52 protein-coding genes (2 of these 52 only partly in view) are annotated in these 56,284 nt (G+C 70.9%); 25 read left to right on the top strand and 27 right to left on the bottom strand.

Annotation, left to right across the window (positions count from 1 at the left end; all coding sequences use genetic code 11):
- A protein-coding gene (locus ABZ370_RS14990) for a hypothetical protein (protein ID WP_358620275.1) crosses the window boundary here: on the bottom strand, window positions 1-99 show its beginning. The gene continues 138 nt to the left of window position 1, outside the view; the window shows 99 of its 237 coding nt (coding positions 1-99); the start codon lies at window positions 97-99; the stop codon falls past the left edge of the window.
- 681 nt (window positions 100-780) lie between these two features.
- On the opposite strand from ABZ370_RS14990, the gene ABZ370_RS14985 reads away from it, so the two are divergent.
- The 3 genes from ABZ370_RS14985 to ABZ370_RS14975 all read left to right on the top strand — a co-directional run bounded on the left by ABZ370_RS14985 (window position 781) and on the right by ABZ370_RS14975 (window position 5,611).
- Window positions 781-1,365, top strand: a complete 585-nt coding sequence (locus tag ABZ370_RS14985; protein ID WP_358620274.1) for a TetR family transcriptional regulator C-terminal domain-containing protein — start codon at window positions 781-783, stop codon at window positions 1,363-1,365.
- 723 nt (window positions 1,366-2,088) lie between these two features.
- Window positions 2,089-3,123 (top strand): type II CAAX endopeptidase family protein, encoded by a 1,035-nt coding sequence (locus tag ABZ370_RS14980; protein WP_358620273.1) that lies wholly within the window; start codon window positions 2,089-2,091, stop codon window positions 3,121-3,123.
- Window positions 3,124-4,006: 883 nt separating this feature from the next.
- Window positions 4,007-5,611 (top strand): carboxylesterase family protein, encoded by a 1,605-nt coding sequence (locus ABZ370_RS14975; protein ID WP_358620272.1) that lies wholly within the window; start codon window positions 4,007-4,009, stop codon window positions 5,609-5,611.
- Between the two features lie 159 nt (window positions 5,612-5,770).
- Here ABZ370_RS14975 and ABZ370_RS14970 read toward each other — a convergent pair whose 3' ends face one another.
- The 5 genes from ABZ370_RS14970 to ABZ370_RS14950 all read right to left on the bottom strand — a co-directional run bounded on the left by ABZ370_RS14970 (window position 5,771) and on the right by ABZ370_RS14950 (window position 13,663).
- Complete coding sequence (locus tag ABZ370_RS14970; protein WP_358620270.1) at window positions 5,771-6,313, bottom strand: alcohol dehydrogenase catalytic domain-containing protein; 543 nt, start codon at window positions 6,311-6,313, stop codon at window positions 5,771-5,773.
- 125 nt (window positions 6,314-6,438) lie between these two features.
- Window positions 6,439-8,343, bottom strand: a complete 1,905-nt coding sequence (locus tag ABZ370_RS14965) for a ricin-type beta-trefoil lectin domain protein (RefSeq protein ID WP_358620269.1) — start codon at window positions 8,341-8,343, stop codon at window positions 6,439-6,441.
- Window positions 8,344-8,443: 100 nt separating this feature from the next.
- Window positions 8,444-10,615, bottom strand: coding sequence for an RICIN domain-containing protein (locus tag ABZ370_RS14960; RefSeq protein WP_358620267.1), 2,172 nt, complete (start codon window positions 10,613-10,615; stop codon window positions 8,444-8,446).
- A 522-nt stretch (window positions 10,616-11,137) separates the two neighbouring features.
- On the bottom strand, window positions 11,138-12,766 hold the full coding sequence (locus tag ABZ370_RS14955; RefSeq protein ID WP_358620266.1) for a phosphodiester glycosidase family protein: 1,629 nt from the start codon (window positions 12,764-12,766) through the stop codon (window positions 11,138-11,140).
- A gap of 306 nt (window positions 12,767-13,072) precedes the next feature.
- Entirely contained in the window at window positions 13,073-13,663 is a 591-nt protein-coding gene (locus ABZ370_RS14950; protein WP_358620264.1) for a TetR family transcriptional regulator, read from the bottom strand.
- 41 nt (window positions 13,664-13,704) lie between these two features.
- On the opposite strand from ABZ370_RS14950, the gene ABZ370_RS14945 reads away from it, so the two are divergent.
- On the top strand, window positions 13,705-14,304 hold the full coding sequence (locus tag ABZ370_RS14945; RefSeq protein WP_358620262.1) for an aldo/keto reductase: 600 nt from the start codon (window positions 13,705-13,707) through the stop codon (window positions 14,302-14,304).
- 109 nt (window positions 14,305-14,413) lie between these two features.
- Here the strand turns inward: ABZ370_RS14945 and ABZ370_RS14940 are convergent, their stop codons facing one another.
- Window positions 14,414-16,759: a pyruvate dehydrogenase gene (locus ABZ370_RS14940; RefSeq protein ID WP_358620260.1), complete on the bottom strand. Its 2,346-nt coding sequence runs from the start codon at window positions 16,757-16,759 to the stop codon at window positions 14,414-14,416.
- A gap of 154 nt (window positions 16,760-16,913) precedes the next feature.
- Between ABZ370_RS14940 and ABZ370_RS14935 the strand changes: the two genes are divergently transcribed.
- Window positions 16,914-17,414, top strand: a complete 501-nt coding sequence (locus ABZ370_RS14935) for an Lrp/AsnC family transcriptional regulator (RefSeq protein WP_358620258.1) — start codon at window positions 16,914-16,916, stop codon at window positions 17,412-17,414.
- Between the two features lie 21 nt (window positions 17,415-17,435).
- Here the strand turns inward: ABZ370_RS14935 and ABZ370_RS14930 are convergent, their stop codons facing one another.
- The gene (locus ABZ370_RS14930; protein WP_358620256.1) at window positions 17,436-18,344 is read right to left on the bottom strand and encodes a LysR family transcriptional regulator; all 909 of its coding nucleotides are present in this window, start codon (window positions 18,342-18,344) and stop codon (window positions 17,436-17,438) included.
- Window positions 18,345-18,561: 217 nt separating this feature from the next.
- On the opposite strand from ABZ370_RS14930, the gene ABZ370_RS14925 reads away from it, so the two are divergent.
- Genes ABZ370_RS14925 through ABZ370_RS14915 form a run of 3 tightly spaced genes read left to right on the top strand, consistent with a single transcriptional unit; the run spans window position 18,562 to window position 22,248 of the window.
- Window positions 18,562-19,953, top strand: coding sequence for a M20 family metallopeptidase (locus ABZ370_RS14925; RefSeq protein WP_358620254.1), 1,392 nt, complete (start codon window positions 18,562-18,564; stop codon window positions 19,951-19,953).
- Window positions 19,950-21,224, top strand: coding sequence for an MFS transporter (locus ABZ370_RS14920; RefSeq protein ID WP_358620252.1), 1,275 nt, complete (start codon window positions 19,950-19,952; stop codon window positions 21,222-21,224). Before ABZ370_RS14925 ends, ABZ370_RS14920 begins: the two co-directional genes overlap by 4 nt.
- Window positions 21,225-21,237: 13 nt before the next feature.
- Window positions 21,238-22,248: a 1-aminocyclopropane-1-carboxylate deaminase gene (locus ABZ370_RS14915; RefSeq protein ID WP_358620250.1), complete on the top strand. Its 1,011-nt coding sequence runs from the start codon at window positions 21,238-21,240 to the stop codon at window positions 22,246-22,248.
- 133 nt (window positions 22,249-22,381) lie between these two features.
- On the opposite strand, the gene ABZ370_RS14910 is transcribed toward ABZ370_RS14915, so the two are convergent.
- Complete coding sequence (locus ABZ370_RS14910; RefSeq protein ID WP_358620248.1) at window positions 22,382-23,077, bottom strand: alpha/beta hydrolase; 696 nt, start codon at window positions 23,075-23,077, stop codon at window positions 22,382-22,384.
- A 75-nt stretch (window positions 23,078-23,152) separates the two neighbouring features.
- On the opposite strand from ABZ370_RS14910, the gene ABZ370_RS14905 reads away from it, so the two are divergent.
- Window positions 23,153-23,764, top strand: a complete 612-nt coding sequence (locus ABZ370_RS14905) for a TetR/AcrR family transcriptional regulator (protein WP_358620246.1) — start codon at window positions 23,153-23,155, stop codon at window positions 23,762-23,764.
- Here ABZ370_RS14905 and ABZ370_RS14900 read toward each other — a convergent pair.
- Window positions 23,739-24,491, bottom strand: a complete 753-nt coding sequence (locus ABZ370_RS14900; protein WP_358620244.1) for an FCD domain-containing protein — start codon at window positions 24,489-24,491, stop codon at window positions 23,739-23,741. The genes ABZ370_RS14905 and ABZ370_RS14900 overlap by 26 nt on opposite strands.
- A gap of 183 nt (window positions 24,492-24,674) precedes the next feature.
- On the opposite strand from ABZ370_RS14900, the gene ABZ370_RS14895 reads away from it, so the two are divergent.
- A complete protein-coding gene (locus tag ABZ370_RS14895) occupies window positions 24,675-25,478 on the top strand; it encodes a carbon-nitrogen hydrolase family protein (protein ID WP_358620242.1) in 804 nt (267 codons plus the stop codon).
- Window positions 25,472-26,920 carry an APC family permease gene (locus ABZ370_RS14890; RefSeq protein ID WP_358620240.1) on the top strand — a complete coding sequence of 483 codons (1,449 nt, stop codon included), beginning with the start codon at window positions 25,472-25,474 and terminating at the stop codon, window positions 26,918-26,920. The genes ABZ370_RS14895 and ABZ370_RS14890 overlap by 7 nt, the downstream gene beginning before the upstream one ends.
- Here ABZ370_RS14890 and ABZ370_RS14885 read toward each other — a convergent pair.
- The 3 genes from ABZ370_RS14885 to ABZ370_RS14875 form a co-directional block, all read right to left on the bottom strand.
- Window positions 26,874-27,623 (bottom strand): TauD/TfdA family dioxygenase, encoded by a 750-nt coding sequence (locus tag ABZ370_RS14885; RefSeq protein ID WP_358620238.1) that lies wholly within the window; start codon window positions 27,621-27,623, stop codon window positions 26,874-26,876. The two genes, ABZ370_RS14890 and ABZ370_RS14885, sit on opposite strands and share 47 nt — an antisense overlap.
- 145 nt (window positions 27,624-27,768) lie before the next feature.
- A complete protein-coding gene (locus ABZ370_RS14880; RefSeq protein WP_358620236.1) occupies window positions 27,769-27,891 on the bottom strand; it encodes a putative leader peptide in 123 nt (40 codons plus the stop codon).
- A 158-nt stretch (window positions 27,892-28,049) separates the two neighbouring features.
- A complete protein-coding gene (locus ABZ370_RS14875) occupies window positions 28,050-28,931 on the bottom strand; it encodes a LysR family transcriptional regulator (RefSeq protein ID WP_358620234.1) in 882 nt (293 codons plus the stop codon).
- 96 nt (window positions 28,932-29,027) lie between these two features.
- Here ABZ370_RS14875 and ABZ370_RS14870 point away from each other — a divergent pair, with 96 nt between their 5' ends.
- From ABZ370_RS14870 to ssuE, 9 genes are all read left to right on the top strand, one after another.
- Entirely contained in the window at window positions 29,028-29,189 is a 162-nt protein-coding gene (locus ABZ370_RS14870) for a hypothetical protein (RefSeq protein ID WP_358620233.1), read from the top strand.
- 194 nt (window positions 29,190-29,383) lie between these two features.
- Window positions 29,384-30,133 carry a lysophospholipase gene (locus ABZ370_RS14865; RefSeq protein WP_358620232.1) on the top strand — a complete coding sequence of 250 codons (750 nt, stop codon included), beginning with the start codon at window positions 29,384-29,386 and terminating at the stop codon, window positions 30,131-30,133.
- Entirely contained in the window at window positions 30,130-30,981 is an 852-nt protein-coding gene (locus ABZ370_RS14860; RefSeq protein ID WP_358620230.1) for a sulfurtransferase, read from the top strand. Before ABZ370_RS14865 ends, ABZ370_RS14860 begins: the two co-directional genes overlap by 4 nt.
- Before the next feature lie 51 nt (window positions 30,982-31,032).
- Window positions 31,033-31,956 (top strand): ABC transporter permease, encoded by a 924-nt coding sequence (locus tag ABZ370_RS14855; RefSeq protein ID WP_358620228.1) that lies wholly within the window; start codon window positions 31,033-31,035, stop codon window positions 31,954-31,956.
- Window positions 31,953-32,699, top strand: a complete 747-nt coding sequence (locus tag ABZ370_RS14850) for an ABC transporter ATP-binding protein (RefSeq protein ID WP_358620227.1) — start codon at window positions 31,953-31,955, stop codon at window positions 32,697-32,699. The genes ABZ370_RS14855 and ABZ370_RS14850 overlap by 4 nt, the downstream gene beginning before the upstream one ends.
- Window positions 32,696-33,724 (top strand): ABC transporter substrate-binding protein, encoded by a 1,029-nt coding sequence (locus tag ABZ370_RS14845; protein WP_358620225.1) that lies wholly within the window; start codon window positions 32,696-32,698, stop codon window positions 33,722-33,724. The genes ABZ370_RS14850 and ABZ370_RS14845 overlap by 4 nt, the downstream gene beginning before the upstream one ends.
- Window positions 33,725-33,732: 8 nt before the next feature.
- The gene (locus ABZ370_RS14840) at window positions 33,733-34,833 is read left to right on the top strand and encodes an LLM class flavin-dependent oxidoreductase (protein ID WP_358620223.1); all 1,101 of its coding nucleotides are present in this window, start codon (window positions 33,733-33,735) and stop codon (window positions 34,831-34,833) included.
- A 140-nt stretch (window positions 34,834-34,973) separates the two neighbouring features.
- Window positions 34,974-36,413, top strand: a complete 1,440-nt coding sequence (locus ABZ370_RS14835) for an FAD-linked oxidase C-terminal domain-containing protein (protein WP_358620222.1) — start codon at window positions 34,974-34,976, stop codon at window positions 36,411-36,413.
- Between the two features lie 94 nt (window positions 36,414-36,507).
- On the top strand, window positions 36,508-37,077 hold the full coding sequence (gene ssuE, locus ABZ370_RS14830) for an NADPH-dependent FMN reductase (protein WP_358620220.1): 570 nt from the start codon (window positions 36,508-36,510) through the stop codon (window positions 37,075-37,077).
- Window positions 37,078-37,110: 33 nt separating this feature from the next.
- Here ssuE and ABZ370_RS14825 read toward each other — a convergent pair whose 3' ends face one another.
- The 7 genes from ABZ370_RS14825 to ABZ370_RS14795 all read right to left on the bottom strand — a co-directional run bounded on the left by ABZ370_RS14825 (window position 37,111) and on the right by ABZ370_RS14795 (window position 43,726).
- Window positions 37,111-38,238: an MsnO8 family LLM class oxidoreductase gene (locus ABZ370_RS14825; protein ID WP_358620218.1), complete on the bottom strand. Its 1,128-nt coding sequence runs from the start codon at window positions 38,236-38,238 to the stop codon at window positions 37,111-37,113.
- 12 nt (window positions 38,239-38,250) lie between these two features.
- Window positions 38,251-39,384: an LLM class flavin-dependent oxidoreductase gene (locus ABZ370_RS14820; RefSeq protein WP_358620216.1), complete on the bottom strand. Its 1,134-nt coding sequence runs from the start codon at window positions 39,382-39,384 to the stop codon at window positions 38,251-38,253.
- Window positions 39,381-40,757: an NtaA/DmoA family FMN-dependent monooxygenase gene (locus tag ABZ370_RS14815; RefSeq protein ID WP_358620215.1), complete on the bottom strand. Its 1,377-nt coding sequence runs from the start codon at window positions 40,755-40,757 to the stop codon at window positions 39,381-39,383. The genes ABZ370_RS14820 and ABZ370_RS14815 overlap by 4 nt, the downstream gene beginning before the upstream one ends.
- 22 nt (window positions 40,758-40,779) lie before the next feature.
- Window positions 40,780-41,994 (bottom strand): LLM class flavin-dependent oxidoreductase, encoded by a 1,215-nt coding sequence (locus tag ABZ370_RS14810; protein ID WP_358620214.1) that lies wholly within the window; start codon window positions 41,992-41,994, stop codon window positions 40,780-40,782.
- 72 nt (window positions 41,995-42,066) lie between these two features.
- A complete protein-coding gene (locus tag ABZ370_RS14805; protein WP_358620212.1) occupies window positions 42,067-42,174 on the bottom strand; it encodes a putative leader peptide in 108 nt (35 codons plus the stop codon).
- Window positions 42,175-42,345: 171 nt separating this feature from the next.
- Window positions 42,346-43,095, bottom strand: a complete 750-nt coding sequence (locus ABZ370_RS14800) for an AAA family ATPase (RefSeq protein WP_358620210.1) — start codon at window positions 43,093-43,095, stop codon at window positions 42,346-42,348.
- Window positions 43,096-43,153: 58 nt separating this feature from the next.
- Window positions 43,154-43,726, bottom strand: coding sequence for a TerD family protein (locus ABZ370_RS14795; protein WP_358620209.1), 573 nt, complete (start codon window positions 43,724-43,726; stop codon window positions 43,154-43,156).
- A 268-nt stretch (window positions 43,727-43,994) separates the two neighbouring features.
- Between ABZ370_RS14795 and ABZ370_RS14790 the strand changes: the two genes are divergently transcribed.
- Complete coding sequence (locus tag ABZ370_RS14790) at window positions 43,995-44,225, top strand: twin-arginine translocase TatA/TatE family subunit (RefSeq protein WP_358620207.1); 231 nt, start codon at window positions 43,995-43,997, stop codon at window positions 44,223-44,225.
- Window positions 44,226-44,237: 12 nt separating this feature from the next.
- Here the strand turns inward: ABZ370_RS14790 and ABZ370_RS14785 are convergent, their stop codons facing one another.
- Complete coding sequence (locus ABZ370_RS14785; RefSeq protein ID WP_358620206.1) at window positions 44,238-45,131, bottom strand: LysR family transcriptional regulator; 894 nt, start codon at window positions 45,129-45,131, stop codon at window positions 44,238-44,240.
- A gap of 100 nt (window positions 45,132-45,231) precedes the next feature.
- On the opposite strand from ABZ370_RS14785, the gene ABZ370_RS14780 reads away from it, so the two are divergent.
- The gene (locus ABZ370_RS14780; protein WP_358620205.1) at window positions 45,232-46,269 is read left to right on the top strand and encodes an NADP-dependent oxidoreductase; all 1,038 of its coding nucleotides are present in this window, start codon (window positions 45,232-45,234) and stop codon (window positions 46,267-46,269) included.
- Between the two features lie 38 nt (window positions 46,270-46,307).
- Here ABZ370_RS14780 and ABZ370_RS14775 read toward each other — a convergent pair whose 3' ends face one another.
- From ABZ370_RS14775 to ABZ370_RS14750, 6 genes are all read right to left on the bottom strand, one after another.
- The gene (locus ABZ370_RS14775; protein WP_358620203.1) at window positions 46,308-47,327 is read right to left on the bottom strand and encodes a hypothetical protein; all 1,020 of its coding nucleotides are present in this window, start codon (window positions 47,325-47,327) and stop codon (window positions 46,308-46,310) included.
- 49 nt (window positions 47,328-47,376) lie between these two features.
- Window positions 47,377-48,678 (bottom strand): transporter, encoded by a 1,302-nt coding sequence (locus ABZ370_RS14770; RefSeq protein ID WP_358620202.1) that lies wholly within the window; start codon window positions 48,676-48,678, stop codon window positions 47,377-47,379.
- Between the two features lie 3 nt (window positions 48,679-48,681).
- Window positions 48,682-49,332, bottom strand: coding sequence for a hypothetical protein (locus ABZ370_RS14765; RefSeq protein ID WP_358620200.1), 651 nt, complete (start codon window positions 49,330-49,332; stop codon window positions 48,682-48,684).
- Complete coding sequence (locus tag ABZ370_RS14760) at window positions 49,329-51,458, bottom strand: hydantoinase/oxoprolinase family protein (protein WP_358620198.1); 2,130 nt, start codon at window positions 51,456-51,458, stop codon at window positions 49,329-49,331. The genes ABZ370_RS14765 and ABZ370_RS14760 overlap by 4 nt, the downstream gene beginning before the upstream one ends.
- A gap of 35 nt (window positions 51,459-51,493) precedes the next feature.
- A complete protein-coding gene (locus tag ABZ370_RS14755) occupies window positions 51,494-53,104 on the bottom strand; it encodes an FAD-dependent oxidoreductase (RefSeq protein ID WP_358620196.1) in 1,611 nt (536 codons plus the stop codon).
- 106 nt (window positions 53,105-53,210) lie between these two features.
- Window positions 53,211-54,311 (bottom strand): LacI family DNA-binding transcriptional regulator, encoded by a 1,101-nt coding sequence (locus ABZ370_RS14750; RefSeq protein ID WP_358620195.1) that lies wholly within the window; start codon window positions 54,309-54,311, stop codon window positions 53,211-53,213.
- A gap of 242 nt (window positions 54,312-54,553) precedes the next feature.
- Between ABZ370_RS14750 and ABZ370_RS14745 the strand changes: the two genes are divergently transcribed.
- The 3 genes from ABZ370_RS14745 to ABZ370_RS14735 all read left to right on the top strand — a co-directional run.
- A complete protein-coding gene (locus tag ABZ370_RS14745) occupies window positions 54,554-55,066 on the top strand; it encodes a hypothetical protein (protein WP_358620193.1) in 513 nt (170 codons plus the stop codon).
- A 155-nt stretch (window positions 55,067-55,221) separates the two neighbouring features.
- A complete protein-coding gene (locus ABZ370_RS14740) occupies window positions 55,222-56,049 on the top strand; it encodes an MOSC N-terminal beta barrel domain-containing protein (protein WP_358620191.1) in 828 nt (275 codons plus the stop codon).
- Window positions 56,050-56,075: 26 nt separating this feature from the next.
- Window positions 56,076-56,284, top strand: partial view of a VOC family protein gene (locus ABZ370_RS14735; RefSeq protein WP_358620189.1) — the 5' portion only. The gene runs 112 nt beyond the window's last position; only the first 209 of its 321 coding nucleotides appear in the window; it begins with the start codon at window positions 56,076-56,078; its stop codon lies beyond the right edge, outside the window.

The following is a 56,284-nucleotide window of genomic DNA, read 5'->3' as shown; positions in this document are numbered from 1 at the left end:
GGCGGACTCGGAGGCGCGGCCGGCCATCCACCAGTCGACGATCATCGTGGCGGCGTCCCGCTTGCCTCGCGGGGTGGTGCGGTCGAGGGTGCCGACCATGAGGCGCAGCTCGCCGAGGTCGACGGCGTCGGCCTATAGCGGGCCCGGCTCCACCAAGCGGTCCCGGCTCCACCAGCGGGTCGTCGGCCTCCTCCTCAGCCCGGTGGCGGATGACGAGGTGGCATGCCTTGATCTCGGCGTCGGGCGTTGGGCTCGCCCGTCGCCCAGCCGTAGGTGTCGCATCACAGGTTGCAGGAGCGCCAGCGGTGGCGCGGGCGTCGCGGGTGTTCTGCGGCACCGCGTGGAGGAGTTTGCGGGCGGCGGACGCGGAGATCCGCCGGCCGCTGCGCATGGTCACGTCCGGTTCCGCGCGCCGCCGACGCCGGGCGCCCACGGTGTGGCCCAGGACGGGGCTGAGTTCGGTCGTTGTCATGACGCGGACTCCTCGGTCGTGCTGGGGTGGTACGCCCGGTGGTCCTCACCTCCTGCACCTGGTGCTCTTCCTCGACGACCTGGACGTCTCGATGGCCGGCATCGCCCTGCCCTCCATGGGCCGCGACCTCCAGATGGCCCACGCCTCGCTGCAGTGGATCATCAACGGTCACGTCCTCGGCTACAAGCTCGTCCTCGGGGAGCAGAACTCCCCTTGGAGCATGACCACCCTGGTGCACTGTGCTGCTTGCTGCGCTATAGGATCGCGACGTGGTTGGGAATGCCGACAAGCGACAACACATCTTGGACGTGGCAACGCGCCTGGCCGGGACGGACGGTCTTCGCGTCCTGAGCGTGCGATCTGTCGCCGCCGCGGCCGGTATTGGCGCGACGACTTTGCGAGCGTATTTCCCTTCACAGGCGTTGCTCTACCGGGCTGTCGCGGGGCGGTTGGTCTCCCACGTGCTCAGCGACGATTCGATCCAGGACGTCTCCCTGGCCCCCGCAGATCGCTTGTATGAGAGCCTGCGGCAGTTCCTCCCCGGCGCGGCGGACCGGCATTCCACTCTCATGGTGTGGTTCGAACTGCTCACCCTCGCTCTTGGCTCCGACGCCAACGAGGAGGTTCTCGAAATGGTGCGCTCCGGGCACGACGAGTCGGCCGTGATCGTGACACGCTGGTTCACGCTTCTGGCAGCGGACGGATTCGCACTGCAAGACACGCCAGAGGTGCTGGCCGTCCGGTTTGTGGCCCTCGTGGACGGGTTGCACCTGAGCCTCTTGTTCGACAGGGGCGAAGGAGCGCTCGACCGGGCGGAAGACACACTTCGCTGGTTCGCGGAACAGGCCCTGACCGCTCCCGGAGAGAGCGCCCCCGACGCGAAGCCGGCGTGAAGGATTGCGGGAGCCAGAGACCCCCGGACGAATTGAGTGCTCGTCGCGTAGTGCCTCCGGAGTCGTGGTTCACCACCCCGTGCAAGGTGGAATGTCACCGGCCTGGTCGGGGTAGAGCAGGCATGGCCCTCGCCACTGGCGCGGGCGATCCGCCAAAAATCGGTGCGCGCTCTCGACGATGACGCGCCCATCGGGAATGGCGTCAGACCGGCCGACATCCGATGCAGCTCGAACCAGCCCTCGACCGCTGCCATCCGACCGCCTCAAGGCAAGAGCTGAGCCAGGCGCTCGAACAAGCGTTGCGACGGATCGCGCTTGTCGTCGGCGATCGGGAGGTCGACGGAACAGCGGACGAACTCATCGGCGACGACAAGGTGCAGCTCCGCTTGGCCCGGAAGATGACACCGGAGCGTCGCCGCCCCCACCTGCCTCAACGGCGACATGGCGGACGCTCAGCGAACCGATCCCTCGCGTCGCGGCCCAACGGAGCGCGGCCTCGACGATCTCCTCCCGAGTGGCCGTACCAAGGAGCGCACCGCACACCGTGCAGCACAGTGTGCCGTACGCCGTGCGGTACAGTGTGCCGCAGATGGTGCGGCCCTAACCGGAAGAGGCAGGAACCCGTGGTCCCAAAACCTGCGACACTTCGTGGGCTCATGACCGGGCGCCCTGCAGTGGATTGGGATCGCGCTGATACCGGTCCCTCCCTTCATCGAGAGCCGCATGGGCAGCACCGTCATCATGGTCGCCATCGCCTTCGTCGCCGACCTTCGAGGCTCCTCGTACGAATCGCACGAAGACGATCGCCTGAAAACTGATCTCGATCGCCCTCCGGGGCGCGGTCGCCGCAGCGCCGGCCACACGCAAGGTCAATTCTCTGGTCCGAGTGGACCGGCGGCACGAGATAACCGGCGCCGCCACAGCCCGGGTTCCACGCGGGCCTGCTTCCTGACCGTTCGACGAAACACCTTTCCGGTCAGCCACATCCCATACGCGAACCACACCAATACAAGCAACCCGTCGAAATATCCGACCCGCATGAGAGGAATTTCCGTGATTCTCCACGCCACTCCGACAGATTTGATCGGTGCGAAAAGTCAGCGACCCGGGTGGCCTGAGATACTCGCCGCCGCCGGCGCCTACTTCCTGAGCTACATCATCGGCCCGCCGATCGTCAGCGCCCTCACCGACGACGAGTCGGTCGCGAGCGGGCTGGCTCTCGCAGCGCTCTCCGGGATCATGGGCCTGCTCGCCTTCTTCGCCGCGTTCGCCATCCGTATCCGCACTTGGTCCGCGTTCAGTGTCCGCGCCATCCCGACTCGCTGGATTTTCTTCTCGCTCGGATTCGGACTGCTCGCGTTCCTCCTGACCCGTGTCGTCGCCACCATCTTCGTGGCAATCATCGGAAGCACGGACGGCGATCCGCAAGGCGACTACCACGCCGCGGCCAACGCCGGTCCGCTCGCCCTGACGCTGCAACTGCTGTTCATCGCCGTCCTCACCCCGCTCGGCGAAGAGTTCGCGTTCCGAGGCGTGCTCTCCACCGCGTTCACCAGGTACGGCGCATGGGTGAGCATCATCGGCAGCACCGTCATCTTCGCCTTGGCCCACGGCATCAACCTGGCTCTGATTCCGGCAATCGTCGTCGGCGCGATCAACGGCATTCTGCTGGTGCGCACCAAGTCGGTGTGGCCAGGTGTCATCGTTCACGCGGTCAACAACGGCGTGGGAACCATCGTCGGCGTGCTGTTCAGCTGACAGGCCATCTCATTCGGGTACCAGTGACAGATTCCAACGACGTACGGGCCCGTCTGCTCGGTACCGGCACTGATCGCCCTGGTCTCCATCGCCGCCGTCCCGGGTCTGCCCGACCGAGAAGCGGCGCCGGGGCCACCCCTGGGAATCTTCGCCGGGGCCCGTTCCGGCGCGCTCGGCCGCCCCACGGCCGTGTTCGCGGTGACGGCAGCGGGCGCGGGGGTCGTCGTCACCTTTCTGCCAGTGGTCGTGGCGCCGGGCTATTCCGGCGTGGTCGCCGCGGCTCTGTTCGTGTAACCGGCCGCCGCGACCGCAGCCCGCTGGCTCGCCGGTCGGCGCGCCGACCGGCGCGGAGCCGCCGGGCTGGTCGCTCCGGGGCTGGTCGCCTCGGCCGCCGGCATCCTCGTCGTCGCCCTCACGGGCGTCCCCGCCGCGGTCGTCGTGGGTGCGGCCGTGTTCGGAACCGGCTTCGGCATCATCCGGAGCGCAACCATCACGCTGATGTACTCCCGGGTCCCGGCCTCTGGGTACGGGGTGGTGAGCGATTGCCTGTGCTCGGCATCGTCGCGGGTGCCGCGCGAAGCTGGGAGCAGAGATCGTGCCTCGGGTTCGTCCCGAGGACCTTGCCGGCGAAAGGGTGCTGCTGCGGACGCTCGTCGTGGCGACAGCCGACATGGACGGTCCATCAACCCTTGGCGCATCAAGGTATGCCCAATCCGGAGGGCCGGGACACCGTCCCGGGACTCACCCGAGAGCACGATTTCGCTCAGCGGACCGGTGGCGTTGTCCAGGTGCTGTTCGCAACGGAGCATGTGCCCTTCCCACTCGTTCCTGCCCTTCGGGAGGTCCGGTGCGCTTCGTTGTCCGAAGAGGACTTGCGGCCGTCGTGAGTCTGCTCGCCCTGCTGACCGTCGTATCAGCCACACCGGCGTCCGCGGTTCCCCGTTCCTTGACGGCCTCCACCGACAAAGGTTCCGTCGAGGGAGCTTCGGCGGACGGCATCGACCGGTTCCTCGGCATCCCGTACGCCGCACCACCCGTCGGCGCCAAGCGCTGGCAGCCTCCCGCGCCCGCTTCCGCCTGGTCAGGCGTGCGGTCGGCGAGCGCCTACGGCTCGCGCTGCCTGCAATCGGCCACCGGCACCGGCACCGGGCCGGGTATGAGTGAGGACTGCCTGAACCTCAACGTCTACACTCCCGAACGGCGAACGAACCGTCCGCTGCCGGTGATGTTCTGGATACACGGCGGGGGCTTTTCCAGCGGTTCGGGTGACCTCTACGACGGCTCGCAGATCGCGAAAGCCAACAACGTAGTGGTCGTCACGATCAACTACCGCCTCGGCGTGTTCGGCTTCCTCGACGTGCCCGGGCTGAGCGAGCGGGGTGCGGGCAACTACGGCCTGCTCGACCAGCAGGCGGCGCTCCGCTGGACGCAGCGCAACATAGGTGCCTTCGGCGGGGACGCCGGCCGCGTGACCATCGCGGGCGAGTCGGCCGGCGGCCACTCCGTCTGCGCTCTTCTGGCCTCGCCGCCGGCGCGCGGCCTGTTTGCCGGCGCGATCATCCAGAGCGGCGGGTGCCCGAGCCTCACGGTCGCCCAGGCCACCGCCAGGGGCAGGGACTACGCGGCGGCCGCCGACTGTGCCGATACGGCGACCAGCGTGTCCTGCCTGCGCGCCAAACCCGCAAAAAAACTGTTGACCGCCGGCAGCGGCTTCGTCGGGGGCATCCTGACCGGCCCCCTGCCCGTGTCCGGGGTCCCCGAACTGCCCCTCGCTCCGAGCGCCGCCGTACGGTCCGGCAAGTTCAGCAACGTCCCGCTCCTCATCGGCACCACACGCGACGAGGTGCGCCAGTGGGCACTGCCGTTCGCGAACGCGACAAAGGAGCAGTACGAGCGGGCGATCAGGCTCGAGTTCGGCGCACAGGCCGGCGCCGTACTCGCGCACTACCCCTACAGCGCTTATGACAGCCCGTACAGCGCGACGTATGCCATCGGCGCGGTATGGGACGACAGCAGCGTCTTCTACGGCCTGGGCGGCTGCGAGTATCAAAGCCTCGCGGGAGAGTTCGCGGCTCGGCAGCCCAGGACGTACTTCTACGAGTTCGACGACCCTCACCCGCCCACCCTCGGCACGACTCCGGACGGGTTCGACTCCGGCGCCCCGCACGCCAGCGAGCTCGGTTACCTGTGGCCCATGGCGACCTCGACGTCGCTGACTTTGGAGCAACAGCAGCTGTCCAGGGCGATGGTGCGCTACTGGGGTGCGTTCGTGAAGAACGCGAACCCCACGACCGGAGGGCAGGCGGCCTGGCCGTCGTACCGCAGGGCCACGTACATGTCGTTGCTGCCCGGTGACGGCAGCCAGGCCCTCACGACCGAGGTGTACGCGGCCCGGCACCAGTGCTCCTTCTGGAACGGCATCGGCTACGGCTGGCTCACCACCAACCCCGACCGCCTCGCCGAACTGGCAGGCGTTCCCACGTCCTGAGGCCCCTCCATCGCAGGCCGCCGGCCTCCAGCATGCGATGGGCCCTGGCCGCCTCCTCGGCGGGCAGCACCTCCGCGACGCGCAGCGTCAGCGTGCCGTCCTCGGCCTGGCGGCGCAGCGTGTCCAGCCCCTCGGTGTCGGTGATGCCGTCCGGCACCATCACCGGGCACACCCGGATGCCACGCTCGTCCGGGCCGGACCAGCCTCGCAGCTCGGCCAGGGTCCCGCCATCGGCGATGGCGGGCACTGTCCGGGGGGTCTGCACCGAGCCGTCCACGAGGCCGGAAACACCATCGGGGGCCAGCGCGCGAATGCGAGCGGCGCTGCGGCGGGGAAGTCCGCCCCCTCGGGCGCCGGGACCACCGACGCGGCGGGCACCACGACCTGCTCGGCGTAGGCCCCGCCGTGCGAGCTGATGAACAGCACCATGGCGACCACCCGCCGGCCCACGGCGAACCGTCCGTCGGTCCCGGGTCCGAGCTGCTCGATCACCCCGGCGGCGTCCGTGCCGGGCACGAACGGGGGCCAGTGGTCGGGCATGCGGACGGCGTGGCTGCCGGTACGCAGCATGACGTCGGTGGGGCTGACGGCGGCCGCGTGCACGCGGATGCGGACCTCGCCGGGGCCCGCCTGTGGTTCGGGAAGATCCAGGACCCGCAGTGCTTCCGGGCCGCCGAAGTCGTGGACACCAATAGCCTGCATGACGGCTGCTACCTGCCTCGGTGGCACGGGATTCCGCACGTGAGCGGTGACAAGACGTGGCGGGTGTGCCCGCCGCGGACGGAGTGTCCACGGCGGGCCCGGAGTGGCTCCCGAAGGAGGCTTGATCAGCTGTTCAGGGTCCATTTCTGGTTCGTGGCGCCCGTGCAGCTCCAGATCTGGGCGCGGGCGCCGTTCGCCGTGGAACCGTCGGTGACATCGAGGCACTTGTCCGCCGCCGTGTTGACGACGTCATGGCTCGTCGCGTCGTACGTCCACTGCTGGGCGCCCGTGCCGTTGCAGTCGTAGAGCTGTACCTTCGCCCCGTCGGCGGTCGAACCCCCGGTGACATCGAGGCACTTGCCGTTCGTGCGGGCGGTGCCGTCGGTGCCGAGTGTCCAGCGCTGGTTGTTCGCGCCGGTGCAGGCCCAGAGCTGCGCGGCCGAACCGTTCGCGGTGCCGGAGGCGTCGAGACACTTGCCGTCGATGCCGGTCAGCGTCCCGGCGCGCTCCCCGCCACCGCTCTGGCCGCCGGACCACGTGAAGGTGGCCGAGGTCTTGCCCGGGAGCTGGTACGTGAAGTGCTGGCCGCCCCAGTTCACCGTGAAGGTGCGTGCCGAGGCGGAGTCGTTGTAGGCGATGAGGGCCTTCGAGCCGTCCGTGTTGCGCCAGGCGACGTTCGGCACATCACCGCCGGCGCTCGAGGCGATGCGGGTGGCGCCGGGGCGGACGAACTTAGTGAGGTGGCCCATCGTGTAGTACTCGATGGTGTAGTCGACCTGTCCGTGGCGGCTGTCCCCGTTGTGCACGGTGATCAGTCCGTCGCAGGTGCCGCAACCGCCGTTGTGCGGTCCGCGGTTCTGGTCCACGGCCAGGGACCACTTCGTCACCGACTTCGCCCAGTTGCGGGTGTAGTCGATGATGTTGCTCATGTCCTCGCGCTGCTGGTTCGCGATCCAGGTGCCGCCGGAGTGCTCGGTCTGGAAGGCGTCCAGCTGCGGGTACTTGTTGTGGATCTCCGTCTGCTTGCCGATGTCGCCGCCGTAGCCGTGCCAGGCGATCCCGCCGAAGTTCGGGTGGTCGCGCACCGCCGCGTCGTCCACGGTGGGCGCGGCGTAGGCGTCGTAGGTGTCCCAGTTCCAGTCGTGCGCGAGCACTTTGGACTTCAGCCCCGCCGTCTGGAGCTTGGGCAGCAGCTCGCTCTTGGTGAAGTACGCGAGCCCCGAGCCGTTCCAGCTCATCGAGGGGTAACCGGAGCAGCAGGTGGGCTCGTTCTGCGGCGTGACGTAGTCGATCGGCACCCCGGCGGCCTGGTAGCCCTGGAGGTACTTCACGAAGTAGTTCGCGTAGGTGCCGTAGTTCTCCGCTTTGAGCCAGCCGCCGTTGAGCTGGCCGTTGTCCTTCATCCAGGCGGGCGCGGTCCACGGTGAGGCGACCGTGGTGAGCTGCGGGTTGAGGCGCTTGGCCTGCTGGGTGAGCGGCAGGACGGCGGCCTGGTCGTGGGCGAGCGAGAACTTCGCGAGCGAGGGGTCGGTCTGCCCGGCCGGGACATCGTCGTAGGTGTAGCCGGAGCGGGCCAGGTCCGAGCCGCCCATCGGGTTGCGCAGGAAGGAGAGCCCGATGCCGTCGGTGGGAGAGAAGAGCTTGGTCATCGTCTGGTCGAGCGTCGTCTGCGAGAGGGCGCCGCTCTCCTTCATCAGGTACGCGGCGGTGTCGGTGAAGGAGGCGCCACCGCCCGTGAAGGTCTGGTAGCGGGTGTTCTCGTCCACGGAGACCGTCGTCCCGCTGCTCGCGGTGCCGGGCTGGAAGGCGAAGGGCGCCTGCCGCTCCAGACCGCGTGTGACGTGCCGGCCGCCGGAGTCGTCGGTGGTGGTGAGGTAGGCGGTGACCTGTTCGCCGGCGGCGTGCGCCGACAGGGTCCCGGCCGTGCCGAGCCCGGTGGCGGCGAGCGCGCCGGTCAGCAGCAGGCGCAGCAGACGGCGCGGGGAGTGGGAGGAGGTACCGGTGGTCCGGCTGCCCGGTCTTCGGGACATGCGGAGGCCCTTCCTGGCGGGTGTGGGGTGGAGGTGGTGCGGTGTGCGGGGCTCCCGTGGTCGGAGAGCCCCGCACGGCGCGGGCTGAAAGAGCTGGCAATTACGGGTAGTTGGTCAGGAAGGCGACGTTGCTGCTGGGGGTCACCTTGTTACCCGCGTTGTTGATGATGTGGTTGATGGTCCCCGAGCCGCCGAGGACGGTCGTCACCATGTCGTGGAACCGGACACCGCTCGTTTGCGGGACCTCGAAGGAGTGGTCCTCGACGACCGAGGGGTTCACGTTGAAGTACGCGTAGCTGCCGAGGCCCCAGGCTTCGTGGCTGCTGACGTTCGAGGCGACCTTGTAGGCGGGGTAGCCCTGGGTCGAACCGTTCATCCACGCGCCCTGGTTGGGCGGGTCGTAGGGCAGCTCGTTCTGGAAGAAGTACGTGCGCCCGCCGTTGCCGTTCCAGATGACCTGCGTCTTCTGGTAGTGCTCCACGAAGAGGCCGTACGAGGTGACGTTCTGGCCGTTGACGACGAGGCCCGTGTCGGCGGTGTTGGTGTTCCAGCCCACCGTCCCGCCGTTGCCGTGGTCGGCGCGCCAGGCCCAGGTGTGGTCGATGATGGTGTTGTTGCTGTTGACCACGAGGGACTTGTCCGCCTTGCCGACGGTGGCGCCGCCGATGCGCAGGAACACATCGCTGAGCACGGTGGGGTCGGTGGCGTGGTTGGCCGAGGACCCGGTGGGGCCGACCTCCATCAGCGTGGCGGAGTTGGTCGTGCCGGCGTCGATGAGTACCCCGGCGACCTTGATGCCGTCCACGTCGGCGGTGGACAGGGCGGTGATGCCGTTGTCCGGTACGAGGGTGGCCAGGCCCATGCCCAGTACCACCGTGTCCGGGCGGGTGACCTTGAGCGTCTGGTTGAGGTGGTAGACGCCCGGGGTGATGAGCAGGTTCTTCCCGGCGGCGAGCGCCGCGTTCATGTCGGCCGCGCTCGCACCGGGCTTGGCGATGTAGAACTGGTCGATCGGCAGGTCCGACCCGGTCTGGGTCTTTCCGCTCCAGGTGGTCGCGGCCGCGTTGGTCTGGAGGCCGGGTACGAACACCTTCCAGGCGCCGGCTCCGTCGACGTGCAGGAACGGCTTCTCCGCGTTGACCGGCGCGGCGCCGACCGTGGTGTACGTGGGGAAGTTCTGCGCGGGCGCGCCCTGGTCACCGACGAAGACCATGTTCCAGTTCGACCCGGACCAGGAACCCATCTTGCTGTTCTTGGTCAGGAACTGCTGCTGCGAACCGGACTGGATCTGCCCGTCGATCTTGCTGTCGGAGATGAAGCCGCCGCTCGACCAGCCGCCGTCGTCGAGCTTGAGGTCGCCGCGTACGTGCATCCGCCGGTACGGGGCGGCCTGCGACACCGCCCAACGGTCGTAGCCGTTCTTCGGGGTGACGGACATGTTCTCCGCGTCCCGCCAGAAGTTCTGCGTGGCGTTGCCCTGGAACCAGTCGGCCTCGGCGTGTACGGCGCCGTTGATGTTGACGTCGTCGGGGCTCAGGCCGAGCCCCGCGGCCTGGGTGTAGAAGCCGACGTTGACGTCCGCGTCGTACGTGCCGGGCTTGAAAAGCACGGCGTAGCGCTGGCCGCCGAACTGGTTGGTCTGCTGCTGGTTGAAGATCGCGTTGAGCTTGCTCTGGATGGCGGAGGAAGACATCGACGGGTCGAAGACCACGGTGTTCGGGCCGAGGTCGGGGTCGTTGCCCGAGGGCGGGTCCGGGGTGCCCGCGCCCGCGTAGTCCCACTTCTGGTTGGGGGTGCCGGCGCAGTCCCAGATCTGGAGCGTGGCGCCGTCGCCGTTGTTGTTGTCCTTGATGTCGAGACACTTACCGGCGGCGAGGTTCACCAGGTCGTGCCCGGCGGTGTATTGCCACTTCTGGCTCGCGACCGAGTCGTAGCAGGTCCACAGGTGCACGGCGGTGCCGTTGGCAGTGCCGTTGTTCACCAGGTCCAGGCACTTGCCATTGACGGTGAGCGAGCCGTTGTCGTTGAGCGTCCAGGTCTGATTGGGGCCCGGGGAACAGGTCCACATCTGGGCGGTTGCCCCGTCGGCGGCCGAACCGTCCTTCAGGTCGAGGCACTTGCCATTGCCCTGGTTGACGATCGGACCGGGGGTCGCCGCGCTCGCGACGGTGCCGTCCACGGCGACCAGCGTGCCGGCGCCGAGCAGGACGACGGTGAACGCGGTGGCCAGCGGACGGAACCGCCATCTTCGGCGTATGCGGGCAGGGCGCATGTGACGCCTTCCTGAGCGGGGGGATGAAGAGAAAGAAGGCGGCCGTCCCCCTGGAGGGCGGGCCGTCGCGCACCGCACGCACGGGGAGCGCGCGATGTGAAGCATCTACACCTGCCGTGCACGTGTGGTGCAGGGCTTTTTACAACACGTGAAGTTAGAGCCCGGGTTCCGGGCCGTCAACCCCAACAACACCTGTACGTAGGGGAGTTGGTACGACGGGCTGGTGGGAGCGGTGCGCAGGGGGCTGCGGCAGGGGCGGTTTCAGGAAGCCCGCCGTACGGCCCGGTGGGGGCTTGTGTGCAAGCAGTGGAGTCGCTTGGCGGGGAGAACCCCGTAACCGGCTTCATTTACTTTGTTTTCAAACGAAGCGGATGGAGGCGCCACGACGACCGAATGCCGACCGCGCGACCGGGCGCAGACAGGGTGTCCCCTTCGGAGGCTGGCGGACCGTGGTGAGCGCCGGGGTGATGCGGGGTGGGTGACGTCGGCCATGGGGGTCGTGGCGAAGACCCCCATGGTGAGTCAGCCGGTCTGGCCGCCGGGCAGTACCTGGATCGTGCCGCCGTCCGCCCTCTCACCCGTGGCGTCCGAGGGCTTGTTGGCCAGAACACCGCCCACGGCCATGGCGGTCGAGCCGCCGCCGTCGAGGTTGAGTGCGTCCACGGCGCCGAGCGAGCGCATGAAGCTGGCGGCCTCCTGGAGGGTGAAGCCCTCGCTGCCACCGGACTGGCGACCGTCCACCGTGGCCAGGATCAGTCGGCCCCTGGTGTCCACACCGGCCATGGTGCGCGGCTGGCGGGCGTTCGCCCATGCGTAGCCGAAGGACAGGTCGGACGGGTCGACGACGCCCTCGGTCGCGGCGTCGATGCTGATGCGACCGTTGTGTACGAGGGTGGGGGCGGCGCTGACGATGCTGTCGTCGCGGTCCAGCCGCACGCGTCGGCCCTGCGTGTCGCGGATGGCTTCCGACACGCCGATCCGCTGTCCGACGCGGGCGTGAGCGGTCAGCCAGTCGGCGGCCGTTCCGATGCCCTGGAGTACGGTTCCGCCGGCTGGAACCGTGCCCCCGCGCGAGCCCACCGACACCACACGTCCAGCGCCGTCCAGCGCGACCTGGGAGCCGGCGCCGGTGGGCAGCGGGGCCCCGAACTGGTCGGTGAACAGGACCAGGTCGTTCGTCGCCCGGCACGTGACATCCTGCCAGGGCCGCTCGCTCGGGGTCCCGCCCGGTCGCCCGCAGTCGCGGATGAGGCTTGGCACTCGGTTGATGCCCTGGGCCGCGTAGCGAGCCGTGCCCGCGCCTACCGTGACGGTCGTCGTCAGGTCCGCCACCCGCACCTGCCGGCCGCCGTCGCCGATGATCATCGCCGCCCGCGATCCGGCGGCCATCGACTCCAGTCGGCCGCGGTCCGCGCTGAGGCCCGCCTGCGTGCCCTGGACGCCGTCCGCGTCGGAGGTGACGAAGAACCCGGCGTTGACGCCGACCAGGGAGCCGAGCTTCGCGGCGACGGACGACGTGGTCGCTCGCTTCGCGACGTTGCCGTCGTGGGTGCCCTCGACGGTGCCGGTGAAGACGTGCGGATCGATGACCGCGACGTGCACGTTCTCCCGGTCAGCGGGCTGCTCGGCGTCGTAGCCCGTCCAGTCGACCGCGGTGTGGAAGCCCGCTGCCGTGACCGCTTGGGCGGCGGTCTGTGCGTCCGCCTGGGTGGAGTACGAGCCGATCCTCACCCGCACGCCCATGACACCCCGCGGGGTGTCGGTGTAGCCGGGCCAGCGCACCGTCTCCCCCCGCGGTGCGAAGCCGTCGGCTCGCAACCGCTGCACCGTGGCATCGGCCCAGGCCTGCGGTCCCACCGGCGCCCACGTCGCGGCGCCGCTGAGGCGCCCGGTGGCCGGGGCCTGGACGGTGACCGTCCAGACCGGCTTGGCGGCGCCGTTGCCCATGGTGGCGCTGCGCACCTGCACTCCCGGCGCGATGGTCCGCGTCGTCCACGAGGGGGTGGCCATGGCTTGGGCGGCAGTCGCGGGGGCGGCCGCGGCGGCCTGCGCCGTCTCCCAGATCCCGCCCGAGGCGACAACGGCCAACGCGACCGCGGTGCTCATCAGCACACGTGTCCGCGCGGCGGAGCGGGTGTAGTTGTGGGTCATGGCTTCCTCTCGTTTCCGCGGCAGGAACCCACGCACGCACCGGGCCTTCCCAGCCGCTTCCCACAGGTGATCTCAGCTGGCGCGTGGAGCGGCCCGCCTGCCCCGAAGCGACAGCGCACGAAACAGTCGGCGAACAACTGCGCAAGAGTCACAGGAAGCCGGATCGCCGACCCTCTGATGACTAGCTGGGAGCCTCCGCCCGCGCGCCTTGCGGGGCTGAGCCTCGGCCATGACACACGGCCTGCCGACCGTAGTCGCTGATTTTGATCAGGTCCATCACCGAGGTGTCGGCGGGGGTGCCGGGCGTCAGCCGCCGGCCGTCCTGGGCTCGACGAGGCGGCGGGCGGCCTCGACCACCGCCGAGCGGTGCAGAGCCAGCCGTTCCGCCGACCAGGACGGGACGCCCTCCTCCGGCGTGTTGACGCCTTCGGCGGCCCAGAACCACGCCTGCGCCGCGGCGAGCACCATGGTCAGGAGGTCGGCGGGCTGCATTTCCGGGGCGAGGTCGCCGCGCTGCTGCGCCCTGGCCACTTCCTCGGCCTTGTCCTGGAAGGCTTCCGGTTCGAGTCCGGTGGTGGACGGGCGCTCCAGGAGCTTCCAAAGGCGTAGGCGCATGAGATCGGGCCGGGCAACGAGGTGGTCGAAGATCGCACCGGCATATCCGGGCAGGTCCTCGACGTCGAAGGACACCGACTCGGCGCCCGCCGTCATCGCCCGCCGCAGCACCTCATCGAACAGCTGTTCCTTGTTGCCGAAGTAGGCGTAGATCAGCCGCTTGTTCGCACTCGCGGCCTCCGCGATCCGGTCCACCCGGGCCCCGGCGATGCCGTAGGCGGCGAACTCGGCGAAGGCGGCGTCGAGCAGACGCGCCTTGGTGGCGCTGGAATCGCGTGGCATGCACGCCACCCTAGCAAGTAACTATCTAGTTATTGACATCGATGCACCGCCGCCCTACGGCCGGCGTCGAGATCACCGACGACGGTCGCGCGCTCGGCCTCAACGGTCGGCCCGAGTACGTACGCCGGGCGTTCGAACGCTCACTGCGGCACCTGGGCACCGACCACATCGACCTGTACTACCTGCACCGCGTCGACCCCGAGGTGCCGATCGAGGAAACCGTCGGCGCGCTGGCCAAGCTGGTCGCCGAGGGCAAGGTCCGCCACATCGGCGTGTGCGAGGCGTCCGCACAGACCATCCGGCGTGCCCACGCCGTGTACCCGCTCACCGCCGTCCAGACCGAGTACTCGCTCTTCGAGCGCGACATCGAGCACAACGGGGTGCTCGACACTCTGCGCGAGCTCGGCATCGCCTCCGCCAAGGACGTCACGCCCTCCCAGCTGGCGCTCGCCTGGGTCCAGCGCCAAGAGGCGATCGCCATCCCCGGCACCAAGCGCCGCCGCTATCTGGAGGAGAACATCGCCGCGACCGAGGTGCCCCTCACCGCCGAGGACATCGCCGCGATCGAGGCGGTCGCCCCCCACGGTGTGGTCACCGGCGACCGCTACGCACCCGAGCTCATGGGCACCCTCAACGGCTGAGAGCCACCGGCGGAACCTTGATGAGAAGCCGGTGCCGGGCCGTTCCTCCACCATCGGGCGCGCGGTTGTCGGGATCGCCGAGGCCGTCGGAGGGAGTGGGGCTCTCCGTTCAGTCGACGAGGTCGAGGGCGGCGGTGACGATGCTGTCGGTGTCGATGCCGTGGTAGCGGTAGACGTCCTCGATCGCGCCGGACTGGCCGAACCGGGTGACGCCGAGGGGGACGGTGGGCGTGTTCTGGATCGCGCTCAGGAAGGCCAGCGTGTGCGGGTGGCCGTCGAGGACGGTCACCAGCGGGGTGGCCCGGTCGGCGGGGAAGACCTGGTCGAGAATCCAGGCCGGGTCCTGGGACAGGCCGCGGCGGGCCTGGAGCGCACGGAAGAGCAGGTCCGGGCTGGTCACGCACACCACGTCGGCGCCGTGGCCGAGGGCGGTGAGCCGGTCGGCGGCGGCCAGGGCCTCCGGGACCAGGGCACCCATCGCGGCGAGGGTCACCACCGGGTTCTCGTGCCGGCGCAGCCGGTAGGCCCCGGCGGTCACCTGTCGGCGGCGGCGTTCGCGGGCGGCCGGGTCGTCGGGGACGGCGGCCGCGGACTGTTCGACGGGCCGGGTGGACAGCCGCAGGTAGGCCGAACTCCCCTCCGGACGGCCGAGGTTGCCGAGCGCGGCGAGCAGACACCATTCGGTATCGATCGCGAACGCGGGCTCAAAGGTGACGCAGCCGGGCTGTTCGATGCCCAGCGACGGTGTGGTGATCGACTGGTGGGCGCCGCCCTCCGGGGCGAGCGTGACACCGGAGGGCGTGCCGACCAGGATCGACTGGCCGCCGGCGTAGATGCCGAACGACCAGGGTTCCAGGGCCCGGTCGACGAAGGGGTCGTAGACGACGCCGATCGGCAGCAGTGGCTGGCCCCAGCGGCTCCAGGTGGCGCCCAGCTCGCCGAGCAGGCCGACCAGGTTGGTCTCCGCGATGCCCAGTTCCACATGCTGGCCCGTGGGCCGCTCCCGCCAGTGCAGGATCGTCTCGGGGTCATCGGCGAACCAGTTGGGGCGTTCGGCCGGTGACCACACACCGACCTTGTTGAGCCAGCCGCCGAGGTTGGTGGTGGAGCTGACGTCCGGGCTGACGGTGACGATCCGGCCCGCCGCCTCCGGTGCCTTCCGGGTGAGGTCCAGCAGGATGCGTCCGAGGGCCTGCTGGGTGTTGCCGGTACCGGTCGGTGCCGGGCGGGCGAGGTCGGCGGGGACCGTGGGGGGCTGCCGCACGGCGTGTCCGGGACGGCGCAGCCGCCTCGCGGCCGCCGCGCACAGGGCTGCTTCCGGCGAGCCGTCGGCGAATGCCGCCCACGGGCGGTCGAGGTCCGTTCCCAGTCGGTCGGCCAGGGTGCTCATCTGGTCGGCGGTCAGCAGTGAGGAGTGGTTTTGCGGGTGGCCCTCGGTGGGCAGCCCGTACCCCTTGACCGTGTACGCGAAGATGATGGTCGGGCGCGTGTCGTCGACGCTGTCGAACGCGTCCATCAGCGCGCCGATGTCGTGTCCGCCCAGGTTGCGCAGCGCCGCCGACAGGGTGGCGTCGTCCAGGGAGGCGATCAGGTCCGCGATCGGCCCGGCGGTGGAGCCGGTGCCGGGCAGCCGCTCGCGCAACTCGCTCGCGGAGCAGCGCAGCAGGCGCTGGTATTCGGGGTTGTCCATGGCGTCGATACGGGCGTGCAGGGCCTCGCCGCCCGGCCGCTCGAACAACTCCCGCAGCACATGCCCGTACTTGAGGGTGACGACCTGCCAGCCGGCCGCGGCGAACATGCCCTGCAGCCTTTCGGCGGCGATGCCGGGGACGACCCGGTCCAGGGACTGCCGGTTCAGGTCGACGACCCACACCGCCTCGCCCAGCCCCGGCACCATCGGGTCCTGGATCGCCTCCCAGATTGCGCCCTCGTCCAGCTCCGCGTCGCCCAGCAGGGAGTACTGCCGTCCCCTGCCGGCCCCGCCGAAGTGGCCCTCGACGTAGCGCCGTGCGAGGGCACCCCACAGAGGGGCGGTGGCGCCGATGCCGACCGAGCCCGTGGAGTAGTCGACCGGGTCGGGGTCCTTGGACCGGCTGGGGTAGCTCTGCAGGCCGCCGAAGGCGCGCAGGGTGGTCAGATGGGACTCGTCCAGCTCGCCCAGCAGGTAGTTGATCGCGTGCAGCACGGGTGAGGCGTGGGGTTTGACCGACACCCGGTCCTCCGGCGTCAGCGCGTGGAACCACAGCGCTGTCATGATCGACGTCATCGAGGCGCTGGACGCCTGATGACCACCGACCTTCAGCCCCGAAGGGTTCGGCCGCACCCGGTTGGCATGGTCGATGATCGCGGTGGACAGCCACAGCACCCGCCGCCCGACCGCCTCCACCACGGCGAGCCGCTCCTCCCCGCCGGGGCCCCGGCCATCGGCGTCGGCCGACCTCAGCTCCGCGACCATCACAGACCACCTCCGCAAGAGGAACCATGTACGGGAAAAATTTGCGTTGTGCCGCGCCAGTAGACAGATAACTCTTCGACTGCACAAGATGCGCCTATTCGACTGAGCATTCTGCTCACATCCCAAGCCAATGGAGAGGCAACGACGGAGCATCATGACCAGTGAACGAATGCTCGACGCCACGGACGCCCGGATCTTGCTCGCCCTGGCTACCGATCCGCGGGCCACCGTCGTCGCCCTGGCCGAGCAACTGGGGCTGTCCCGCAATACCGTTCAGGCCCGGGTGGCCAGAATGGAGCGGGGCGGCACGCTGGGCTCCTTCGAACGCCGGATCATCCCGAACGCGCTGGGGCACCCGCTCACCGCGTTCGTCACCGCGCAGGTCAATCAGCGCCGGCTGGCCGATGTGTCCGAGGCACTGGCGGGCATCGCGGAAGTCGTGGAGGTCTTCGGCCTCAGCGGCGAGACCGATCTGCTCGTACGGGTGGTCGCCGCGGACGCGGAGGACCTGTACCGGATCGCGGGGCAGATCCTCGCCATTCCCGGTATCGAGCGCACGACGACGGCCCTGGCCATGCGCGAACTGGTGCCGCACCGCCTCACCCCGCTGCTGCGCCGTGCCGCGAAGGGCGGGAGTCGGCAACCGGGGCGGTGAAAATCGCGGATAGCGATCTGTCTACATGAGGAGGTCGTCGCCGATCTCTTCGATCAGATGCGCGAGGAAGGCCCGCACCGCCGCGGGCAACGCGCGCCGCGCCATCGACTGGATCTGCATGCTGCGGCGGCTCAGTTCCGAGTTGTGGATGGGGACGATGGCCAGGCGGTCGGCGCCGAGCCGCCGCCGCACCGTCAGCGGACCCACCAGGGTGACCCCGCCGCGTTGCTGCGCGAAACTCTGCAGCGCACACGAGTAGTTGCTGACGAGCGCGGGTTCGAAGCTCAGCCCTTCCAGCGCGACGCAGATGTCGAAGAGCTGCCGGACCGTGGTCCCCTCGTCCAGCAGCGCGAGCGGGTACTCCAGCAGGTCCGCGAGCTCGACGTACTCCCGGTAGGCTAGCGGGTGATCGTCGGGCATCAGCGCGTAGATCTGCTGCTGCTGCGAATACTCGACCCTGATTCCCTCTTCCGGTCCGAGGCTATAGGTGACGGCCAGGTCCACCGTGCCGTCTATCACCTGCCGCGTCGCCGCCGCCGGGCCGGTGACATTCAGCCGGAACCGCACCCCTGGATGCTTTTCCCGAAATGCGGCCATAGCCACCGGCAGGAACTCACTCGCGAAACCCTCGGAGCTCGCGAGTTTGACGGTGCTGCGGTGCAGGGCCTCGACGCCGTGCACATCGGCGAGCACCTGCTCGGCCTCGAGCGCGCTGCGCCGGGCGTAGGCGGCGAGAATCTCACCCGCCTCCGACAGCACCATCCCCCGCGGCTGGCGCTCGAACAGCGGCGCCCCGACGTCCTGCTCCAGCTTCGCGATCTGCCGACTGATCGCCGACGTGGCCACGTGCAGGCGCTCCGAGGCCTCGCTGATCGAACCGGTGCGCGCGACCGCGAGGAAGTAGCGCAGCGACGTGGGCAGGAGGTGCATTCCGAGAATGTACTGCAGCGCGCGAAGCGCGTCGGCCGAGGGTGGTGACGGGGTAGCGACGGACCGTAGCCGTAGCCCGTTGCCATTGCCGCCAGGGCAATGCACCTTTCGAAAACGTGCAATTGCCGTCTCTATCGCCGCCCTATCACCGCTCCGTAAACTCTGCGCACTGGCCGGACGCATTGTAAATTGCGCGTTTCCGATGTTAAGGGTAATCATGACCCGTGCTGCCGTGATCGATCGTGTCACCGAATACTACGATTCCGGGGAATTCCTCGCCGACCTCGACCGCCGGGTCGGGTTCGCGACCGAAAGCCAGGACCGGGCGCGGGCCCGGGTGCTGCGTTCCTACCTCACCGACGAGCTGGCCCCGGCGCTCACCGGCCGACTGGGCTGCGAGACGCGCGTCCTCGACAACCCCGCCGGCGACTACCCGCTGCTCGTGGCGGTCCGGCACGAGGACGATGAGATGCCCACGGTGCTGGTCTACGGCCACGGCGACGTCGTCCTCGGCGAGCCGGAGCGATGGCGGCCCGGCCTCGATCCATGGCGGGTCGTGGTCGAGGGCGACCGCTGGTACGGCCGCGGCACCGCCGACAACAAGGGCCAGCACACCATCAACTTCGCGGCACTCGAGCAAGTGCTCCGCGTGCGCGGCCGGCTCGGCTTCAACCTCAAGGTGCTGGTCGAGACCGGGGAGGAGTCCGGCTCGCCGGGCCTGCGCACGGTCTGCGCCCAGTTGCGGGACGAGCTCGCCGCCGATGTGCTGATCGCGTCGGACGGGCCGCGCGTGGCCGCGGAGCGTCCGACGCTGTTCCTCGGTTCACGCGGGTCCACCCCGTTCACGCTCCGGGTCGACCTGCGCGAGGGCTCCTACCACTCCGGCAACTGGGGCGGTCTGCTGCGCAACCCGGCGACCGTGCTGGGCGCCGCGCTCGCCAGCATCGTCGACGCGCGGGGCCGCATCCTCGTCCCCGGGCTGCGGCCGCGCGAGATCCCCGAGAACGTCCGGGAAGCCCTGCGCGACATCGAGGTCGGCGGCGGAGCGGACGATCCGCCCATCGACGACGGCTGGGGCGAACCCGGTCTCACCCCGGCCGAACGCCTCGTCGGCTGGAACAGCGTCGAGGTGCTCTCGCTCGCCGCCGGGAACCCGGACAACCCGGTCAATGCCATTCCCGGCAGCGCACACGCGCACTGCCAGCTCCGGTCCGTGGTCGGCACCGAGGTCGACAAGCTCGGCGTCATCCTCCGTACCCACCTGGACGAGCACGGATTCCCCATGGTCGACGTCGAGGTCGGACCGACCATGCCGCCGACCCGGACAGATCCGGACGACCCCTGGGTGCGCTGGGCGCTCGGCTCGATCAGCCGCACCACCGGCACGGAACCCGCGCTGCTGCCGAACCTCGGCGGCAGCCTTCCCAACGATGCCTTCGCCAATGAGCTCGGGTTGTGCACCCTCTGGGTCCCGCACTCCTACCCCGCCTGTGCCCAGCACGCCCCGGACGAGCACCTGCTGGCCCCCGTGGCGCGGGAGAGCCTGCGCATCATGGCCGGTCTGTTCTGGGACCTCGGCGAGGACGCTTCCGTGAGGAGCCGCCCATGACCGCACAGACGGTCGCCCCCGAAGCGCCGGTGAAGGTGCACCGCGTCATCATCGCCGCGTCCATCGGGAACGCACTGGAATGGTTCGACATCCTCGTCTACGGCTTCTTCGCCGCGACGATCTCGAAACAGTTCTTCCCCACCGCCGACGAGACCGTGTCGCTGCTGCTGACGCTCGGCACGTTCGCGGTGGCCTATGTGGTCCGTCCGGTGGGGGCACTCGTGCTCGGCGCGTATGCCGACCGTGCCGGGCGCAAGCGTGCGCTCATGGTGTCGATCCAGCTCATGATGGTCGCCACGCTGCTCATCGCGATCATGCCGCCGTACGCGACGATCGGGCTCGTCGCGCCGATCGCGATCCTGCTCGCCCGGCTCGTCCAGGGCTTCTCCGCGGGCGGGGAGTTCGGCAGCGCCACCGCGTTCCTCGTCGAGCACATGCCCGAGAAGCGCGGTTTCATGGCCAGCTGGCAGTTCGCGAGCCAGGGGTTCGCGACGCTGCTCGCGTCGGCGTTCGGCACGGTGCTCACGGCCACGCTGTCCGACGCGAGCCTGGAGTCGTGGGGGTGGCGCATCCCGTTCTTCTTCGGTCTGCTGATCGGCCCGGTCGGCTACTACATCCGGCGTTACGTCGCCGAGGCCGGTGAGTTCGTCGAGACCGCGGACCAAGAGCGCGCGCCGGTGAAGGAGACGTTCCGCACCCAGAAGGACCGCATGCTCGTGGCCATGGGCGCGCTCGCCGTGTCCACCGCGATCAGCTACCTCATCACCTACATGCCCACGTTCGCGGTGAAGGAACTGGACCTGCCGGCGTCGACCGGATTCGCGTCCACTCTGGTCACCGGGATCGTGCTGACGGGCCTGACTCCCGTGGTGGGTCACCTGTCGGACCGGTTCGGCCGCACCCGGATCATGCTGATCTTCGCCGCGCTGATCCTCGCCCTGGTATACCCGAGCTTCGCGTTCCTGGTCGCCGCCCCGGGCTTCACGGTGATACTCGGCGTGATGTTCCTGATCGGCGTCCTGAAGGCCGGCTACTTCGCGCCGCTGCCCGCGATGATGGCGGAGCTGTTCCCCGTCACCAACCGGGCCACCGGCCTGGCGGTGAGCTACAACATCGCCGTGATGCTGTTCGGTGGCACAACGCCACTGGTGATCGTCTGGCTCGTCGATGTGACCGGCAGCAAACTGGCACCGACCTTCTACCTGATGTTCCTGGCCGTGGTCAGCCTGTCCTGCGTGGTGTTCGCGCGGCGCAAGCTCGGCATTCACTGATCGGAGAAATCCCTTGTCTCTCAACGACTTCGACCGCTACCCGCTGCTGTTCGGCCCGTCGCCGGTGCACCGCCTGGAGCGCCTGACCAAGCACCTGGGCGGAGCGGAGATCTGGGCCAAGCGCGAGGACTGCAACTCCGGCATCGCCTACGGCGGCAACAAGACCCGCAAGCTGGAGTACCTCGTGGCCGATGCCCTGGCGCAGGGCTGCGACACGCTCGTATCGATCGGCGGCGTGCAGTCCAACCACACGCGCCAGGTCGCGGCGGTCGCGGCACGGGCGGGGCTCAAGTGTGTGCTGATCCAGGAAAGCTGGGTCGACTGGCCTGACGCGGTGTACGACAAGGTCGGCAACATCCTGCTGTCCCGGCTCGCCGGAGCGGACGTGCGGCTGGTGAAGGCCGGGTTCGGCATCGGGTTCAAGGAGAGCTGGGAGCAGGCGATCGCGGAGATCGAGGCGGCGGGCGGCAAGCCCTACGCGATCCCCGCCGGCGCCTCGGACCACCGGCTCGGCGGGCTCGGCTTCGCGAACTGGGCGTTCGAGGTGGCGGAGCAGGAAGAGCAGCTCGGGGTCTTCTTCGACACCATCGTGGTGTGCGCGGTCACCGGCAGCACCCAGGCCGGAATGATCGCCGGATTCGCCGCGCTGGGCGGGCGGCCGCGACGCGTCCTCGGCATCGACGCCTCGGCCAAGCCGAAGGAGACCTGGGACCAGGTGGCGCGGATCGCGCGCGGGACCGCGTCGCTCATCGGCCTGGACCGGGAACTCGCCCACGACGAGATCCTGCTCGACGAGCGCTACCACGCGGGCACCTACGGCATCCCGGACGAGTCCACCCTGGACGCCATGCGGCTGGCGGCGCGGACCGAGGGCATGGTCACCGACCCGGTGTACGAGGGCAAGTCCATGGCGGGCCTCATCGACCTCGTCGACCGGGGCGAGATCGCCAAGGACGCCAAGGTGCTCTACGCCCACCTCGGCGGGCAGCCGGCGCTGAACGGCTACAGCGCCCTGTTCGGGTAGGCGCCGGGAGGCGAGCGGTCCGGCAACCGCCCGTCCCGGGCCGCGACGTCCAGAGCCGGGCCGCTCGCCCGAAGGCAGGTGCTCCGCGTGTGACACTCCGTCACCGGGAAATCGCGGGAGTAAGCCCACAACGTCACAGGCTCAGCAGCAAGTCCCGGACCGCTGCGGGCTGGGACAGGAACGGGTGATGGCCGGCGTCGAGCTCGACGACATGGCCGGCCCGGCGGGCGAACTCGCGCTGCAGCCGCGGCGGGGTGCCCCGGTCCTGAGCGCAGACAAGGTACGTCGAGGGCAACTGCTGCCATGCGGCCGCCCCGACCGGCTGCCCGGTCACCCGCACGCTCTGCCGGGCGAGGTGGTCCGGCGCCTGTACCTGGACCTCGGGGTCGCAGTCCTGCAGGAACGTGTCCACGAGGAGCTCGGGGCGGACCCCGAACGTGCCGGCGTCGGGGTCGACGTCGAGGAACGGGGCGGGGCCGCCGTCCCCGAACTCCGACAGGCTCTGCCCGACCTCGGGCAGGTAGCTGGAGACCAGCAGCAGGTGGTGCACCGACCCGATTCCCGCAGCGGCTTCCGCGGTGACGACACCGCCGTAGCTGTGGGCGACCACGACGGTCGGCTCGTCACCGGCCAGCAGCACCTGCCGCACCGCGGCGACATCCTCGGGCAGCCCCGGACCGCCGACGCCGCCGGGCAGGCCCGCCTCGCCGCAGCTCGGCAGCGCCGGGGCCACGCTCGGCACCCCCCGTTCCTGCAGCAGCTCGCCGGTGCGGTGCCACCACCACGACCCGTCCCGCACGCACGCCCCGTGCACGAACACGACTCTCATCGCCACCTCCACGTCGGGCCCGACTGCCCCCACCGACTTTAGACGTAGTAGCTGTTACGTGAAAAAGTGAGGTTCATGGGCAGACGACCGCAACCGCACATCAAGGAGAGGCTGCTCGACGCCTGCGCTGACCACGCCCTCGCGCACGGCCTCCCCGACCGGCTCGAGCCGCTGGCCACCGCCACCGGCACCTCGGCCCGCATGCTGATCTATCACTTCGGCACCCGCGACGCTCTGCTGCGGGCCGTCCTCGGGCACGCGCGGCAACGTCAGCTCGACACATTCGGCGACCTGCTGCGGGCGCGGCCCGACGAGCCGTACACGGCCACCCTGAACCGCGCCTGGACCGCCATCACCGGCCCGGACGGGCAGCCGTACCTGCGGATGTTCGGTCAGCTGCGCGAGAGCGCGGAGCAGCAGTTGTGGCCCGACTTCCGGCGCACCGCGACGACCGACTGGCTCGGGCCGCTCGAGGACGGCCTGTTCAGCATCGGCCGTCCGGATCTCGCGACGCTCGTTCTCGCCGTCATCCGTGGGCTCCTCATGGACCTCGACGCCACCGGCGACACCACCCGCACCGACCAGGCCTTCCGCGACTTCCTCGGCACAGTCGAGCACCTATCGTCGGAGGCCACGGGCTCGGCTCTGGGCTGTGCCGCGGTCAGGCGTCCGCCGTCCGCTCGCTGAGCCCCACGTACATCGACCGGTGCAGTTCGTCGACATGCGCGGCGAGAAGGCGTGCCGCCAAGGCGGAGTCGCGGGCGCCGAGGGCGGATCTGATCTCCTTGTGCTGTTCGTTGCTCACCCGCAGGTAGTCCATCGAGTACGGCAGGAAGTACTGGTACAGCTCCGCGGTGATCCGCTCGTACATCTCCATCGCCCCGGCCAGCCCGGCGCTCGCCACGACCAGCCTGTGGAGCCGCTGGTCGGCCTCATGGAAGTCGGCCCAGGTGGCCGCGGCGTCCATGTCCCGGATCGCGGCGTCAAGGCCTCCCAGGGTCTCGTCGTCGATCCGCTCCGCCGCGAAATGCGCGAAGCCCGCTTCCATGACGACCCGTTCGTCGATCAGCCGACGCACATGGTCGCTGTCCTCGCGGTAGGCGGCGGCCTCCAGCACGGCGTTGCGGGGCGGGCGGGGTGCGATGAAGGTGCCGCCGTTGCGCCCGGGCCGGCGCTCCACGACCCCTTCCTGTTCCAGCGCGGTGAAGGCACGGCGGACCGTGATCTCGCCGACGTCCAGCGCGGCGGCCGTGGTCCGCACATTGGGCAGCCGCTCCCCCGGAACCAGCAGCCCCAGGTCCACGGCCAGCGAGATCCGCGCCCGCACCGTGTCGATGGCGCTGGTGCGGCGGATCGCCGCCAACGGTCGTCGGCTCAGCGGGTTCGCGACGCCGCCCCGGGTCTCGGAAGCCATGCCCGCAGCCTAACCGGGTGCGGCTGGGGCATGGCCGGGCGCCCGCGGCCGACCACCTGACTCACAGATCCGCGCCCTGCTCTTTACATGCTCAAAGTGAGCATGTTTCCATGACCCGGATTCCACCCTGTGCTGTCCGTTCCGAGGGGTTCGGAGGGGGCGGTACCGATCGTGAGGGCGCCGATGAGGATCTCTGGACTTCAGACCGCGGGAACACCGGGCGATGTGGCGGCCAACGTGCGAGAGCTGGACGTCGCGTGCGCCCGGGCCGCCGCCTCGGGAAGCGAACTGCTCATCACACCCGAGCTGTTTCTCACCGGTTACGACATCGGCGACCGGCTGGGGGACCTGGCGCGCACCGACCTGCTGACGCCCGTTCAGGACCTGGCCCGCCGCCACCGCCTCGCCCTCGTCGTCGGCCTCCCGGAGCACCAGAACGGGGCCTGCTACAACAGTGCCGTTTTCGTGGGCCCGGACGGCACACTCCTGGGGCGGCACCGCAAGACCCACCTCTTCGGCGACCTGGACCGCCGCCACTTCTCCCCCGGCGACCGTCCGACCTCGATCGTCGACTTCGGCGGCCTCCGGATCGCCCTGCTCATCTGCTACGACGTGGAGTTCCCGGAGAACGTACGCGCGGCCGCCCTGGCCGGTGCCGACCTCATCGCCGTACCCACCGCCCAGATGGAACCGTACGCCTTCGTCGCCGACCATCTGCTGAGGGTGCGGGCCTGGGAGAACCAGGTCTACGTCGCCTACGTCAACCACGACGGCGCCGAGGGCCTCCTGACGTACGTCGGCCGCAGCTCCATCACCGCTCCCTCGGGCGAGGTCCTGGACTCCGTCAGGCGTGGCAACCAGCTCATTTCGGCCACCGTCGACCCGGCCGTCGTCGCCCGGGCCCGCAAGGACAACCCGTATCTCCTCGACCGCCGCCCGGACTTGTACGCCCCGGCTCTCTTCGCCCCCGAGGACCGCACATGCTGACCGACTCCACGCCCCAGGACACCACCGCCGAGCAGTCGCCGCGAAACCTCGAAGGCCACCTCGGAACCGGATCGATCGTGTTCATGGTGATCGCGGCGGCCGCTCCCCTGACCGTCGTGGGCGGCAACGTCCCGCTCGCCATCGCCAGCGGTCCCGGTGCCGGAGCACCCGTCGGCTTCGCGCTCGCCTCCCTGATCCTGCTCGTCTTCGCGGTCGGCTTCGTCACCATGACCCCCCACGTCCCGCAGGCGGGCGCCTTCTACGCCTACGCCACCCGCGGCCTCGGTTCCCGCATGGGGGTGGGGACGGCTGCCGTGGCCCTGGTCGCGTACACCGCCGTCCAGGTGGGTGTCTACGGTTACTTCGGCTGGGCGGTGAACGACGCGCTCAAAAGCTTCGGCCTCGGCTTCTCCCTGCCATGGTGGGCCTGGGCGCTCGGCGCGGCCGGTGCCGTCGCCATCCTCGGCTACCGGCACATCGACCTCAGCTCCAAGGTCCTCGGCGTGGCCCTCGTCCTGGAGATCGCCGTGGTGGTCGTCCTGGATGCCGTGATCTTCGCCCGCGGCGGCGCCCACGGCATCACCACGGAGTCCTTCACGCCGCACGCCGCCCTGTCAGGCCCCCTGGGCATCGCCGTCCTCTTCGCTCTCACCGGGTTCATCGGCTTCGAGGCCACCGCCGTATTCCGCGACGAGGCCCGTACGCCCGACAAGACACTCCCCCGGGCCACCTATCTCTCCGTACTGATCATCGGCGGCTTCTACACCCTCTCCTGCTGGGCGCTGGTCCTGGCCGAGGGCACCGACCAGGTCGGCGCGGTGGCACAGCGGACCCTCGACGGAGAGGGCAACATGCTCATGGACACCGCCCAAACCTACGTCGGCACCACCCTGCGCGACGTCATGCAGGTGCTGCTGCTCAGCAGCCTCTTCGCCTGCGTCCTGTCCTTCCACAACGTCATCGCCCGCTACACCTTCACTCTCGCGCACCAGCACCTTTTGCCCGCCCGCCTGGGCACGGTCCACCCACGCCACCAGTCGCCGTCCACGTCGTCGCTCGGGCAGAGCGTCACCGCGGTGATCCTGGTCGGCGGCTGTGCCCTGCTGCGACTGGACCCGCTGGTCGGGGTGTTCGGCTCCATGGCCGGTGTCTCCACCGTCGGCATGGTCATCCTCATGCTGACCACCTCGATCGCGGTCCTGGTCTTCTTCGCCCGCAACCCCGCCCTGGCCCCGGCCAAGCCCTGGCAGACACGAGTGGCGCCGGCCCTGGCCGTGCTCGGCCTGCTGGCCGGAATGTGGCTGGTGCTGGCCAACTTCACCCTCGTCACCGGCGGCGGACCGGTCACGAGCACCGTCCTCGCGGCCGTACCCTTCGTGGCACTCGTCGCGGGAGTCATCTACGGCCCGCGCGCTGCGGCGTCCCACGCGCCCGGGGCCTGACCAGAGAAGCCGCGCCCTGCCCCCTTCGCCGGACGTCTCGGCGATCGGTAACCTCACCGGGGCGTGGGGCCGGGCCAGATGGCCGACGCGTCATCGCTGGTGGACGAGCGACCAGCGGATTGTCGTTGACCCGGCGGGCGTAGCCGCTGTCGCCCGCAGGCGGTTCGTCGGCGCCGTAGCGGTGTTCGGCGCGCAGCCCGTCGACGAAGGCGCGGACCGGGGCCGACAGCCCTTCGTACGCCGCGACGGTGTTGGTCCAGGTGGTGTCGCCGCCGTACTCGGGGACGGTCTCGGCGCGCAGGATCGATGCGGCGGGTGGGTTGACTGCAGGGGTGACATCGGTGTGCCAGCCGCCGAAGTAGCTGTACTTGCGCCTGGTCCGCTGCTGTCGGAAGCCGTCCTTGTACCGCTGCTCGTAGCGTTTCGGATCGATGGTGAAGATCTCCGGGAAGCTCTCGGGAGGGGTGTCGTCGTGCGGGTGGGCGTAGGTCAGCTCACCGAAGTGGCGGGCGAAGGCGATCTGGGTGGCGTGGTCGATGTTCTGACCGCGGAAGAAGACCACCTTCCAGCGCAGCAGGGCCGCCCGAATCTGCCGCGCCTCCTCGGGCGACAGGGGCCGGGAGAGGTCGACGCCGGAGATGTCGGCGCCGATATGGCCCGCGGCGGGGCGGACGGTGAGGGTGTTTTCAGCGGGGACGGGCATGCTTGATCTCCCGTGTGTCATGGCCGTGCGTACGGCCGTGGGGTGGCGAGGCCACGCCGTGGGGGAAGCGCGCGGAAAGCGTTCGCGGAAGGTTTCAGGAAGAGGCGCGGCGTCGGCCGCGAGAGGTGTGCGGGCGGCGGAGCCGTCAGGCGTGACAGAGGGCGCTGGAGACGCGCCGCAGATCGACGTGGAGACGCACGGCCAGGCGGGAGTGGCGGAACGGAACCGGGGCCGCGTCGTATGCGTACACCGGCTGCCGGTACCGCATCTCGACTCCCCTCGGTTCTCCGCGGATGACTCCGCCGACTCGTCGAGTGTTCCTCCGGTCGATGTTCGGCGTACCGGGCTCAGTTCGTCAACAGCGTGGTGTTGCGCTCGCGTTGCAACCTTGTGGCGTCGTCGGCCGACCGGCTTCCCGGTGTCGGCTCAGACGGCGGTGTCCGCCTCACGGGAGGTGAGCAGGGCGTGTACCGCCTCGATGGTGGCCCGGGTCAGGGAGGGGTCGCAGCCGCTGCGGGCGCGGGCGCTGAGGCCGATCGGGGGGACCGCGGGAAGGTCGTGGCGCGGGGTGAGGCCGTCGGGGTACGGGCTGCCCGGGATGGCGAGCAGGGCGGCGCCGAGTCCGGCGCGGGCCGCGTCCAGGACACCGGCGAGGTATCCGGCCTCGGCGACCACGGTGGCGGGGGTGTGGTGGGAGGCGAGCGCGGTCAGGGCGCGGCGGCGGATCACACACGGGTCGCTGATGGCGACCAGGGGCAAGGGGGCGGGAGCGGGCGGTGGTGTCCAGCCGGGGGCGGCGTACCAGCGCAGGGGGAGTTCGCCCACCGGGGTGCCCGGGGCGTGTGCCGCCTCGGTGACGTAGACGGCGAGGTCGAGTTCGCCGCGTGCGACGGCGTCCGACAGCCGTGCCGAGCGGTCGATGCGCACCCGGACCTCGGCGCCGGGCCGGGCACTGCGTACGGCCGCGGTGAGTACGGGAAGGATCTGGTCGGCGCCGTGCTCGGTGGCGCCGATGGCGACGGGTGCCGCGTCGGGCCGGTCCTCCCCCATGAGCCGTCGGAGGGCGGCGTCGTGGGTGCCGACGATCTGCTGGGCTTCTTCGAGGAGCCGGGCGCCGTGGGCGGTGAACCGGGTCTTCCTGCCGTCGCGTTCGACGATTGGACGTCCGAGGGACTTCTCCAGCCGCCGAATGTGCTGGCTGACGGTGGATTGGCTGAGGGCGAGCGCACCGGCGGCGCGGTGGAAGCCTTCGTAGTCGGCGACGGCGATGAGGCTGCGCAACGCCACGATGTCCAGTACCGGCCGCATGTGCGCAGGCTAGCACCGATCGATTGGGAATCCTGATCGATTTTGATGGCAAATCATCGTTGGACGGCCGACTCGGGGCTCATGCATCCTGAGGTCATGCCACGTACCGCGCTCGTGGCGGCCCGTCGGCCGCACACGCACCGCACCGGCTCCGGGCCTTCGGCCGCCGGACCGGCGGTGTGCCGCGCCCGGTGCGCCTGGCTGACCCGGCGGCGTGTGGTCGACTTCGGCCGCACCGGCGCCATGCGCTGTCGCTGACCGACGGTTTTCCCCGGGCTCTCGCCACCCGGCCTTCGCCCGTTCGCCGTCGCCTTCCGGTGTCCGTCGCCCGTCGCCGGCGGCTTCCCGCGCCTTCGCCGCACCCTTTTCCGTCCGCACCTCGCGCACCCGCACGGCTGCTCCGTCTCGCTCGTGCGGGCGGGCGGGCGTCGCTGTCGATGAATCGAGTTCTCATGTCCTCTGCTCAGCCTGTCCACTCCTGGGACGAACCAGCGGGAATCGCCCCGCGTGGCACGCTCGTGCTCCTCCCCGGGCGGGGTGAACACGGCGGTGTGTACGAGCGGTTCGGCCGCCGGATCTCCGCCGACGGGTATCGCGTCCGTGCCCTGGGGGATGCCTCGTCCGACCCGGAGGCCGTCACCGAAGCGGCCACCAAGCTGCTGCGCGACGAGACGCACCCGGGCCCGCGCGTACTGGTCGGCTCCGACACCGGGGCGTCCCAGGCGGCGCGGATCGCCGCCCTCGGCACCCCCGGGCTGGACGCGCTGATCCTCGCCGGACTGCCGACCGGGCCGCACCCCGCCGAGGCGGCCGCCTCGGGCTGGGAGGACGAGCTGGAGCGACGCACCGCCTGCCCCACGCACCGGGGCAGGCTGACCGCGGACGCGGCGTTCCGGCGGGGCGCCCTGTCGGGCCCGTCGGCGCCGGAGTCGCAGGCGCTGGAGTCGCCGGTGCTGGACGGGATCTCTGTTCCGGTGCTCGGGCTGCACGGTGCCGAGGACACCGTCAGCCCTCTCGGTGAGGTCCGGCGCGTGTTCCGCGGCCTGCCCGGCGCGGAGCTGGTGAGCCTGGCCGGAACGCGGCACGACGTCCTCAACGACGTCACCCATCGCACCGCCGCCGCCACCGTGGTCCTCTTCCTGGAGCGGCTGCGGATCGATTCCGGCCCGGCGCCCATCGCCGTCACGGAGGACCTCGTATGACCGCCCCCGTCCTCACCACTCCGGCCGAGCTGTACTCGCGGCTGTTCCACGGTGATCCGGTGCCCGTCGTCCTGGACGTACGGTGGCGGCTCGGCGATCCGCACGGCCATGAGCACTACCTCGCCGGACACATCCCCGGCGCGGTCCACGCCGACCTGGACACCGAACTCGCCGCTCCGCCCGCCCCCGAGAGCGGCCGCCATCCGCTGCCGGACCCCGCCGCGCTGCAGCGGGCCGCGCGCCGCTGGGGGCTTGACCAGGGTCGGCCGGTGGTGGTGTACGACGACAACGGCAACACCGCCGCCGCCCGCGCCTGGTGGCTGCTGCGGTGGGCCGGGGTCGGGCGGGTCTCGCTGCTGGACGGGGCGCTGGCAGCGTGGCGCGCCGCCGGACTGCCCATCGAAACGGGTGAGCCCGCCCCGCCCGCCGAGGGAAACGTCGTGCTCGCCACGGGGCAACTGCCGGTGCTGGACGCCGACGCGGCGGCCGAGGTGGCGCGTACCGGCGTCCTGCTGGACGCGCGGGCCGCCGAGCGGTACCGGGGCGAGACCGAGCCGGTCGATCCGCGCGCCGGGCACATTCCCGGCGCCCTGTCCGCCCCGACGGGCGACAATCTGGCGCCGGACGGCACGTTCCACAGCGTGGAGGAGCTCACGCGCCGTTTCGCCGCGCTGGGCGTCGACGGCACGACACAGGTCGGCGTCTACTGCGGCTCCGGGGTCACGGCCGCCCACACGGCCGTGGCCCTGGCCCGCGTCGGTGTCACGGCCGCGCTCTACCCCGGCTCCTGGTCCGCCTGGTCCGCCGATACCACGCGCCCCGCCGCGGTAGGTGCTGCGCCGGGCTGATCCGCCGACCGCACACCTCCTGTGAACACTTCCCGACCGAGAGGCCGCATCATGCCCTCCCCGCCCTCCTCCGTGTCCGGGGCCTCACCGCCCCCGCACACCGCAGCCCCTCCACCCCCCGGTGCGGCGAAGGACCCGACGCCGCCCGCCGAACCCGCCGTGGCGCGGAAATCCTCCGGCGCCACCACACGCACCCGGCCCCGCCTCCGGGTCCCGCGCGGGGTCCGGCGGGCCTCCGGGCCCGTCGGACTGCTGCTGCTCTGGTTCCTGGCCGCCGGGACGGGCCTGCTCCCCGAATCCGTGCTGGCCTCCCCCGTCGAAGTCGTCCAGCGCGGGGCGGACCTCATCGGTACCGGTGAGCTGCCGCAGGCCATCGCCGCCTCCGGCCGGCGCGCGGCCCTCGGCTTCCTCATCGGCGCGGCCGTGGCGCTCGCCCTGTCGCTCGCCGCCGGGCTGTTCCGGCTGGGCGAGGACGTCATCGACGCCTCCATGGGCATGTTCCGGGCGATTCCCTGGGTGGGCCTGATCCCGCTGTTCATCGTCTGGTTCGGCATCGACGAGACACCGAAGATCGCGCTGGTGGCGCTCGGTGTCACCTACCCGCTGTACTTCAACATCTACGGCGGCATCCGCTCCGCCGACGCGCAGCTGATCGAGGCCGGGCGGATGGTGGGCCTGGGCCGCATCGGGCTGATCCGGTACGTCATCCTGCCGTCCGCGCTGCCCGGCGCGCTGGTGGGGCTGCGGTACGCGTTGTCCACCGCGTGGCTGGCCCTGGTCTTCGCCGAGCAGGTCAACGCGGACGCCGGTATCGGCTATCTGATGAGCAACGCCCAGCAGTACTTCCAGACCGACGTCATCGTCCTGTGCCTGGCCGTGTACGCGGTGCTGGGGCTGCTCTGCGACTTCGCGGTGCGGCTGCTGTCCCGGCGGCTGCTGGACTGGCGGGCCTCGTTCGACGGAGAGGGAGCGTGACCGCCGTGAACGGCACGAACAGCGTGGAGGTCCGCGGACTGACCCGCGCCTTCGGCGACAAAACGGTGCTCGACGGGCTCGGCATCACCATCCGCGAGGGCGAGTTCGTGGCCCTGCTCGGCCAGAGCGGCTGCGGCAAGTCGACACTGCTGCGGATTCTCGCCGGGCTGGACAGCGAGACCGAGGGCGAGGTGGACGTACCGGAGCGGCGCTCGGTGGCCTTCCAGTCGCCACGGCTGATGCCCTGGCTGCGGGTGTGGCACAACGTCGTGCTCGGCCTGCCGGGCGGGGATCGCGCGCTCGCCGAACGCTATCTCGCCGAGGTCGGCATCGAGGAGTACGCGGGCGCCTGGCCCCGCACGCTCTCCGGCGGCCAGGCCCAGCGCGTCTCCCTGGCCCGCGCACTGGTGCACGAGCCCGAACTGCTGCTGCTGGACGAGCCGTTCGGCGCGCTCGACGCGCTCACCCGCATCAAGGCGCAGCGGCTGGTGGCCGATCTGTGGCAGCGGCACGGCTGCTCGATCCTGCTGGTCACGCACGACGTCGAGGAGGCGCTGCTGCTGGCCGACCGGGTGCTGGTGATGGACGACGGGCGCATCGCCTACGAGGCGGAGGTGGGCCTCGATCGCCCGCGCGACCTCGGCTCCCCCGACTTCGTCGCGCTGCGTGGCGAACTCCTGCGGCGGCTGGGCGTCGACGACGCCTCGGCGCTCTCACACCACCGGGAAGAAGTGACCGCATGAAGCACATGAAGTACACGAACCGTTCGCACACCGGGAACCGCAGGGCCACGGCTCTGGCGCGCGGGCTCAGCGCCGCGCTGTCGCTCACCGCCGTCCTCGCCACCAGCGCGTGCGCGGGCGACAGCCAGGCGGCGTCCGAGACCGATCCGTCGAAGGTGACACTGACCCTCGGTGACCAGGCCAAGAACCTCAAGACGCTCTTCGACGCCTCCGGCGCTCTCAAGGGAACGCCGTACAAGGTGAAGTGGGCCGAGTTCGAGGGCGCCGCGCCGCTGTTCCAGGCCGTGCAGGCCGGGGCCGCCGACACCTCGTACGCCGCCGATCTGCCTACTCTCCAGGCCCTCTCCGGCGGGGTGGGTGTCAAGGCCGTCGGGGCGCTGCACAACGACGGCACCCACACCGGGATCGTGGTGCGGAAGAACTCGGCCGTGAAGAGCGTCAAGGACCTCAAGGGAAAGAAGGTCGTGGTCTCCTCGGCCAAGGGGTCCATCGCCGAATACCTACTGGCGCACGCGCTGGAGCAGGCGGGGCTGAGCTACTCGGACGTCCATGTGCAGTATCTGCTGCCCACCGATGCCCAGGCCGCCTTCACCTCCGGCAAGATCGAGGCCTGGGCCACGTTCGGCGTGTACAAGACGGTGGCCGAGCAGCACGGGGGCCGTCTCGTGGTCAACGGGGCGAACGGGCGGGTGAGCGGCTACGGCTTCATCGGGGCCTCCGAGAAGGCCCTTGAGGTCCCGGCGAAGAAGAAGGCCATCTCCGACTATCTGCGCCGCCTCGACAAGGCCCTGACCTGGTCCCGCCAACACCCCGCGGAGTACGCCAAGGCCATCCAGCGCACCAACGGAGCCTCGCCCACGGTCGCCAAGGCCCTGGTCGACCAGTCCAACAGCGAACTGCTGCCGGTGAGTCAGCCGGTGATCCGGTCCGTGCAGAAGGTCGGCGACACCATGAACCGCATCGGTGTGCTCACCCCCAAGCCGGTCCTCGCCGACCACGTCGACACCAGCCTCGTCAAGGAGTGACCGCAGCCATGCCCGTCGAGTTCATCAGCGCCGTCCACCCCAACCCGGCCACCGAGGGCGACCCCACCGCCGGTTCCGGAATCGATGTGGACTACGCCCGCCGCTACGCCCGCGCCCTGGACGACTCCGGCTTCGACTACACCCTGGTCACCTACCACTCGGCCGCCCCGGACGCGCTGCAGCTGGCCCAGTTCGTCGCCCATCACACCGAGCGCATCAAACCGGTGCTCGCCCACCGCCCCGGGGTGGTCTTCCCCACCCACGCGGCGCGCGCACTGGCCACGCTGGACCAGATCAGCGCCGGGCGGCTGGTGGTGCACATCATCTCCGGCGGCAACGACGAGGAGCAGCACCGCGAGGGCGATTACCTGGGCAAGAGCGAACGGTACGCCCGCTCGGACGAGTACATCCAGATCCTGCGCAGGGTGTGGGAGGCCGACGGCCCGATCTCCCATGAGGGCCCGTACTACCGCTTCGAGGGCTTCCGCTCCGATGTCGCCCCGTACCACGGCACCATCCCCATCTCGGTGGGCGGCTCGTCGCAGGACGCGTACCGGGTGGGCGGGCAGCAGGGCGACATCTTCGGGCTGTGGGGCGAACCGCTCAAGGAGACCGCCGAGCAGATCGCCTCGGTGAACGCGTACGCGGACGCCGCGGGGCGGCCCCGGCCGCGCATCTGGGTGTCCTTCCGGCCGATCATCGCCCCCACCGACGAGCTGGCCTGGGAGAAGGCCCACCGCACGCTGGGCGCGGTCAAGGCCAACCACGCCGAGCGGGCCAAGCGCCGCCACTACCCGGCGGTCGGCCAGGGCGCCCCGTCCAACGTCGGATCGCAGCGGCTGCTGGCCGCCGCCGAACGCGGCGAGGTACACGACCGCTGCCTGTGGACCGCGCCCGCCGCGGCCACCAACGCCGCCGGTGCGTCCACGGCGCTGGTCGGCTCCCCGGAGACGGTCGCCAAGGCGCTGCTCGACTACGTGGACATCGGCTGCGAGCTGCTGTCCATCCGCGGCTACGACCCGCTCAACGACGCCATCGACTACGGGCGCCACGTCCTGCCGCTGGTCCGCCAGGAGCTGGCCCACCGCGCCGCCACCTCGGCGGCCTGACGTCCGACCGACCGGACTGGCCGCCGGCGTGGCCACCACGGACGAACCCACGCCAGGTGCCGGCACCACGCCCCGCAGGAAGACACGGCGCTGCTCGCCATCGGTGCGGCGGCGCTCGGCACACAAAGTGAGAGGCCGACATGACCACCCCGCTCTCCGATCCGGAACGGGCCGACCGCACCGGCTCCGCACACGCGCATGCCACCGGTACGGATGCCGCCGCCGCGCTGCTGACGGCCCTGCGCCGCGATCTGCCCGCCGGGACGCTCGGCACCGGTCCCGGGGCCACCGGCCCGTATGCCGCCGACCGCTCCGGCAGCCGGCCGGACGGCGTCCCGCTCGCGGTCGTCCACGCCACGCACACCGAGCACGTCCAGACGGCACTGCGGCACGCCCACGACCTGCGGGTACCGGTCGTGCCGCGCGGGGCGGGAACGGGGCTGTCCGGAGGGGCGAGCGCGGGTGCGGGCAGTGTCGTGCTCGATCTGTCGCGGATGAACCGCGTTCTGGAGCTGAGCCCCGAGGAGCAGATCGCCGTCGTCGAGCCGGGTGTCATCACCGCCGAACTGGACCGCTCGGCGGGCGAGTTCGGGCTGCGCTACGCACCCGACCCGGCGAGCGCGGCCATCTCGACCATCGGCGGGAACATCGCGACCAACGCGGGCGGGCTCCGCTGCGCCAAGTACGGGGTCACCAGGGACGCGCTCCTGGGCCTGGACGCGGTGCTCGCGGACGGCACGCTCGTGAGGACCGGACGGCGCACGGTCAAGGGCGTCACCGGCTATGACCTGACCGGCCTGCTCACCGGCTCCGAGGGCACGCTCGGGGTGATCACCGCCGCCACCCTGCGGCTGCGCCCGGTACCGGAGGAGACCGTCACGGTCGCCGCGTACTTCGCCACGTTCGCCCAGGGTGCCGAGGCCGTCTCCGCGCTCACCGCCGCCCGTGTCGAGCCCGCCATGGCCGAGTTGCTCGACGGCCCGGTGCTGGGCGCGGTGGACGACGCCCAGGGCACGGCGCTGCGGTCACGCGGGGGCGCTCTGCTGCTCCTGCAGTGCGACGGGCGGGGCGCGGCCGCCGAGGCCGACGCGGCCGTACGGTGCCTGCGCGGACGGGCGACGTCGGTCGAGGTCACCGGGGACCCGGCCGAGGCGGACCGGCTGCTCGCCGCGCGGCGGCTCGCCCTGCCCTCGCTGGAACGGCTGGGCCGGGTCCTGATCGAGGACATCGCCGTACCCCGGAGCCGACTGGCCACCGCCGTACGCGAGATCGACGCCGCGGCCGACCGCCACGGGGTGCGGATCTTCACCTTCGCCCATGCCGCCGACGGCAACCTCCACCCCATCCTCGTCCTCGACCCGGCCCTCCCCGGCATCCCGGACGCCGCCTGGCAGGCCGCGGGCGACATCTTCGGCGCCGCCCTCCGCCTCGGCGGCACACTCACCGGCGAACACGGCGTGGGCACCCTCAAACGACGATGGCTCGCCGACGAGCTGGGGCCGGACCAGCACCGACTGCAGCGCCGCGTCAAAGCGGCCTTCGATCCGCACGGCATCCTCAACCCGGGCAAGGCGCTCTGACGTTCCCCGGGCCCGGGGCCCACCGGCGTGACCGCACGCATCTCGCGGCCACCGCTTCCCGTACCCCGTACCGACGATTTCGAGGTGACCCTCCATGTCCACCGTCCTGTCCGTCTCCGGAAGCCCCTCCGCCACCTCCCGCACCGCCCGTCTCCTGCGCAAGCTGGACTCCCGGCTCGTCGCACAGGGGCACCAGGTGATCCCGCTGGACGTCCGCACGCTTCCGGCCGAGGCCCTGCTGCACGCGGACTTCGGACATCCGGAGATCGTCCGCGCCACACAGCTCGTCGCCCGGGCCGACGCCGTCGTCATCGGCACCCCGGTCTACAAGGCCGCGTACTCGGGTCTGCTGAAGTCGCTGCTCGACCTGCTGCCGCAGTACGCGCTGGAGGGCAAGACCGTGCTGCCGCTGGCAACCGGCGGCAGCACCGCACATGTGCTGGCCATCGACTACGGGCTGCGTCCGGTGCTCGCCTCCATGGGGGCGGCGCACATCACGCCGGGCTGGTTCGTGCTGGACAAGCACATCGAAGCGCGGGAAGACGGGGGTGTCGAGGTGGCCCCCGCCGCACGGGAAGGGCTCGAACGGGTCGTCGACCAGTTCTCGGCAGCGCTGAGCAGCCCTCGTTCCCCCAACGGCGACGCCGACGCCTTCGCCGCGTGACCGTGGCACCGGCGCCGGGTCGTCGTACTCGGCTCAGCGGCGTTGCCACTCCTCGGCGAGCAGTTCGTAGGAGCGCACCCGGTCGGCGTGGCGGTGGGTGATGGTGGTGATGAGCAGTTCGTCCGCGCCGGTGGCCTCCTGGAGTGTTTCGAGCTGGTCGGCGACGCGCGCGGGTGAGCCGACGAACTGGGTGTCCACGCGGTCGGCGACCAGTTCCCGGTCCGCGTCGGACCAGACGTGGGCGCGGGCCTGTTCGGGGGTGGGGAAGGGGATGGCGCCCTCGGCGGTGCGGATGCTGCGGACCCACAACCCGTAGCCGGTCGCACGTTCGCGTGCGGTCGCGTCGTCCTCGGCCACCACGACATCGGCGGAGACGCTGACATACGGCTCGTCGAGTGTTTTGGACGGCTGGAACGCGGCGCGGTACGCCTCGACGGCCTCCAGGACGGTGGCCGGGCTGACGTGGTAGTTGGCGGCGAAGCGCAGGCCGCCCCGGCCCGCGACCTGGGCGCTCTGCCCGCCGCTGCTGCCGAGAATCCACACCTGAAGGTCGGCGTCTTCGCCGGGGATCGCGTGTGCTTCGGCGCCGTCGGCGGACCGGTAGTCGCCGCGCAGCAGGGCGAGGATGTCGTCGATCTGTTCGCCGTAGTCCTGGGCCTCGGCGCCCGGCTGCTGGAGAAGTCGCCGCTGGAGGGCGATCCGTGGCGACCCGAGCAGTCGCTGGAAGGACACCTTGGGCGGGATGCGCAGGCCGCCGGGGGTACGTCCGTCGACGACGGGTGTCGTGGTGGGCGCCGCGTCACCGCTCCGGTCGGCGGGGCGGCCACCGGAGCGGCCGAGGCCCAGGTCGAGCCGTCCGGGGTGCAGCGCGTCGATCAGACCGAACTCCTCGACGGTGGACAGGGCGGTGCGGTGGCCGAGCTGTACGGCTCCGGAGCCGAGGCGGATCGTGGAGGTGGCGGAAGCGGTCAGGGCCAGGACGACGGCGGGCGAGGTCCCGGCGACGCCCGGGTTGAGGTGATGTTCGGCGAACCAGTGGCGCGCGTAGCCGAACCGTTCGGCCTGCTGGGCGAGGTCGATGCTGTTGCGCAGTGCGTCGGTGGCGGTGGAGCCCGAGGAGAGGGGGACGAGGTCGAGGACGGCGAGGGGGATGCCGGACATGGTCGGGTCTCCTCAGCGGTTGGCGGGCCCGGGCGCGGGCGCGGGCGCGGGAACGGGCCCGGAGGCGGGTTCGGGCTCGGGCTCGGACGCGGCGAGCACCGGCGCCCAGTCGAACGGCGGGTCCGGGATGTCACGCCGTAGCACGGGCGCGATGTCGGACTGGAAGAGTTCGAGGGAGGCGCGGTGCCGGGCATCGGTGAGCCCGCCCGTGTCCGCGTGCAGGTGCAGCACGGTGTGTCCGAACTCCTCGTGGTAGCGGTGCACCTTCTCGATCACCTGCTGGGGGCTGCCGATCAGTGCGGAGCTGCGCTCGACAAAGTCCTCCAGGGTCGGGAACACCGGCTCCGTGCCCATGCGCTTCTGCAGCGCGAGGTGGCCCTCGAACACCGGCCGGTAGGCGGCGATGGCCTCCTGCGAGGTGCGGGCGGCGTAGTATCCGGCGGTCCCCGCGCCGACCACGGCCCGGGCGGGGTCATGGCCGTAGGCTGCCCAGCGCTCCCGGTAGTGGCGGATCAGTTCGGCGTACGGCTCGATGGGGTGGGTGACGTTGGCCGAGAACAGCGGGTCGCCATAGCGGGCGGCGAGGTCGACCGACTCCCGGCTGGTGGCGCTGCCGTGCCAGACCCGGATGGGTTGCTGGAGGGGCCTCGGCCACACCTCGGCCTCGGTCAGCGCGGGGCGGAAGCGCGGCGTGGCGGTCACCCTGTCCTGCCGCCAGATGCGGCGGAACAGCTCGTATCCTTCGGCGTTGCGGTCCCACTGGTCCTCGGGGGTGACGTGGAACAGCTCGCGCTGGGCGGCGCCGTTGCCCTTGCCGATGATCAGTTCGAGGCGGCCCGCGGACAGGTGGTCCAGAGTGGCGTAGTCCTCGTAGGCCCGCACCGGGTCGAGCAGGCTGAGGGTGGTCACCGCGGTGAACAGCCGGATTCGGGAGGTGAGCGCGGCGAGGTGGCTGAGCACCACCGGTGGCGAGGAGGAGATGAACGGCCGCTCGTGGCGTTCACCGACGCCGAAGCCGTCGAAGCCGAGCTCCTCCGCCAGCAGCGCGTTGTCGATCACCTCGCGGAAGCGCTCATGGGTCGGTTTCCGCACGCCCGTCACCGGGTCCGGGGCGTGCACGATGAGGGTGATGGCCAGGAACTTCACGAGGCTGTCCGGTCCCGGTGCGCCTCGGTCCCGGGGTGGGCCAGGCCGAGGTGGTCGCGCAGGGTCGTGCCCTCGTATTCGGTGCGGAACACACCGCGCTCCTGCAGCAGCGGGACGACGGTGTCGGCGAACGTGTCGAGGCCGCCGGGGGTGATGTGCGGGACGAGGATGAAGCCGTCGGCGGCATCCGCCTGGACGAGGGAGTTGATGGTCTCGGCGACCGTGGCCGGGGAGCCGATGAAGGTCTGGCGGTTGCCGGTCTCGATGACGAGGTCACGGATCGACCACTTGTTGGCCTCCGCCAGCTCCCGCCACTCCCGGGCGACGGCCAGCGGATCGCGGTACATCCGTACCTGGGCGCGGCCGCGGGCGATGGTGTGCTCGCCGGGGTCCGGGTCGATGTCGGGGAGCGGGCCGTCCGGGTCGTACGCGGACAGGTCACGGTTCCAGACGAACTCCAGATGCTTGATCGCGGTGGCGCCGCTGACCTGCTTGCGCCGCACCTCGTGGGCCAGCTCCCGCGCCTCGGCGTCGGTGTCGCCGAGGACGAAGGTGGCGGCGGGCAGGATCAGCAGCTGGTCGGGAGTACGGCCGTGGCGGGCGAGGCGGCTTTTGACGTCCGTGTAGAACGCCTGCCCTTCCTTGAGGGTGCCGTGCCGACCGAAGATCGCGTCGGCGCCGGCGGCGGCGAACTCCCGGCCTTCGTCGGAGTCACCGGCCTGGAAGATCACCGGACGGCCCTGTGGGCTGCGCGGGACGTTGAACTGCCCGGCGATGTCGAAATGCTGTCCCTGGTGGGCGAAGGCTCCGGAGCGCGCGTCGGCGAGGAAGGTACCGGCCGCCTGGTCGGCGACGATCTCGTCGCCGCTCCAGGAGTCGAACAGCTCGGTGGCGGTGGCCAGGAACTCCTTGGCCCGGGAATACCGCTCCTCCTGCGGGAGGAAGCCGCCACGGCGGAAGTTCTCTCCGGTGAAGGCGTCCCACGAGGTGACGACGTTCCACGCGGCGCGCCCTCCCGAGAGGTGGTCCAGGCTGGCGAACTGACGGGCCACCTCATAGGGCTCGTTGAAGGTGGAGTTGATGGTGCCGGTCAGGCCGAGGCGGTCGGTGACGGCGGCGAGCGCGGAGAGGACGGTGAAGGTGTCCGGCCGTCCCACCACGTCCAAGTCGTATATTTTTCCGCCCTGTTCGCGCAGCCGCAGTCCTTCGGCGAGGAAGAGGAAGTCGAACTTGGCGCGTTCGGCGGTTCGCGCGAAGTGGGCGAACGAGCTGAACTCGATGTGGCTGCCCGCCTCCGGGTCGCTCCACACGGTGGTGTTGTTGACGCCGGGGAAGTGGGCAGCGAGATGGATCTGCTTGAGCGGCTTGCTCATGGTCGGTGGTCCCTCCGACTGCTCAGACGGTGGCGTAGCGGTTGGCGGGGCGCGCGAGCCCCAGCAGTCCGCGCAGGGTGTCGGCCTCGTACGTCGTACGGAAGGCACCGCGGCGCTGGAGTTCGGGCACCAGCCCGCGGGTGATCGCCTCAAGGTCGTGGCCGATGACGCCGGGGCGCAGCCGGAAGCCGGAGAGACCGGCCCGCTGCCACTCCAGGAGCAGGTCGGCGAGGTGCCCGGGGGTGCCCGTGAACACCTTCGCGTCGCTGGTGTACGGGTACCCGGCCAGGCCGTCCAGCCGCTCTCGCCGGCTCGCCGCCGCGCCGGGTTCGTCGTCCAGGAACACCACCAGGTCGCCGAAGACGTGGAGGGGCTCGTCCGCGCGCCCCGCGGCGGCCTGTGCGGCGCGGATCTCGGCCACGATGGTCTCGGCCTGCCGGGTGCCGTGCGGGGTGACGTATCCGATGTCGGTGGAGCCGCCCACCAGGCGGTACGGCACGCCCTGGTGTGCCAGCGCGGTGATGACGGGCTGCCCCTGGGGCGGCCTGGGGGTGATCGAGGGGCCCTTGACGCTGAAGTGCCTGCCCTCGAAGTCGATGTAGTGGAGCTTGTCGCGGTCGATGAAGCGGCCGGTGGCGACGTCCCGGATCTCCGCGTCGTCCTCCCAGCTGTCCCATAGACGGCGTACCACTTCGACGTAGTCGGCGGCTTCCGCGAAGAGGTCGGCGGTCAGCTCCCGGGCGGCCGGAGTGTCCAGATTCCCGGCGTCGAGGCGTGGAATCGCGCGGCGTCCGAAGTGCTCCGCCTCGTGGCGGCGCCTCGACACCCGGATGCGCAGTCCGGCGCGACCGGTGCTGACGTAGTCCAGGGTGGCGATCGCCTTGGAGACGTGGAACGGCTCGGTGTGCGTGGCGACGACGGTCGGCACCAGGCCGATGTGCCGGGTCAGCGGTGCGACGCGGGCGGCGATGAGCACCGCGTCCAGCCTGCCGCGGACCTGGTCGGTGCGGTCGTCGGGCTCCGTGCGGTGCGAGGACTGGAGGGCGAGCCCGTCTTCGAAGGTCACGAAGTCGAGCAGGCCGCGTTCGGCCTCGGTGACGAGATCGGTCCAGTACCCGGCGGTGAGCAGGTCCCGGGGCCGGGCCTGCGGTTCGCGCCATGCGGCCGGGTGCCAACCGGTGCCGTCGAGCGCGACGGCGAGATGGAGTGGCGAGGGGTGTGCGGGAGATGCGGACACGACGAGGAGTGCCTTCCTGATCGACCGTAAGGGACCGTCGGCCCCGCTCTCAGGGCCGACGGAAGAAACGGATCAGGAACAACACAGGGCGGCGGCCACTCGCTGCAGATCGATGTGAGGCCGGGAGTACAGATGGACACGGCGGCAGGGCGCGATGACCAGGACACGCCGAGAGCTCACCGGCCGCACTCCCCTCACCTCCGCCCCTTCCGCCCGTCGGGACCCGGGTCCCGATCGTGGCTCTCGCAAACGCTACGCAAGGCCGCGACGCCGCGCAATCATCCGACCACGCACATCCGGCTTGTGGAGGGGTAACAGCGCAGCCAGGCCTGCTATTCCAACGGAGGAATGTCAGCCTGCGAGCGGCCCTGAGCGTGTTTCCGGCGCCCCGCTCGCCCTCCGCGGCGGCGTGTTCCGGCCGAACGTCAGCGCCGCCACGTGTGGGCGCGAGGTCTGGTCGAGCAGCACCACCGAGGCCGTCTCCGCCAGTACTTCGGGGGCCGGGATCACGGTGCCGCCCGGGCGGGCCACGCCCGGCCCGGGCAGTGCGGACAGCAGACGGTCCAGCCCCCGCCGATGCCGGGCGAAGACACGTGGCGGGGCCCATCGGCCCCGCGCCTCCTGCCCCTTGACCGCCTCGTCCGCTCCCACGTCCAGGAGCACCAAGTGCAGCTCGCGCCGCTGCCGTCCGGCAGTCCGGGCCAGCCATCGGCGCAGCCAGGGACGGCTGCCGCAGTCGTGCACCAGCAGCGGGGACATGCGACGCGCCTGCCGGCGCAGCCGGTGAAAGTGCCTGAGCCGAGCCCAGGGCCGGTATGCCGCGTAGGGCAGCCAGTCGGGCATGACCGCCTCACAGGCGAGGTGGACCGCCCTCGGGTCGATGGCGGGCACGGTCTTCGACCAGCGTTCCATCACCGTGCTCTTCCCGCTTCCGGGCAGCCCGGAGACGACCACCACGGCATCGGCCGGGTAGGCCAGGACGGCGGGAGGGGCGGCGTCGCCCCGCAGATCGACCACACCTCGCGGCTCCAGGCGTCGGCCTTGCCGACGGCGCGGGAGTGCCGAGGTGTCCGCCACGCCCACCGTGTCGATCGTGCTCACTACCCCTCCCTACTTACGTCGCCCCTCTGGTGGGCGTCACACCGAGCGCCGAAGAGGCTCACACATTGACGCCGTATTCCTTGGCGATCCCGGCCAGACCCGACGCGTAGCCCTGTCCGATCGCGCGGAACTTCCATTCTCCGTCTCGCCGGTACAGCTGCCCGAACACCATCGCGGTCTCGTCGCGGCCGTCCTCGGTCAGCTCGAAGCGGCACATCTCCACACCGGCCGTCTGGTGCACCACACGGATGTAGGCGTCGCGCACACGGCCGAAGGTGTGGGCCGCCCCGTCCTGATCGTGCATCGACGCCACGAACACGATCGACTCCGCCTGTGGCGGCAGCAAGGTGAAGTCGACGGCGATCTGCTCGTCATCTCCCTCGCCCTCACCCGTCCTGTTGTCGCCCGTGTGCCGAACGGCGTTGTCGGGCGTGGTCTGGTTGTTGAAGAAGACGAAGTACTCATCGGAGAGGACCCGGCCGTCAGCCCCCAGCACCAGTGCGCTGGCGTCGAGGTCCACGTCGCCAGGACCGGTGTTCACCTTCCAGCCGAGGCCCGCGATGATGGCGGCGAGATGGGGCTGGGAGCGGGTGAGGGAAACGTTGCCGCCCTTGGTCAGGCTCACAGTCACGGGGCACAGCTCCTGGGTTTGAAGTGATCGATACACGTGGGCGGATACGCGCCAAGGGGCGTGGAAACACCGTCCGCCCTTGCCAGGCGCCCGACCCGGAAAAAATCTACATCACTGTAGAATCCGCGGCCGAAAGCAATCGATCATTTGCAGCCACCGCCCGCACCCACCCGGCGACGCCCTCCCTGACACTTCTACAATGCTGTAGATTGACGCCTTGTTGCGGCCCACCCTGCGGCTCGCCACTGACCGGAGGAGACCACCACCGATGTTCGGCATCAGCGAGCTCGCGCTCCTCCTCATCGTCGCCATCGTTCTGATCGGCGCCAAGAAGCTCCCCGAACTCACCCGCTCCGCGGGCAAGGCGGCCCGCATCCTCAAGAGCGAGTCCAAGGCCATGAAGGCCGACGACACCCCGGCCGACGCCCCCGGTACCCCGCGCGTCGTCCAGGGCGAGGTCACGCGCAAGGCCCCCGGAGCGGACAGCGGCCAGGGCTGAGGACAGGACGGCTCACGTCTTGGAGGTCGTGGCCCGCAGTTCCCTCACCAGGGCGCGTACGACAGCGGATGCGGCCAGTTCGCGGGTGGTGACGTAGCCGACCTGGCGGGTCGGGCGTTCGGGGCCGAGGTCCGTGATCCGGACCGAGTCCGGCGCTCCAGCCAGGGAGAGCGCCGGCATGATGGCCATTCCGTGTCCTCCGCCGACCAGGGAGAGCACCGCTCCGTCGTCTTCGGCCTCCACGGTCGCCGTCGGAATCCAGTCCTGGGCGGCCCACCAGTCGCGGGTGTACGAACCGCAGTTCTCGGCCCAGTCGACCAGCGGCAGCGAGCGCGGGTCGGTGTGGCCCGCCGCGTGCACCAGGGCATACGGCTCTTCGAGGAGGCCACTGGCGACCAGACCTGGTGGCAGCGGATCGGAGCCGCCCAGGGTGGCGATGGCGATGTCGGCTTTCCCGTCGGCCACTTCGCCCGCCGTGCCGCGGCCCACCTCACGCACGATCCTCACCCGGGGCTCGATCCCGGGGTGCCGGGCACGCAACCGGTGCAGCACGGGCGGCAGCAGGTGGAGGGCCGCGCTGCGGAAGGCCGCGATCCGCAACGGCCCCTGGGCGGCATCGGGCCGGGCCGCGCCGCGCGCCTCGTCGGTCAGGACATCCAGCAGGCGCAGGATGCGACGGGCGTGCGCGACGGTCTTCTCTCCGGCAGGGGTCGGGCGGGCGCCGGTGCGGGCGCGTTCGAAGAGGACGACACCGATCTTGCGCTCACTGCCGCGAACCGAATGGGAGACGGCGGACTGGGTCAGACCGAGGGTGTCGGCCGCGGCCGAGAAGCCACCGGTGTCCGCGACCGCCACCAGGACGCGTAATTCGTGTGGGGCGAGGTCGGAGTCGGTCGTGCGGGGCATGGGGCGCTCACCTCGATGTATGAGAACTGCTCATGGAACGGCGGGTCGCATGAGCCCAACCGGCTGACCGCGCGGGTCATTCCCGCCCTACGGTGCGGGCATGACCGAGACCGCGCTCACCGTGCACCAGACCGCCCGCCCCCACGGATTCCCCGGCACCGAGCATTTCGCCTTCGCCGAGTCCGCGCTTCCCGACCCCGCGACAGGCGGCGCGCTGGTGGAAAACCTCTACTGGTCCGTCGATCCCTACCACCGCGAGATGCTGGACGACGTGCCCGGCGGCTTCGCGCTCGGCGCACCGCTGGAGGGCCGCACCATCGGGCGGGTGATCGCCTCGCGCACGTCTTCGCTGGCCGAGGGCGAGATCCTCTTCCACCGGCAGGGCTGGCGCACCCACGCGGTGGTCACGCCCGAGGAGGTCCGGCGGCTGCCGCGCTTCGACGGGGTGCCCCTGACCGCGTACTTGAGCATCCTGGGCGGCACCGGCCTGACGGCCTATGTGGGTCTGACCCGGATCGCGCGGCTGAAGGAGGGGGAGGATCTGTTCGTGTCGGCCGCCGCGGGCGGGGTCGGCACGGCGACCGGGCGGTTCGCGAAGCTGCTCGGCGCCGGACGGCTCGTGGGGAGCGCGGGCTCGGCGGCGAAGGCCGACTACCTCCTGCGGGAGGTGGGCTATGACGCCGTCTTCGACTACCACGACGGTCCCGCCGCCGATCTGCTCGGCAAGGTGGCCCCGAATGGCATCGATGTGTTCGTCGACAACGTCGGTGGCGAGCAGTTGGCGGCGGCTGTGGGAGCGCTGCGCGAGTTCGGGCGCGTCGTCCGCGTCGGCACGGTCAGTCAGTACAACACCCCCGACGCGGTGCCACCCCGTTTCAACCACGCGGACATCGTGGAGAAGAGCATCCGCATGGAGGGCTTCCTGGTCCGCAACTACCATGACGTGCAAGAGGAGTTGTACGAGTTCGCGGTGCCGCATCTGCGGAGCGGGCGGCTCGCTCCGGACGAGACGGTGGTGGACGGTTTCGAACACATCGTGGACGCGTTCCTGGGGATGCTGCGCGGCGAGAACACCGGCAAGATCATTGTGCGGGACCGTACACAAGCCCTCCCGCACCAGGGCGGCCCGCACGATTAGCATGTGCGCGCCCCGGTGCAGGAGGACTCATGGGCCGGTCAGCCGCGGGCGACCGCGATGCTGCCCTTGAGGCGTTCACCGGCCTCGTAGACCATGTAGGGCACTCCCCCTTCGGTGCCGAAACTGGGTGCGGCGCTGCGGCCGTTGTCGGGGGCGCCGTTCGCGGAGTCGTAGAAGCGGCCGAGGTGGCGGCGGAGGGTGAAGTCCTTCCCGACCTCGGTGATCATGAGGTCGCCGCCGCTCTCCTTGTCCTTGTTGTAGACGACGAAGGCGCTGCCGCCGCGGGTCAGCAGGTGCGGGCCGCCGATGTTGACGGCCGACACGTCGGTGTGGCGGACGAGGGCCTTCTGGTCGAAGGTCCAGGTGCGGCCGTCGGCCGACCAGCCCCAGTGGATGTCCCGGTGGTTGGTGGTGTTGTTCAGCATGAACAGCATCACGTAGTGGGCGTTCTTCGCGGGCAGTTCGTACGGGAAGACCCGGGCGTACGAGGTCTCGTTGGTGCCCGCGGGCAGCATGGACGCCGTGAGGACCACCTTGTCGTAGGTGAAGGTGATGCCGTCCTTGGAACGGGCCAGCCGCGTCGTGGTGTTCTCGCCGTGGAAGTAGAGCCACATCTCCTTGGCGCTCTCGTTCCACATCACGTGCGGGGAGGAGACGTGGGTCACGGAGTAGTGCGGCTGCCAGCGGTTCGCGACGATCGGGTTGTGCGGGTACTCGGTGAAGGGCCCCTCGATGTGGTCCCCGTAGGCGAGGCAGATCCCACCGGGCGCGTCGTGCGGCGCGTAGTAGAGGTAGTAGCGGCCCAGCGGTGCGGACAGTCTCCCCTTCGTGCCCCGGATACACGGGAAGATGATCTCGCCGGTGGGGTTGTACTTGAGCTGCGAGGGTGTCAGGAGAGTCTTGACGTAGCGGTAGTCGGGGAATCCGCCGGGTGCGGCGGCCGTGGCCGGGGTGGCGGCGAGCGCCGGGGAGGCCGTCGCGCCGACGGCGAGCGCCGCCGTGGTCGCGGCGGCCGACGTGAGGAGGATGCGGCGGCTGGGGTGCTGCGGCTCGTGCATGAAGTGCTCCGTCCCGTACGTGGAAGGGGTGGGTGCCGGAGATGAGCGGTCAGAGGGCGGTGGCCGCGGTGACGCAGAAACCGCCGAGTGCGACGAACCAGACGTAGGGCAGGGTGCGCGCCATCACCTGCTGGGGGCCGACCCCCGCGTACTGCGCGCTCCACACGGTCTGGGTGCTGGTGGGGTCGGCGACACCGAACACCTGGTTGTAGGAGGCGGTGATGCCGAGGACGGCGGCGGCCGGGTAGATACCGGCGGCGATGAGGACGCCCGCGATACCGGCGCCGAGGCCGTACACGTTGAGCGGTCCGCGGTACAGGCACAGCGGCACCAGCACCGTGAAGACCACGACGAACAGCACCGGGTTCTGCGGACTGACCGCCTTGACGAGGGGTTCGAGCGCGTCCACGGCGCCGGGGAGCTTGACCGCGGCGAGCAGGATGCCGATGGCCACGAACAGGGTGAGGGGCGCGGCGGCCACCTCGAAGCCGCCGTAGAGGGTGCGCAGCAGCCGCCGGTTCATCTCGCGTGGGCGGGTGGTCGTCACGATCGCGTAGAGCACCCCGGCGAGCAGCGAGGGGATGATCGCGATCTCGAAGCCGAGCGCCAGCACGAGGGGCACGGCCGGGGTGAGCAGCGCGTACCACGGGGCGTCGCCGAGCCGGGCGCGCCGCTTCCCGGCCTTGGTGCACGGCGCGCCGGTGTGCGGCGTCTCGGTGCGGAAGGCCCAGGCGTGTTCGACCCCGCGCCTGCGGGATTCGACGAGGACGAACATGACGGCGGCGAACAGCGCGAATGGGAACAGCTTGACCATGAAGTCGCGCACGTCGGCGACCGGCAGGTCGAGGGCGCTGGAGAAGAACTGCCACACCGGCAGTTCGAACGGCATTCCGGCGGCGATGCCCATGAGGATCGTTCCGGCGGCGGTCACCTTGGGGATGCCGACGGCGATCATGGCGGGGATGCCGATGATGCCGGCGAGCATCGCCGCGGGCGCGGAGCCGGTCACGGTGCCGACGAGGGTCGAGACGAGCAGCACGCCGAGCGCGACGACCGTGGGCCGGTCGCCGCCGAACTCGACTATCTTGCGGACGAGAGTGCCCGCGATGCCGGTCTCGTCGAGCAGTTTCCCCAGCCAGGAGCCCAGCAGGATCGCGATCATCGTCGCGGCGAGCGCGGGGGCGCCCTCCTGGAGGACCGTGTCGAAGACGCTGTTCTTACCGGTGACCGGGGCGCCCGAAACGAAGGCGATGACCACGCCGAGCAGGACGAGCGCGAAGGCGGTGGGGAGTTTCTTGGTGAGTATCGCGGCGACACCCGCCGCCATGATGACCAGGATGATGATGCCCATGACCTACTTCTCTCTTGCCGCGTCGGCGGACGCGGCCAGGGCGGCGGACAGCAGGAGCGGGCTGCGGCCCAGTCCGCAGACGGTTTGCGCGTAGGCGTGCGCGGCGAGTTCCTCGGCGCCCGCGACATGGCCAAGGACCCGCAGCCGCCCCAGGCGCAGCGCGGTGTGGCCGAGGGCCTCCTTGAGCGCGGTGCGCTCGGGGCCGTGGTGGAGCCGTTGGTGGACCGCCTCGTGGGCGAGGGCGGCGGCGCGGACCGAGCCGGGCGGGAACCACTCCCGCCAGCCGTGGGCGGTCACCAGGCGCTCCGCCGCGTCGAGGGAGTCGGTGTACAGCTCGACGGTGGGCGGCCGGGAGGTGTAGCGGGCGAGGAGCCCGCGCTGAAGGCCGCCTCCGCTCTCCACGATCCGGAGCGGGGCGGGCGTCTCGGCGGGGGCGAGGGCGGCGCCGAACTCGGCGGCGGTCGCGGCCCAGTGGCGCAGGCGCGCGAGGTCGCGGCCCTCGTGCAGCGAGAGCGAGCCGAGGAAGCGGGCGCCGTACTCGACGTCGTCGACGGCGGCGAGGCCGGTGGTGTACGTACGCGTGGCGGTGGGGCCGGTACGTGTGCGGGCGGCGGCGGGGCGGGTGTGCGTATGCGTGGCGGCGGGGCGGGTCATGACCGCTCCTCCAGGATCGCGACGACGGGTTCGTCGCCGGGGCGGCCCTCCAACTCGGTGCGGGCCAGCGCGAGCAGGGGCTGCGGGTCGAGCACCCCGGAGAGGTCGGCGATGCGGGAGCCGATGAGCAGCCGCAGCGCCGGGGCGCGCACACCGCCGTCGCCGTAGGCGGTGGCCTCGTCGACGAGGGTGGCGAGGGTCTGCCGCGCGGAGCCGACGGTGGTGGTGTCCACGCGGGCGTCGGGGGCGTACAGCCGGACCACGCCGTCGGCGTCGACGACGCGCACCGGGTGGCGTACTCCGCGCAGCCTGCGGCGCAGTTCGGTGCCGTAGACGGTGTAGGCGGGGGTGCCCGTGAGGATGTCGACCCGGTGCTCGGGGACCTTGAGGCTCCGGGCGGCCATCCGCAGGCGTTCGGCGTCGTCGGCGCGGTGGGCGCGGTCCTGGGTGCGCAGTTCGGTGGCGCCGGTGGCGACGGCGCGCACGGTGTTGGTCTGCGGGTCGACGGTGACCTCCACCTCGACGGCGTCGGCGGCGGCGCCCTGGGCGACGACGGCGCGTTCGGCCTCGGAGCGCACCGCGAGGATGTCCTCCTGACCCGCGCCGGGGATGATCCGCTCGACCTGTTCGCGTACGAGGGCGAGGGCGACGCCGATGGGGCTGATGACCTCGTTGTGGGCGGCGATGCGGCCCTCGTGGCCGGTCGTGGCGGCCAGGTGCGGGGTGACGGAGGCGGCGCCGCCTCCCCCGCCGACGAGCAGGACGGTGTCCTTGTCGAGGCGATAGTCGTCGATCATGGTGTCGACGACGCTCCTGACCTGGGCGACACCGGCATCGAGGACCCGGGTGGCGGCGGTGTCGACGTCGGTGCCGAGGGCCGCGGCCAGCGGGGCGAGGGCGGCGCGGGCGACATCGCGGTCGGCGCGCGCGAAGTCGCCGTCGGGGACCCGGCCCAGGGCGTTGGCGGCGCAGGTCAATGTGATGGCGTAGCGGCCACCCGCGGCGTCGAGCACGATGTGGTCCTCGGCGTCCTCGGGCAGCGGGCGCACGGTGGCGAGCCGCGCGCCCGCGAGGTCGTCGGCGGAGGCGAAGCAGGCGTAGGGCAGTCCGGCGATGTGTGCGCTGCGCGGGCCGACGGCGGTGACCTTCCCGCCCCGGACTCGGATCATCGAGCCGCCGCCGACGCCGACGGTGCGCACGTCGAGCGCGGAGAGGTACGAGGACTTGCCGAGGAGGGTCGCGTGGCGCACGGCGACCTTGCCCCGGCGTATGACGCTGATGTCGGTGGAGGTGCCGCCGGTCTCCAGGAAGACGCCCTCGCTGACGCGTTCCTCCATGAGCGCCCCGGCGACGCCCGCCGCGGGGCCGGAGAGCACGGTCAGCAGCGGGCGGCGGCGCATCTCGTCGAGCGACATGACACCGCCGTCGCAGCGCATCACCATGAGCGGCGCGGTGACACCGGCTTTGGTGATGGAGGCGTCCACGAGGTCGGCGGTGGCGAACATCCTCGGCAGGATCGCCGCGTTGACGACGGCGGTCCTGCTGCGCTTGCGGAGTCCGTAGAGCGAGGTGATGTCGTGCGCGGCGGTCATCGGCAGGCCGCGTTCGGCCGCCACTTCGCGCACCGCGTCCTCGCCTTCGGGGCGGTCCACGCTGAAGGGCTGTGTGGCGACCAGGACCTGGGCCCCGGCGCGCACCACCTCGTCGACGGCCCTTTCGACGGCGGCCCGGTCCTCGGGGTCGGCGATATGGGCGTAGGCCAGCGGGAGTCGTTTGCCGGGCGTCGGTTCCAGCTTGGCGAGGGAGGCGAGGCGGCGGGTGAAGGCGGCGGCGGCCCCGGTGCCGATGCCGAGCAGCCCGACGGTGGCCACATCGCCCTCCAGCAGGGCGTTGGTGGCCTGTGTCGTGCCGTGGGCCAGGAAGGCGACGTCGTCAGGGGCGTGCCCGGTCTGTATCAGCAGGCGGTCGAGCGCTTCCACGATGCCGTGGGCGACCCCGTCCTCGTGATGGTGGCTGGTGGGGACCTTCACCTGGCCGAGCAGGTCGAGGGTCGTGGCGTCTACGGCCACGGCGTCGGTGAAGGTTCCGCCCACGTCGATGCCGACGCGGATGCGGTGGGTGGTCATGGTCTGGGCACCTCCTTGTGCCGGGTCGGCAGGGGTCAGTAACCGCGCACCCGCGGCCAGTGCCGTTCGACTCCGGCGCGGTCGAGCAGGGCGGCGAAGGCCTCGAAGCGCTTGTCCTCGGCCTGCACCTGGCGGGGTTCGACGCCCTCGTCGAGGCAGTGGGCGGCGAGCGCTCCGGCGACCTCGCCGATGTTCCACTCGACGGGGTGCAGCCGGTAGCAGCCGTTGGTGATGTGGGTGGTGCCGATGTTCTTTCCGGCGGGCAGCAGGTTGCGTGTCCGGCGCGGGATGAGCGCGCCGAGCGGGATCTCGAAGGGCACGGAGCCGATGTCGATGTAGTTGTCGCCGCCGGTCGAAGGGTGCAGGTCGATGCGGTAACTGCCGACGCCGACCGAGTCCCGGTGGCGGGTGCCGCCGGTGGGGCCGACGAGGTCGACCGCCACGTCCTGTTCGGTGACGGTCGTGACGGCCTTGATGCGGCGGGACTCGCGCACGTAGGGGGCCTTGGCGAGACCGTCCTCGGTGCCCGTGACGTCGGGGCGCAACCGCAGGCCGGGGAAGCCGGTGCCGCCGTCGGGGCGCGGGGCCTCGGTCTGGAGCCAGTACAGGACGGACAGCGACAACTGCTTGGCCTCGCGGAGCGCTTCGGCCGTGGTCTGCTCGCCCGCGCCGATCAGCGGCTTGAGCCAGTAGTCGTTGAGCGGCCAGTTGACGAGCGTGATGTCGGAGTCGAACGAGCCGTCCCGGTGCAGCTTGCGCGCGAGGATGCGGCGGAAGCCGAAGAGTTCCTTGTCCCCGGCGTCGGCGGACTGGTCGGCGCTGATGGCGAGCGGGTCGGTGTCCGGGTTCGGTACGAAGGTGCGCTCCACCGCCTCCAGGCTGCGCGGGTCGGGCGCCAGGAAGCCGAGCAGCGGGCCGGGCCAGAATTCGGGGGTGTAGCCGCGCCAGAAGTCGTAGTCGGCGGGCTTCTCGATCGTGTGGTCCTCGCCCTCGTGGTGGGAGAGCGCGAAGCAGAAGGTGATGCCCTGCTGGTTGAGCGGGTCGGCCCGCTCGGGGGCGTGCGGTTCGCCGAACTCGGCGCGGGACTCGGCGCCGAGGGCGTGCTCGACCCCGGCCAGCTCCAGCAGTTCGCCCGTCTCGGTGGCGTCGAGGACGTAAGGCGCGGTGAAGGTACGACGGCCACCGCCGCGCAGGTCCTCCAGGGTGACGGACCGTACGGTGTCGCCCTCGGTCCCGGCGGCCACCGGGCGGTGCTCGGTGAGCAGGGTCAGCCGACCGGACGAGCGGTGCGGCGCGAGCAGGCCCTCCAGCGCTGCCAGTGCGACGCGGGGTTCGGCGCACAGCTTGCTGACGCGGCCCGCGCCGGGGTTGAGGCCCGGCCGGGCGGCGGCCTCGGCGCGCAGCGGATACCAGGTGCGGTAGTAGTCGCGGATGGCCTCGCGCAGCGCGCGGTAGGAGGCGGTGACGCCGAACTGCTCGACCCAGGGGTGCTCGTCCGGCGGGACGGCCTGGGAGGTGAGCTGGCCCCCGATCCAGTCGGTCTCCTCGGTGAGGACGACCGTGCGTCCGGCGCGGCAGGCGGCGAGGGCGGCGGCGACACCGCCGAGTCCGCCGCCGACGACGAGGATGTCGGGTTGGCTGATCACGGTTCTCCTTCGCGGGTGGTGTGGTGCGGGTGACTCGGTCGTACGGAGCCTCAGGTGTGGTCGGGAGACGTCAGGTGCGGTGGGCGCGTCAGGTGCGGTGGGTGCCTCAGGCGCGGTGGAGCGGGGGGCCTGCCGTGGCGCCGGGCCGGAACGGGCAGGTCACGAGGGGTTCGTCCGCCGCCTCCCCCGCGACCAGGGCGGCGAGCAGCCGGACGGCGGCGGCGCCGAGCTGGGGGCGGGGGATGTCGAACCCGGTGGGGGCCGGTCCGTCCGCGAGATCGGCGGGCGGGCTGCCGAGCAGGGCGAGGCTCACGTCGCCGGGGCAGTCGAGACCGGCCTCGTCGACGGCGGTACGCAGGGCCCGCCACGCGCCGCCGGTGTCGGTCTCCTCGGCGACCAGGGCGGTCACCCCGTCGTCCAGCCACTCCCGCAGCCGCTCGGAGGAGAGCGTGCGCGCGGGGTCGGCGGTACGGAAGACCGCGTCGGGGCCGCCGGGGAGTCCGGCGTCCTCCAGCCCCTTGAGGAAGCCGTGCTCGCGGTCGGTGGAGGCGGGCGCGTCGTCGTCCTCGCGGACCAGCACGATGCGCCGGTGGCCGAGCGCGGCGAGCCGGGCGACGACCTCGTGGCTGGCGCTCACGTAGTCGGCGCCGACCCAGGCCAGGCCCTCCAACTCGTCCCTGCGGCCCACGTGCACGGCGGGAAAGCCGTCGCCGACCAGGCGCCGCAGCTCCTTGGTGGGCACGTGCCGGCCCAGGAAGAGGCAGCCGTCGGCGAGCCGGACCCGGCTCAGGGCGTCCGGTCCCGCGGCCCCCGCGCCGCCGGAGCTGGAGCCGGTGAAGAGCACGAGGTCGTAACCGCGGGCGGCGGCCTCCTGCTCCACGCCGACCAGGAACGGGTAGTAGGAGTGCTGTACGTCCGTGGGGAAGGTCGCGGTGAAGCTGAAGACGCCGAGCAGGTCGTTGCGGGCGGCGGCGAGCCTGCGGGCCGCCGGGTCGGGCACGTAGCCGAGGCTGAGGGCCGCGTCGAGCACCCGCTGCCGCGTCTCCGGCGAGATCGCGTCGCCCTGCTTCTTGCCGCCGAGCACGAGCGAGACCGTGGCTTGCGAGACCCCGGCCAGCCGGGCCACCTCGGCCTGGCGCGGCCGTGAGGTGCGGCCCGGGGGCGTGGGGGCCCGTCCCGTCCTGGCTCGCTTGCGTGGTTTCTCCACCGGCACTCCCCCTCGGGCATGACCCCGTTCTGTTGTTAATGCGCATTAGTAATGCGCATTAACTGGCACTGTGAGCCTCGGCGAAGCTCACGTCAAGAGAGTGAACGGGACTGGTTCGCCGGGTCCTTGGCACACGGTGGCGGGCTGCGGGAGTCACCGCGATCGTGGCGGGTGCTAGCGTGACGCGGACCGGGCCGGTCCGTCCGGCGAACCTGTGTCCTGACGGGGGACCCCCTCTCACCATGCGCCACCTTCCACGTGTCGCCGCGTTCAGCGCGATCACGGCTTTCACTCTCCTCGCCCTTCCGGCCTGCTCCAGCAACGGGTCGGACGACGCACCGTCCGCCGGCGGGAAGAAGGGCACGAGCAGCAGCGGCCCGCAGAGCTCGACGGCCACGCCGTCCCGTTCCGCCGCGAAGAGCGGGTCGACCGGCGGGTCGGGCACTGCCCGGGCCGTCACGTCCAAGAGCGAAGTCAGCATCAAGTCGTGCCAGTTGCGCGAGGCATCCAAACTGTTCGCGGTCGTTCAACTCAACAATGTGAACGGCGCGGCAGACTACGCCTATACCGTCAAGGTCCGCTTCCTGAACTCCGCGCACCCCGATGAGGCCGTCTCCACCACCCTCGCCCAGCAGCCCGTCCAGGCCGGGGCCATGAAGAGCGCGCTCGCGTCCACCGTGTGGAAGGGCGAGTCCGCCGCGATGCCGAAAACCTGCGAGGTCATCAAGGCCACCAAGGCGAAGGTGGCCGACTGACCCCGGTCCCCGGGCGGCGCGAGGCCTGACATGCGACGCCGAGCGGCCCGCCGGTGAGGGCCAACTGGGCGAGTCGTCCACGTATTTCGATCGCCGCGTGGCCGCGCGTCCATAGGATCACAGCGACATGGCATGCGCGCGGACAGGGGGATTATGTGGCCAGGGTCGTGAAGCTGTTGTCCTATCCCGTCAAGGGGTGCGCCGGAATGCCGTCGCACTCCGCGGTGCTGACGCCCGCGGGGCTTGCCCATGACCGCAGTTTCATGGTGACCAGCGAGGACGGTGTCTTCCGTAGCCAGCGGCGCGACCCGCGGTTGGCCTTGGTCCGCCCCGAGATCGGCACCGACGGGCGACGGCTCACCCTGCACGCCCCGGGATGGGGATCGGTCGGGATCGATGTCGACGACTCCGGCCGGCCCCGGGAAGTCGAGCTGTTCGGGGCGCCGTTCAGAGGTATCGACCAGGGCGACGAAGCCGCCGCGTGGTTATCCGACGTCCTCGGCACCCCCAGCCGTCTCGTGCGCGTTCCGGCCGACCATGACCGGGTCACCGATGGCCGGACGCCCGGCACGTCCGGGTACGCCGACAGCTGTGCCGTCCATGTCCTCTCCCGGTCCACCCTGGATCTGCTGAACGAACGGCTCGGCGAGCGCGGCGCCCCGCCTCTCCCCATGGACCGCTTTCGCCCGAACATCGTCGTCGACGGCTGGCACACCCCCCACACCGAGGACCGCGCCCACCGGATCACCATCGCCGACACGGAACTCGGTTACGCCAAGCTCGCCATTCGCTGCGTCGTCACCATGGTCGACCAGCAGGTCGGCGCCAAGGCGGGCCCCGAGCCGCTGCGTACCCTGGCCGCCTATCGCCGGGCCGCCGAGGGCGGCGTCGCCTTCGGTACGAAGTACGCCGTGCTGCGTCCCGGCAAACTGTCCGTGGGCGACGACGTGCACGTCACCTCATGGGGTGCGTCGGAGCTCTGACGGAGACTCCCCCTCGAAGGAGAAGCATGTCCGCCACACCCGCGAATGCCACCCGCATCGCCCTCTTGGTCCTCTACACCGACCACTTGGAGGAGTCCCGCGCGTTCTACACGGGCCTGGGGCTGGCCTTCGTCCGGGAGCAGCACGGGCGCGGCCCGGTTCACTACACCGCCACCCTGCCGGGCGGCACTGTGATCGAGCTCTATCCCGCCACGGCTCGGCGGCCCGTCTCCAG

Source organism: Streptomyces sp. NPDC005962 (genome assembly GCF_040629205.1).
Lineage (GTDB): Bacteria > Actinomycetota > Actinomycetes > Streptomycetales > Streptomycetaceae > Streptomyces.
This window is presented reverse-complemented; position numbering and strand designations above follow the sequence as displayed.

Bases quoted from the DNA above. Each gene is read 5' to 3' on its own strand.
- ABZ370_RS14760 (WP_358620198.1), bottom strand. From the start codon at position 51,458: ATGACCACCCACCGCATCCGCGTCGGCATCGACGTGGGCGGAACCTTC.
- ABZ370_RS14870 (WP_358620233.1), top strand. From the start codon at position 29,028: ATGCCACGTACCGCGCTCGTGGCGGCCCGTCGGCCGCACACGCACCGC.
- ABZ370_RS14890 (WP_358620240.1), top strand. From the start codon at position 25,472: ATGCTGACCGACTCCACGCCCCAGGACACCACCGCCGAGCAGTCGCCG.
- ABZ370_RS14980 (WP_358620273.1), top strand. From the start codon at position 2,089: ATGGGCAGCACCGTCATCATGGTCGCCATCGCCTTCGTCGCCGACCTT.
- ABZ370_RS14960 (WP_358620267.1), bottom strand. From the start codon at position 10,615: ATGCGCCCTGCCCGCATACGCCGAAGATGGCGGTTCCGTCCGCTGGCC.
- ABZ370_RS14920 (WP_358620252.1), top strand. From the start codon at position 19,950: ATGACCGCACAGACGGTCGCCCCCGAAGCGCCGGTGAAGGTGCACCGC.
- ABZ370_RS14900 (WP_358620244.1), bottom strand. From the start codon at position 24,491: ATGGCTTCCGAGACCCGGGGCGGCGTCGCGAACCCGCTGAGCCGACGA.
- ABZ370_RS14880 (WP_358620236.1), bottom strand. From the start codon at position 27,891: ATGCGGTACCGGCAGCCGGTGTACGCATACGACGCGGCCCCGGTTCCG.
- ABZ370_RS14765 (WP_358620200.1), bottom strand. From the start codon at position 49,332: ATGACCCGCCCCGCCGCCACGCATACGCACACCCGCCCCGCCGCCGCC.
- ABZ370_RS14895 (WP_358620242.1), top strand. From the start codon at position 24,675: ATGAGGATCTCTGGACTTCAGACCGCGGGAACACCGGGCGATGTGGCG.
- ABZ370_RS14950 (WP_358620264.1), bottom strand. From the start codon at position 13,663: ATGCCACGCGATTCCAGCGCCACCAAGGCGCGTCTGCTCGACGCCGCC.
- ABZ370_RS14835 (WP_358620222.1), top strand. From the start codon at position 34,974: ATGACCACCCCGCTCTCCGATCCGGAACGGGCCGACCGCACCGGCTCC.
- ABZ370_RS14875 (WP_358620234.1), bottom strand. From the start codon at position 28,931: ATGCGGCCGGTACTGGACATCGTGGCGTTGCGCAGCCTCATCGCCGTC.
- ABZ370_RS14855 (WP_358620228.1), top strand. From the start codon at position 31,033: ATGCCCTCCCCGCCCTCCTCCGTGTCCGGGGCCTCACCGCCCCCGCAC.
- ABZ370_RS14970 (WP_358620270.1), bottom strand. From the start codon at position 6,313: ATGCAGGCTATTGGTGTCCACGACTTCGGCGGCCCGGAAGCACTGCGG.
- ABZ370_RS14905 (WP_358620246.1), top strand. From the start codon at position 23,153: ATGGGCAGACGACCGCAACCGCACATCAAGGAGAGGCTGCTCGACGCC.
- ABZ370_RS14775 (WP_358620203.1), bottom strand. From the start codon at position 47,327: ATGCACGAGCCGCAGCACCCCAGCCGCCGCATCCTCCTCACGTCGGCC.
- ABZ370_RS14860 (WP_358620230.1), top strand. From the start codon at position 30,130: ATGACCGCCCCCGTCCTCACCACTCCGGCCGAGCTGTACTCGCGGCTG.
- ABZ370_RS14955 (WP_358620266.1), bottom strand. From the start codon at position 12,766: ATGACCCACAACTACACCCGCTCCGCCGCGCGGACACGTGTGCTGATG.
- ABZ370_RS14930 (WP_358620256.1), bottom strand. From the start codon at position 18,344: ATGCACCTCCTGCCCACGTCGCTGCGCTACTTCCTCGCGGTCGCGCGC.
- ssuE (WP_358620220.1), top strand. From the start codon at position 36,508: ATGTCCACCGTCCTGTCCGTCTCCGGAAGCCCCTCCGCCACCTCCCGC.
- ABZ370_RS14815 (WP_358620215.1), bottom strand. From the start codon at position 40,757: ATGAGCAAGCCGCTCAAGCAGATCCATCTCGCTGCCCACTTCCCCGGC.
- ABZ370_RS14785 (WP_358620206.1), bottom strand. From the start codon at position 45,131: ATGCCCCGCACGACCGACTCCGACCTCGCCCCACACGAATTACGCGTC.
- ABZ370_RS14925 (WP_358620254.1), top strand. From the start codon at position 18,562: ATGACCCGTGCTGCCGTGATCGATCGTGTCACCGAATACTACGATTCC.
- ABZ370_RS14780 (WP_358620205.1), top strand. From the start codon at position 45,232: ATGACCGAGACCGCGCTCACCGTGCACCAGACCGCCCGCCCCCACGGA.
- ABZ370_RS14940 (WP_358620260.1), bottom strand. From the start codon at position 16,759: ATGGTCGCGGAGCTGAGGTCGGCCGACGCCGATGGCCGGGGCCCCGGC.
- ABZ370_RS14825 (WP_358620218.1), bottom strand. From the start codon at position 38,238: ATGTCCGGCATCCCCCTCGCCGTCCTCGACCTCGTCCCCCTCTCCTCG.
- ABZ370_RS14770 (WP_358620202.1), bottom strand. From the start codon at position 48,678: ATGGGCATCATCATCCTGGTCATCATGGCGGCGGGTGTCGCCGCGATA.
- ABZ370_RS14840 (WP_358620223.1), top strand. From the start codon at position 33,733: ATGCCCGTCGAGTTCATCAGCGCCGTCCACCCCAACCCGGCCACCGAG.
- ABZ370_RS14910 (WP_358620248.1), bottom strand. From the start codon at position 23,077: ATGAGAGTCGTGTTCGTGCACGGGGCGTGCGTGCGGGACGGGTCGTGG.
- ABZ370_RS14945 (WP_358620262.1), top strand. From the start codon at position 13,705: ATGCACCGCCGCCCTACGGCCGGCGTCGAGATCACCGACGACGGTCGC.
- ABZ370_RS14935 (WP_358620258.1), top strand. From the start codon at position 16,914: ATGACCAGTGAACGAATGCTCGACGCCACGGACGCCCGGATCTTGCTC.
- ABZ370_RS14745 (WP_358620193.1), top strand. From the start codon at position 54,554: ATGCGCCACCTTCCACGTGTCGCCGCGTTCAGCGCGATCACGGCTTTC.
- ABZ370_RS14885 (WP_358620238.1), bottom strand. From the start codon at position 27,623: ATGCCCGTCCCCGCTGAAAACACCCTCACCGTCCGCCCCGCCGCGGGC.
- ABZ370_RS14845 (WP_358620225.1), top strand. From the start codon at position 32,696: ATGAAGCACATGAAGTACACGAACCGTTCGCACACCGGGAACCGCAGG.
- ABZ370_RS14790 (WP_358620207.1), top strand. From the start codon at position 43,995: ATGTTCGGCATCAGCGAGCTCGCGCTCCTCCTCATCGTCGCCATCGTT.
- ABZ370_RS14865 (WP_358620232.1), top strand. From the start codon at position 29,384: ATGTCCTCTGCTCAGCCTGTCCACTCCTGGGACGAACCAGCGGGAATC.
- ABZ370_RS14965 (WP_358620269.1), bottom strand. From the start codon at position 8,343: ATGTCCCGAAGACCGGGCAGCCGGACCACCGGTACCTCCTCCCACTCC.